Origin of the sequence: Bradyrhizobium sp. CCBAU 45384 (genome assembly GCF_028128665.1) — a bacterium.
In the GTDB taxonomy this organism is placed as follows: domain Bacteria; phylum Pseudomonadota; class Alphaproteobacteria; order Rhizobiales; family Xanthobacteraceae; genus Bradyrhizobium; species Bradyrhizobium manausense.
Window position 1 is genome coordinate 57,672 of the sequence record NZ_LBIZ01000108.1, and the last position, 56,444, is coordinate 114,115.

The 56,444-nt window shown below is 63.9% G+C and carries 52 protein-coding genes and 1 pseudogene; 37 read left to right on the forward strand and 16 right to left on the reverse strand.

Annotated features, from left to right (window positions below):
• The first annotated feature begins 409 nt into the window (after positions 1-409).
• The 6 genes from XH80_RS18845 to XH80_RS18870 all read left to right on the forward strand — a co-directional run bounded on the left by XH80_RS18845 (position 410) and on the right by XH80_RS18870 (position 6,238).
• Positions 410-1,594: an ABC transporter substrate-binding protein gene (locus XH80_RS18845; RefSeq protein ID WP_271599843.1), complete on the forward strand. Its 1,185-nt coding sequence runs from the start codon at positions 410-412 to the stop codon at positions 1,592-1,594.
• 136 nt (positions 1,595-1,730) lie between these two features.
• Entirely contained in the window at positions 1,731-2,600 is an 870-nt protein-coding gene (locus XH80_RS18850; RefSeq protein WP_271599977.1) for a branched-chain amino acid ABC transporter permease, read from the forward strand.
• A gap of 8 nt (positions 2,601-2,608) precedes the next feature.
• Positions 2,609-3,637, forward strand: coding sequence for a branched-chain amino acid ABC transporter permease (locus XH80_RS18855; RefSeq protein WP_271599844.1), 1,029 nt, complete (start codon positions 2,609-2,611; stop codon positions 3,635-3,637).
• Positions 3,634-4,389 carry an ABC transporter ATP-binding protein gene (locus XH80_RS18860; RefSeq protein ID WP_271599845.1) on the forward strand — a complete coding sequence of 252 codons (756 nt, stop codon included), beginning with the start codon at positions 3,634-3,636 and terminating at the stop codon, positions 4,387-4,389. Before XH80_RS18855 ends, XH80_RS18860 begins: the two co-directional genes overlap by 4 nt.
• Positions 4,382-5,098, forward strand: coding sequence for an ABC transporter ATP-binding protein (locus XH80_RS18865; protein ID WP_271599846.1), 717 nt, complete (start codon positions 4,382-4,384; stop codon positions 5,096-5,098). The genes XH80_RS18860 and XH80_RS18865 overlap by 8 nt, the downstream gene beginning before the upstream one ends.
• Before the next feature lie 21 nt (positions 5,099-5,119).
• Positions 5,120-6,238, forward strand: a complete 1,119-nt coding sequence (locus XH80_RS18870) for a cobalamin-independent methionine synthase II family protein (protein WP_271599847.1) — start codon at positions 5,120-5,122, stop codon at positions 6,236-6,238.
• Between the two features lie 193 nt (positions 6,239-6,431).
• Here XH80_RS18870 and XH80_RS18875 read toward each other — a convergent pair whose 3' ends face one another.
• A complete protein-coding gene (locus XH80_RS18875) occupies positions 6,432-8,162 on the reverse strand; it encodes a caspase family protein (RefSeq protein WP_271599848.1) in 1,731 nt (576 codons plus the stop codon).
• Between the two features lie 163 nt (positions 8,163-8,325).
• On the opposite strand from XH80_RS18875, the gene XH80_RS18880 reads away from it, so the two are divergent.
• The 6 genes from XH80_RS18880 (at position 8,326) to XH80_RS18905 (ending at position 15,453) form a co-directional block, all read left to right on the forward strand.
• Positions 8,326-9,681 (forward strand): hypothetical protein, encoded by a 1,356-nt coding sequence (locus tag XH80_RS18880; protein ID WP_057749242.1) that lies wholly within the window; start codon positions 8,326-8,328, stop codon positions 9,679-9,681.
• Positions 9,682-9,742: 61 nt separating this feature from the next.
• Positions 9,743-10,939 (forward strand): methionine adenosyltransferase, encoded by a 1,197-nt coding sequence (gene metK / locus XH80_RS18885; protein WP_057749239.1) that lies wholly within the window; start codon positions 9,743-9,745, stop codon positions 10,937-10,939.
• Between the two features lie 74 nt (positions 10,940-11,013).
• Entirely contained in the window at positions 11,014-12,435 is a 1,422-nt protein-coding gene (gene ahcY, locus XH80_RS18890) for an adenosylhomocysteinase (RefSeq protein WP_271599849.1), read from the forward strand.
• A gap of 161 nt (positions 12,436-12,596) precedes the next feature.
• Positions 12,597-14,057, forward strand: coding sequence for a flavin-containing monooxygenase (locus XH80_RS18895; protein WP_271599850.1), 1,461 nt, complete (start codon positions 12,597-12,599; stop codon positions 14,055-14,057).
• A 141-nt stretch (positions 14,058-14,198) separates the two neighbouring features.
• Entirely contained in the window at positions 14,199-14,858 is a 660-nt protein-coding gene (locus XH80_RS18900) for a ParA family protein (protein ID WP_271599851.1), read from the forward strand.
• Positions 14,821-15,453: a phasin family protein gene (locus XH80_RS18905; protein ID WP_271599852.1), complete on the forward strand. Its 633-nt coding sequence runs from the start codon at positions 14,821-14,823 to the stop codon at positions 15,451-15,453. The genes XH80_RS18900 and XH80_RS18905 overlap by 38 nt, the downstream gene beginning before the upstream one ends.
• A gap of 25 nt (positions 15,454-15,478) precedes the next feature.
• On the opposite strand, the gene XH80_RS18910 is transcribed toward XH80_RS18905, so the two are convergent.
• Both XH80_RS18910 and XH80_RS18915 read right to left on the reverse strand, forming a co-directional pair.
• Entirely contained in the window at positions 15,479-16,711 is a 1,233-nt protein-coding gene (locus XH80_RS18910) for a YbfB/YjiJ family MFS transporter (protein ID WP_271599853.1), read from the reverse strand.
• A gap of 20 nt (positions 16,712-16,731) precedes the next feature.
• Positions 16,732-17,442 carry an SDR family NAD(P)-dependent oxidoreductase gene (locus tag XH80_RS18915; RefSeq protein WP_271599854.1) on the reverse strand — a complete coding sequence of 237 codons (711 nt, stop codon included), beginning with the start codon at positions 17,440-17,442 and terminating at the stop codon, positions 16,732-16,734.
• 203 nt (positions 17,443-17,645) lie between these two features.
• Here XH80_RS18915 and XH80_RS18920 point away from each other — a divergent pair, with 203 nt between their 5' ends.
• From XH80_RS18920 to XH80_RS18935, 4 genes are all read left to right on the forward strand, one after another.
• Positions 17,646-18,569, forward strand: a complete 924-nt coding sequence (locus XH80_RS18920) for a LysR family transcriptional regulator (RefSeq protein ID WP_271599855.1) — start codon at positions 17,646-17,648, stop codon at positions 18,567-18,569.
• Between the two features lie 153 nt (positions 18,570-18,722).
• Positions 18,723-18,878, forward strand: a complete 156-nt coding sequence (locus XH80_RS18925; RefSeq protein ID WP_014493894.1) for a hypothetical protein — start codon at positions 18,723-18,725, stop codon at positions 18,876-18,878.
• A 141-nt stretch (positions 18,879-19,019) separates the two neighbouring features.
• Entirely contained in the window at positions 19,020-19,949 is a 930-nt protein-coding gene (locus XH80_RS18930) for an aspartyl/asparaginyl beta-hydroxylase domain-containing protein (RefSeq protein ID WP_271599856.1), read from the forward strand.
• 6 nt (positions 19,950-19,955) lie between these two features.
• Positions 19,956-20,414, forward strand: coding sequence for a YybH family protein (locus tag XH80_RS18935; protein WP_271599978.1), 459 nt, complete (start codon positions 19,956-19,958; stop codon positions 20,412-20,414).
• Positions 20,415-20,477: 63 nt separating this feature from the next.
• On the opposite strand, the gene XH80_RS18940 is transcribed toward XH80_RS18935, so the two are convergent.
• From XH80_RS18940 to galE, 3 genes are all read right to left on the reverse strand, one after another.
• Positions 20,478-21,179, reverse strand: coding sequence for a fumarylacetoacetate hydrolase family protein (locus XH80_RS18940; RefSeq protein WP_271599857.1), 702 nt, complete (start codon positions 21,177-21,179; stop codon positions 20,478-20,480).
• A 35-nt stretch (positions 21,180-21,214) separates the two neighbouring features.
• Complete coding sequence (locus XH80_RS18945) at positions 21,215-23,017, reverse strand: ABC transporter ATP-binding protein (RefSeq protein ID WP_271599858.1); 1,803 nt, start codon at positions 23,015-23,017, stop codon at positions 21,215-21,217.
• A gap of 118 nt (positions 23,018-23,135) precedes the next feature.
• Positions 23,136-24,149: a UDP-glucose 4-epimerase GalE gene (galE, locus tag XH80_RS18950; RefSeq protein ID WP_271599859.1), complete on the reverse strand. Its 1,014-nt coding sequence runs from the start codon at positions 24,147-24,149 to the stop codon at positions 23,136-23,138.
• A gap of 125 nt (positions 24,150-24,274) precedes the next feature.
• Between galE and XH80_RS18955 the strand changes: the two genes are divergently transcribed.
• A complete protein-coding gene (locus XH80_RS18955; protein WP_271599860.1) occupies positions 24,275-25,312 on the forward strand; it encodes a glycosyltransferase family 4 protein in 1,038 nt (345 codons plus the stop codon).
• 222 nt (positions 25,313-25,534) lie between these two features.
• Here the strand turns inward: XH80_RS18955 and XH80_RS18960 are convergent.
• The 3 genes and pseudogenes from XH80_RS18960 to waaF form a co-directional block, all read right to left on the reverse strand.
• Positions 25,535-25,842 (reverse strand): annotated as a pseudogene (locus XH80_RS18960) (hypothetical protein).
• 3 nt (positions 25,843-25,845) lie between these two features.
• A complete protein-coding gene (locus XH80_RS18965) occupies positions 25,846-26,028 on the reverse strand; it encodes a hypothetical protein (RefSeq protein ID WP_271599861.1) in 183 nt (60 codons plus the stop codon).
• A 92-nt stretch (positions 26,029-26,120) separates the two neighbouring features.
• Complete coding sequence (gene waaF, locus XH80_RS18970) at positions 26,121-27,227, reverse strand: lipopolysaccharide heptosyltransferase II (protein ID WP_271599862.1); 1,107 nt, start codon at positions 27,225-27,227, stop codon at positions 26,121-26,123.
• A gap of 173 nt (positions 27,228-27,400) precedes the next feature.
• Here waaF and rfaD point away from each other — a divergent pair, with 173 nt between their 5' ends.
• The 7 genes from rfaD (at position 27,401) to XH80_RS19005 (ending at position 35,324) form a co-directional block, all read left to right on the forward strand.
• Positions 27,401-28,381: an ADP-glyceromanno-heptose 6-epimerase gene (gene rfaD, locus XH80_RS18975; protein WP_271599863.1), complete on the forward strand. Its 981-nt coding sequence runs from the start codon at positions 27,401-27,403 to the stop codon at positions 28,379-28,381.
• A gap of 13 nt (positions 28,382-28,394) precedes the next feature.
• Positions 28,395-29,879: a D-glycero-beta-D-manno-heptose-7-phosphate kinase gene (rfaE1, locus tag XH80_RS18980; RefSeq protein ID WP_271599864.1), complete on the forward strand. Its 1,485-nt coding sequence runs from the start codon at positions 28,395-28,397 to the stop codon at positions 29,877-29,879.
• Positions 29,876-31,159: an O-antigen ligase family protein gene (locus XH80_RS18985; RefSeq protein WP_271599865.1), complete on the forward strand. Its 1,284-nt coding sequence runs from the start codon at positions 29,876-29,878 to the stop codon at positions 31,157-31,159. The genes rfaE1 and XH80_RS18985 overlap by 4 nt, the downstream gene beginning before the upstream one ends.
• A gap of 84 nt (positions 31,160-31,243) precedes the next feature.
• On the forward strand, positions 31,244-33,157 hold the full coding sequence (locus XH80_RS18990; RefSeq protein ID WP_271599866.1) for an SDR family NAD(P)-dependent oxidoreductase: 1,914 nt from the start codon (positions 31,244-31,246) through the stop codon (positions 33,155-33,157).
• 2 nt (positions 33,158-33,159) lie between these two features.
• The gene (locus XH80_RS18995; RefSeq protein ID WP_271599867.1) at positions 33,160-34,380 is read left to right on the forward strand and encodes a glycosyltransferase family 4 protein; all 1,221 of its coding nucleotides are present in this window, start codon (positions 33,160-33,162) and stop codon (positions 34,378-34,380) included.
• A gap of 22 nt (positions 34,381-34,402) precedes the next feature.
• Positions 34,403-34,525 carry an NAD-dependent epimerase/dehydratase family protein gene (locus XH80_RS19000; protein WP_271599979.1) on the forward strand — a complete coding sequence of 41 codons (123 nt, stop codon included), beginning with the start codon at positions 34,403-34,405 and terminating at the stop codon, positions 34,523-34,525.
• Positions 34,526-34,559: 34 nt separating this feature from the next.
• Positions 34,560-35,324 (forward strand): NAD-dependent epimerase/dehydratase family protein, encoded by a 765-nt coding sequence (locus XH80_RS19005; RefSeq protein WP_271599980.1) that lies wholly within the window; start codon positions 34,560-34,562, stop codon positions 35,322-35,324.
• Here the strand turns inward: XH80_RS19005 and XH80_RS19010 are convergent.
• Together XH80_RS19010 and XH80_RS19015 are read right to left on the reverse strand one after the other, a co-directional pair.
• On the reverse strand, positions 35,312-36,301 hold the full coding sequence (locus XH80_RS19010; RefSeq protein WP_271599981.1) for an MraY family glycosyltransferase: 990 nt from the start codon (positions 36,299-36,301) through the stop codon (positions 35,312-35,314). The two genes, XH80_RS19005 and XH80_RS19010, sit on opposite strands and share 13 nt — an antisense overlap.
• An 11-nt stretch (positions 36,302-36,312) precedes the next feature.
• Positions 36,313-37,272: a lysylphosphatidylglycerol synthase transmembrane domain-containing protein gene (locus XH80_RS19015; protein ID WP_057749774.1), complete on the reverse strand. Its 960-nt coding sequence runs from the start codon at positions 37,270-37,272 to the stop codon at positions 36,313-36,315.
• A gap of 289 nt (positions 37,273-37,561) precedes the next feature.
• On the opposite strand from XH80_RS19015, the gene XH80_RS19020 reads away from it, so the two are divergent.
• The 5 genes from XH80_RS19020 (at position 37,562) to murJ (ending at position 44,071) form a co-directional block, all read left to right on the forward strand.
• Positions 37,562-38,551 (forward strand): SDR family NAD(P)-dependent oxidoreductase, encoded by a 990-nt coding sequence (locus XH80_RS19020; RefSeq protein ID WP_271599868.1) that lies wholly within the window; start codon positions 37,562-37,564, stop codon positions 38,549-38,551.
• A gap of 7 nt (positions 38,552-38,558) precedes the next feature.
• Positions 38,559-39,971 carry a mannose-1-phosphate guanylyltransferase/mannose-6-phosphate isomerase gene (locus XH80_RS19025; protein WP_271599869.1) on the forward strand — a complete coding sequence of 471 codons (1,413 nt, stop codon included), beginning with the start codon at positions 38,559-38,561 and terminating at the stop codon, positions 39,969-39,971.
• Positions 39,972-40,152: 181 nt separating this feature from the next.
• Positions 40,153-41,157 carry a Gfo/Idh/MocA family protein gene (locus XH80_RS19030; RefSeq protein ID WP_271599870.1) on the forward strand — a complete coding sequence of 335 codons (1,005 nt, stop codon included), beginning with the start codon at positions 40,153-40,155 and terminating at the stop codon, positions 41,155-41,157.
• 8 nt (positions 41,158-41,165) lie between these two features.
• Positions 41,166-42,353 carry a DegT/DnrJ/EryC1/StrS family aminotransferase gene (locus XH80_RS19035; protein WP_271599871.1) on the forward strand — a complete coding sequence of 396 codons (1,188 nt, stop codon included), beginning with the start codon at positions 41,166-41,168 and terminating at the stop codon, positions 42,351-42,353.
• A gap of 191 nt (positions 42,354-42,544) precedes the next feature.
• The gene (gene murJ, locus XH80_RS19040; protein ID WP_271599872.1) at positions 42,545-44,071 is read left to right on the forward strand and encodes a murein biosynthesis integral membrane protein MurJ; all 1,527 of its coding nucleotides are present in this window, start codon (positions 42,545-42,547) and stop codon (positions 44,069-44,071) included.
• Positions 44,072-44,092: 21 nt separating this feature from the next.
• Here the strand turns inward: murJ and XH80_RS19045 are convergent, their stop codons facing one another.
• Positions 44,093-44,791, reverse strand: coding sequence for a winged helix-turn-helix transcriptional regulator (locus XH80_RS19045; protein ID WP_271599873.1), 699 nt, complete (start codon positions 44,789-44,791; stop codon positions 44,093-44,095).
• A 226-nt stretch (positions 44,792-45,017) separates the two neighbouring features.
• On the opposite strand from XH80_RS19045, the gene XH80_RS19050 reads away from it, so the two are divergent.
• On the forward strand, positions 45,018-45,530 hold the full coding sequence (locus XH80_RS19050) for an SRPBCC family protein (RefSeq protein WP_271599874.1): 513 nt from the start codon (positions 45,018-45,020) through the stop codon (positions 45,528-45,530).
• Between the two features lie 48 nt (positions 45,531-45,578).
• Positions 45,579-46,004: a GFA family protein gene (locus XH80_RS19055; protein WP_271599875.1), complete on the forward strand. Its 426-nt coding sequence runs from the start codon at positions 45,579-45,581 to the stop codon at positions 46,002-46,004.
• A 257-nt stretch (positions 46,005-46,261) separates the two neighbouring features.
• Here XH80_RS19055 and XH80_RS19060 read toward each other — a convergent pair whose 3' ends face one another.
• A complete protein-coding gene (locus XH80_RS19060; protein WP_333968837.1) occupies positions 46,262-46,507 on the reverse strand; it encodes a hypothetical protein in 246 nt (81 codons plus the stop codon).
• Between the two features lie 273 nt (positions 46,508-46,780).
• On the opposite strand from XH80_RS19060, the gene XH80_RS19065 reads away from it, so the two are divergent.
• The 5 genes from XH80_RS19065 (at position 46,781) to XH80_RS19085 (ending at position 52,395) form a co-directional block, all read left to right on the forward strand.
• Complete coding sequence (locus XH80_RS19065; RefSeq protein WP_271599876.1) at positions 46,781-47,173, forward strand: DUF1127 domain-containing protein; 393 nt, start codon at positions 46,781-46,783, stop codon at positions 47,171-47,173.
• Positions 47,174-47,212: 39 nt separating this feature from the next.
• Entirely contained in the window at positions 47,213-47,773 is a 561-nt protein-coding gene (locus XH80_RS19070; protein WP_271599877.1) for a GNAT family N-acetyltransferase, read from the forward strand.
• A gap of 172 nt (positions 47,774-47,945) precedes the next feature.
• Positions 47,946-50,255 (forward strand): xanthine dehydrogenase family protein molybdopterin-binding subunit, encoded by a 2,310-nt coding sequence (locus XH80_RS19075; RefSeq protein WP_271599878.1) that lies wholly within the window; start codon positions 47,946-47,948, stop codon positions 50,253-50,255.
• A 102-nt stretch (positions 50,256-50,357) separates the two neighbouring features.
• Positions 50,358-50,807, forward strand: a complete 450-nt coding sequence (locus XH80_RS19080; RefSeq protein WP_271599879.1) for a cytochrome c — start codon at positions 50,358-50,360, stop codon at positions 50,805-50,807.
• Between the two features lie 304 nt (positions 50,808-51,111).
• Complete coding sequence (locus XH80_RS19085) at positions 51,112-52,395, forward strand: cystathionine gamma-synthase family protein (protein ID WP_271599880.1); 1,284 nt, start codon at positions 51,112-51,114, stop codon at positions 52,393-52,395.
• A gap of 83 nt (positions 52,396-52,478) precedes the next feature.
• On the opposite strand, the gene XH80_RS19090 is transcribed toward XH80_RS19085, so the two are convergent.
• Complete coding sequence (locus XH80_RS19090) at positions 52,479-52,898, reverse strand: CHRD domain-containing protein (RefSeq protein WP_057749031.1); 420 nt, start codon at positions 52,896-52,898, stop codon at positions 52,479-52,481.
• 153 nt (positions 52,899-53,051) lie between these two features.
• Between XH80_RS19090 and XH80_RS19095 the strand changes: the two genes are divergently transcribed.
• Positions 53,052-53,978 (forward strand): c-type cytochrome, encoded by a 927-nt coding sequence (locus XH80_RS19095; RefSeq protein WP_271599881.1) that lies wholly within the window; start codon positions 53,052-53,054, stop codon positions 53,976-53,978.
• Between the two features lie 127 nt (positions 53,979-54,105).
• On the opposite strand, the gene XH80_RS19100 is transcribed toward XH80_RS19095, so the two are convergent.
• On the reverse strand, positions 54,106-54,351 hold the full coding sequence (locus XH80_RS19100) for an Lrp/AsnC ligand binding domain-containing protein (RefSeq protein WP_018642903.1): 246 nt from the start codon (positions 54,349-54,351) through the stop codon (positions 54,106-54,108).
• 97 nt (positions 54,352-54,448) lie between these two features.
• Positions 54,449-56,428 carry an ATP-binding protein gene (locus XH80_RS19105; RefSeq protein WP_271599882.1) on the reverse strand — a complete coding sequence of 660 codons (1,980 nt, stop codon included), beginning with the start codon at positions 56,426-56,428 and terminating at the stop codon, positions 54,449-54,451.
• Positions 56,429-56,444 lie beyond the last annotated feature (16 nt).

A 56,444-nucleotide genomic window follows, 5' to 3' on the forward strand; every position in this document is an offset into this window, starting at 1 on the left:
TGAAGATAAGGCGGATCGGCTCTCCCCGATGTCCGGATTCTCCAAGTGAAAGACGACATTCTCCATCCACGCCGGCGGACGCATTCCTAGACTGCAGCCGTCGGCTCGTGACAATCTGCTTGGCCTGCGCGAGGGCTTTTTCGTTGACAGGTCCATTTCATTTGTACAATCGTACAAATGAAATGGACCGAACTCGGGGGCTCGGGTTACCCCGACGTAACCGCGACATCGCTTCCAATCTTGGTTAACCGAACGCGCGGGCGTTGCGCCGAATGGTCGCCAAACGTCCGATTGACAATGACGGCCCGAAAGACGCCATGTGGCGCGCGATATCGCGCATGCGCGGGCTAAAGTGAGGCAAGGATCGGGGCACTCGGTCCACCGCAGGAATGAAGGGGAGGGACATCTGATGTTCGAACACAAGACGTTTTCTCGGGCGGCTGCCATTGCCGCCATCGCGGGCCTTGCGGGCCTCTCACCGGCCAGGGCGGAAGACACCGTCAAGATCGGCCTGATCCTGCCGATGACCGGCGGCCAGGCCTCGACCGGCAAGCAGATCGAGAACGCGATCAAGCTCTACATGCAGCAGAACGGCGACACCGTCGCCGGCAAGAAGGTCGAGATCATCGTCAAGGACGATGCGGCGATCCCGGACAAGACCAAGACCGCCGCGCAGGAGCTGATCGTCAACGACAAGGTCAACTTGATCGCCGGCTTCGGCGTCACGCCGGCGGCGCTCGCCGCGGCGCCGCTTGCAACGCAAGCGAAGATTCCGGAAATCGTGATGGCAGCGGGCACCTCCATCATCACCGAGCGCTCGCCTTACATCGTGCGCACGAGCTTCACGCTGGCGCAATCCTCCACCATCATCGGCGACTGGGCGGTGCAGAACGGCATCAAGAAGGTGGCGACGCTGACCTCCGACTACGCGCCGGGCAACGATGCGCTCAACTTCTTCAAGCAGAATTTCACTGCCGGCGGCGGCGAGGTGGTCGAAGAGGTCAAGGTGCCCCTGCAAAATCCTGATTTCGCGCCGTTCCTCCAGCGCATGAAGGATGCCAAGCCCGACGCGATCTTCGTGTTCGTGCCGGCCGGTCAGGGCGGCAATTTCATGAAGCAATATGCCGAGCGCGGCCTCGACAAGGCCGGCATCAAGGTGATCGGGCCGGGCGACGTCACCGACGACGATCTCCTCAACAACATGGGCGACGCCGTGATCGGCACCGTGACCGCACATCTCTATTCCGCGGCCCATCCCTCCCAGATGAACAAGGACTTCGTGGCGGCGTACAAGAAGGCCTTCAACAGCCGTCCCGGCTTCATGGCGGTCAGCGGCTATGACGGCATTCACCTGATCTACGAGGCACTGAAGAAGACGGGTGGCGACACCGATGGCACCAAGCTGGTCGAAGCCATGAAGGGTCAGAAATGGGAGAGCCCGCGCGGCCCGATCTCGATCGATCCGGAGACCCGCGACATCATCCAGAATATCTATATCCGCAGGGTCGCAAGGTCGAAGTCTGACGGCGAACTCTACAATGTCGAGTTCCAGGTCTTCGAGGCCGTCAAGGATCTCGGCAAGACCAAGAAGTGACCCGCGAAAAGCGGGTCATCCCGGGGCGCGCTTAGCGCGAACCGGGGATCTCGAAGTTGTTGAAGCGAGATTCCGGGTTCAGCGCTGCGCGCTGCCCCCGGAATGACGAATGTCTATCAGGATCGATCCAGTCTCGATGACCTCAATCCTCACCAACCTGTTCGATGGCGTGGCCTACGGCATGCTGCTGTTCGTGCTCGCCTGCGGGCTTGCGGTCACGCTGGGTCTGATGAACTTCGTCAATCTCGCCCATGGCGCCTTCGCCATGGCCGGCGGTTATGTCTGCATGCTGCTGGTGAACCAGCATGGCTGGCCGTTCTTCGCGGCGCTGCCGCTCGCCTTCGTCTCGTCCGCGGTGATCGGCATCGTGCTCGAGCGCACGCTCTATCGCCACCTGTATGCGCGTAGCCATCTCGATCAGGTGCTGTTTACGATCGGCCTGACATTCATGTCGGTCGCGGCCGTGGACTACATCCAGGGCTCCTCCCGTGTCTTTATCAACCTGCCGGCCGCGCTGCAGGGCCAGTTCGACCTATTCGGCGTCGGCATTGGCCGCTACCGGCTGATGATCATCGTGATTTGCGGCCTGCTCACCGTCGGCCTCCAGATGGTGCTGGCCAAGACGCGTTTCGGCAGCCGTCTGCGCGCCGCCGTCGATGATCCCCGCGCCGCGAGCGGCCTCGGCATCAACGTGCCGCAGGTGTTCGCCTTCACCTTTGCATTCGGATGTGGCCTTGCGGGGCTCGGCGGGGCGCTGAGCGCCGAGATCCTCGGCCTCGATCCATATTTCCCGCTGAAGTTCATGATCTACTTCCTGATCGTGGTCACCGTCGGCGGCTCCTCTTCAATCACCGGTCCGTTCCTGGCCTCGCTGCTGCTCGGCATCGGCGACGTCGCCGGGAAATACTACGTGCCGAAGATGGGACCCTTCGTGATCTACACCATGATGATCGTGATCCTGATCTGGCGCCCGAACGGCCTGTTCGGCCGCACGGCCGCGCGTTGAGCTTGCCGATGAGCGCTTTGTCCGACGTCGGTTATCACGCCCAGCGGCAGGCGCGCTGGCACTATGGCGAGGCTGTCTTCTGGCTCGTCGTGCTCGCCTGCGGCTTTCTGTTTCCCTCGCGTTATCTGATCATGACCGACATCCTGCGGCTGGCGCTGTTTGCGATCTCGCTCGATCTCATCCTCGGCTATGCCGGCATCGTCTCGCTCGGCCACGCCGCCTTCTTCGGCGTCGGCGCCTATGCCGCAGGACTTCTTGCGCTTCATGGCATCATCAACGAGCCGGTGCTGGCGCTGATCGCGGCGGGCCTTGCCGCGATGGTGCTCGGCTTTGCCACAAGCTTTCTGGTGATCCGCGGCGTCGACTTGACGCGCCTGATGGTGACGCTCGGCATCGCGCTGCTGCTGGAGGCGCTCGCCGAACGTTTCTCCAACATCACCGGCGGCACCGACGGCCTTCAAGGTATCGAGATGCAGCCGATCCTTGGCGAGATCCCGTTCGACATGTTCGGCAAGGCCGGCTTCTTCTATTCGCTGGCCGTGCTGTTCGTGCTGTTCCTGCTGGCCCGGCGCATCGTGCATTCGCCGTTCGGCCTGTCGCTGCGCGCGATCAAGAACAACCCGCTGCGGGCAGCTGCCATCGGCATCCCCGTCAACCGCCGCCTGATCGCGATCTATACACTTGCGGCGTTCTATGCCGGCATCGCAGGGGCGCTGTTCACCCAGACCACCGCGATCGCCTCGCTCGACGTGTTCGCCTTCGACCGCTCCGCCGACCTGATGCTGGTGCTCGTCATCGGCGGCACCGGCTATCTCTATGGCGGGCTGATCGGCGCCGTGATCTTCCGGATGCTCCAGGAAGTGTTCTCCACCATCACCCCGCAATATTGGCAGTTCTGGATCGGGCTCGTTCTGGTCGTGATCGTGCTGGTCGGCCGCCAGCGACTGCACTATGGCGTATTGTTCCTGCCCAATTTGCTGATCAAGCAGATTACGGGACGCAAGGCGGTCGTGACAGTGCCGGAGAGCGACGCATGACCATCGCGCTCGAAACCAAAAATCTCGAAAAGACCTTTGGCGGTCTGCGTGTCACGCGCGACCTGTCGCTTAGGATCGAGCAGGGCGCCCGCCATGCGCTGATTGGCCCGAACGGCGCCGGCAAGACCACTGTGATCAACCAGCTCACTGGCGTCCTCAAGCCGAATTCGGGGCGCATCCTGCTCGAAGGCCAGGACATCACCGACCTGCCGGTGCACAAGCGCGTGCTGCGCGGCCTGTCGCGCACCTTCCAGATCAACCAGCTCTATCCTGATCTCACCCCGCTCGAGACCATCGGCCTTGCCGTCTCCGAGCGCCTCGGCCATGGCGGCGACTGGTGGCGGCGGATGGGCACGCGTAGCGACGTCAACGGCGAGATCGCCGATCTCCTGACGCGCTTCCACCTGCTCGACGTCATGAACGAGCAGACCGTGACGCTGCCCTACGGCAAGCAGCGCCTGCTCGAGATCGCGGTCGCGATCGCCGCCAAGCCGCGCGTGCTGCTGCTCGACGAGCCCGCGGCCGGCGTGCCGGAGAGCGAGCGCCATGACATTCTCGCTGTCGTCGGCAGCCTGCCGCGCGACGTCACGGTGCTGCTGATCGAGCACGACATGGACCTCGTGTTCTCGTTTGCCGACCGCATCTCGGTGCTGGTCTCCGGCGCGCTGCTGACTGAAGGGGCGCCCGAGCAAGTCGCGCGCGATCCGCAGGTGAAGGCGGTCTATCTCGGCGAGGAGGCGGTCAATGTCTGACCTGCTCGCAATCGACCAGCTTCGCGCCGGCTATGGCGAGGCGGTGGTGCTGCCCAACATGTCGCTGCGTCTCGCCGAGGGACAGGTGCTGGCGCTGCTAGGACGTAATGGCACCGGCAAGACCACGCTGATCAACTCCATCGTCGGCGTCACCCGTCGCTTCTCGGGCTCGATCGCGCTCGCCGGCACCGACGTCACGAGCTTGCGGTCCGACCAGCGGGCGCGTGCCGGCATCGGCTGGGTGCCGCAGGAGCGCAACATCTTCCGCTCGCTGACGGTGGAGGAGAACATGACCGCGGTGGCGCAGCCCGGTCCCTGGACCGTCGAGAAGGTCTACGAGATGTTCCCGCGGCTGAAGGAACGCCGCAGCAATTTCGGCAACCAGCTCTCCGGCGGCGAGCAGCAGATGCTGGCGATCGGCCGCGCGCTGACCCTCAACCCCAAGGTCCTGCTGCTGGACGAGCCGACCGAGGGCCTCGCCCCCATCATCGTCGAGGAGCTGCTGAAGGCGATCGGGACCATCACCCGGGCCGGCGGCATCTGCTCGATCATCGTCGAGCAGAACGCGCAAAAGATTCTGGGGCTCGCCGACCGTGTTGTGATATTGGAGCGCGGAACGATCGTCCACGACGCCCCGAGCGCCGCGCTGAAGGCCGACCCGTCGGTCCTGGAGCGTCACCTCGGTGTCGCAGGGGCGGCGGGCCACTAGAAAATCCTCGGGAGTTCAAGAATGCAGCGAACCAAAGCCCCCTTCCGTGCCGACGAGGTCGGCAGCCTTCTGCGCCCTGCCAAGATCAAGGACGCACGCGCGAAACTCGAGAAGGGCGAGATCTCGGCCGACGATCTGCGCAAGATCGAGGACATGGAGATCGAGAAGGTCGTGCACAAGCAGGCCTCGATCGGCCTGAAGCTCGCAACCGATGGCGAATTCCGCCGCTCCTGGTGGCATTTCGACTTCCTGGCCAAGCTCACCGGCTGCGAGCTGTTCCACCCCGATACCGGCATCCAGTTCGCGGGCGTGCAGACCCGTCACGACGCAGTGCGCGTGATCGACAAGCTCGATTTCCCCGACAATCACCCGATGCTCGACCATTTCCGCTTCCTGAAAAAGGTCGCCGACCAGGCCCACGTCACCGCCAAGATGACGATCCCCTCGCCAGCCGTGCTGCACTTCCGCGGCGGGCGCAAGTCGATCTCCAAGGACGTCTATCCCGACCTCGAGCCCTTCTACGAGGATCTCGGCAAGACCTACCGCAAGGCCGTGAAGGCATTTTACGACGCGGGCTGCCGCTATCTGCAGTTCGACGACACCGTCTGGGCTTATCTCTGCTCGCAGGACGAATTGCAGAAGGCGCGTGAGCGCGGCGACAATCCGGACGGCCTCCAGCAGATCTACTCCCGCATCATCAACTATGCACTGGCCGAGAAGCCTGCCGACATGGTGGTGACGACGCATGTCTGTCGCGGCAATTTCCGCTCGACCTGGATTTCCTCGGGCGGCTACGAGCCCGTGGCCGAGACCCTGCTCGCCGGCACCAATTACGACGGCTACTTCCTGGAGTACGATTCCGACCGCGCCGGCGGCTTCGAGCCGCTGCGCTTCCTGCCCAGGGGCAACAAGGTCGTCGTGGTCGGCGTCATCACCTCGAAGTTCGGCGAGCTCGAGAAAAAGGACGACATCAAGCGTCGACTTGAAGAGGCCGCCAAGTTCGCGCCGCTGGAGCAGCTCGCGCTGTCGCCGCAGTGCGGCTTTGCCTCGACCGAAGAGGGCAACATCCTCTCCGAGGAAGAGCAGTGGGCCAAGCTGAGCCTTGCGGTCGAGATCGCGAAGGAAGTGTGGGGCAACTAAGCCTCGATGCGTGAGTGACGCCGAGTCCTCACCTCACACTCACTGTCATTCCCCGCGAAGGCGGGGAATCCAGTACGCCGCGGCCCATCGATTCAATCAAAACTATTTCGGATTACTGGATCGCCCGGTCAGGCCGGGCGATGACATCTGAGTGTTGGGCGAATAGCCGACATTCAACTTCAGCCCGCCAGCCTCACTTCTCCGCCAGATAGACCTCGCCCAGCAGCGACGAGTTCGACCACGGCACCTGCTTGTTCTTCGTGGCCGACACCACCTCGGCCCGCACCCGTGTCAGCATCTGCTGCACTTCGAGGCCCGGCGTGCCGAGATGACGGGACAGCGCGGCGGAGAAGGGCGAGTTGGCGCCTTCGCCATCGAGCGCGACCTGGCCGGGCGCGGTCGCGAATGCGATCAGCGTGCCGGCCCCTAGCGTCGCACCGGATCCGAGACTGGACGGTGCGGCGAGGCCCGACGCGCCCTCGATGCCGCGACTGCTGCCGGCGCTTGCGACTTGCTGCGCCATCGGGTTGTTGCGGCAGGCATCGAAGATCAAAATGTTGGTGCGAACCTGGTCGTCGAGGCCCGCCATGATCGTGTCCATGTCGATCATGGCCTCGGTCATGCTGGTGCCTGGCTTCAGCGCGACATCGACGGGAATGAGATAGTTGCGGCCGTCGATCTGCACGCCATGGCCGGCATAGTAGACGAGGGCCACCTGCGCCCGTGTGGCCTCGCGCAGGAAGTCGCGCGTCATCTTCTGCATCGCTGCGCGGTCGAGGTCGACGCCGTCCGACACCGTGAAGCCGATGTCGCGCAGGCTCTTTGCGACCGCGCGCGCATCGTTGGGCGGATTGGGCAACGCCTTCACATGGGCATAGGCGCCGTTGCCGATGACGAGCGCCATGCGGCTGCCGCGAACGGCCGGTGCAGGCGAGGGCGCAGGAGAAAGCGCCGGTGCCGCGCCCGTCTGCTGCGAGGCAGGGGCTGCTGCCGGTTGCGTCGCCGGCGGTGGTGCATCGCGCGGCATCGGCGCGGCTGCGTCGGTAACCAGCGACAGCCGCACCTTTGCGGTCGCCTGGACCGCCTTGCTGCCGGCGTCGGAAGCCGTGATCGCCAATGACGCGTTGTAGTCCTCGCGGGCATGCGCGTAGTCGCCCTTGGCCTCATAGGCGAGCGCGCGATGGGTATAGCCGGAGATCAGCACGCTGTTCGGCGGCGTCATGATGTTGGCTGGGGGCTTGTCCTTGGCCAGCCGGATCGCCTCGGTGCCATCGGCGATCGCGCGATCGAGATCGCCCCTGGCGCGCCAGATCGCGGTGCGCTGGATCAGCGGCTGCGGCAGCGTCGGGTCGATCCGGATCGCCTGATTGAGGTCGGCGAGCGCGCCGTCCAAATCGCCGAGCGCCTCCTTGGAGATGCCGCGATTCTGGAATGAGAACGCCGACCTGGGATCCGCCTTGATCGCCATGTCGTAGTCGGCGATCGCCTTGGCGTAGTCGCCCTTGCCGCGCCAGGCATTGCCGCGGTTGTGGAAGATGATGCCACTTGGCGGACCGAGCCTTAGCGCATCATCGAAATCGGCGATCGCGATGTCGTAGTCGCCCTTGTCGAAATAGGCCGAGCCCCTGAGATTGTAGACCACCTGGCTCGGCTGCAGCCGGATAGCCTCGGTGGTGTCGGCAATGACCTTGGCGTAGTCGCCTTTCTTGTTCCAGCCCACCGCGCGCCAGAAATAGACGGTCGCGAGCTGCCCGCCCTTGAAAACCTTCAGCGCGATGATCTTGGTGCAGGCGTCGACCATCTGGTCTGCCGGCGTGGTCTCGGTGGTGCAGAGCGGCCCCAGCTGGCTGCGCGACTGGGCGGAGCAGGGCGCCGAGCAAAGGGTCGCGGCGAGCAAAGCGAGCACGACGGGCAGGCGGCTCATGGGGTGTTTCCTCGAGGAGACGTCCTTGTTTGTTGTCGGGCAGCAGGTCGGGGTTCACGCGCATGTCATCGGCTGTGGGGTAACGCAGGCAGCGGTATTCCCTCGGTGGGCAGAATTTGCTACGAGGTTGGTCCCAACTTTTCTGCCCACCGCTTGCCCATCGATGAAGAACGACGAAATCCTGAGCCAAATCACCGAGTTCTGCCGCAAGGCTGACATGGCGGAATCGACGTTTGGCCGGCGGGCGGTGAACGATGGGAAGCTCGTGCAGCGCCTGCGCGAGGGCAAGCGCATCACCATCGACACGCTGGAGCGGATTCAGGCCTATATCGCGGCATCGACGACCGGTGGCCTGCCGCCGCCGCGGGGGCTCCAGGTCCCCCCGGAGAAGCGCGATCCGCGCGGCAATTTCCGCTTCTTCGAGAACCGGCAGAAATATCTGCTGTTCGTCCACACCTGCAGCGAAAAGCGGGTGATCGCCGACCGGGTGGCGCTGGAGCTGTCCACCATCCATCCGCGCCCGCCGGCGCTGCGCATTTTCGATGCCGGTGTCGGCGACGGCACGGTGCTGGCGCGCGTGCTGCGCGCCACGCATCAGCGCTACCCGCATATGCCGTTCTATGTTGCCGGCAAGGAGCTTAGTCTCGAGGATCTGCGGCTGACGCTGGAGAAGGTGCCGGACCGCATTTTTGAGCATCCTGCGTCGGTTTTCGTCTTCACCAACATGTTCTATTCGGAGGCGCCCTGGCTGACGCCGGCCTCGCCTGCTGCGGCTGCGGCCACCGTCTGGCACGAGGTCCCGCTGAGGGGGGCCTCGTCGGGCGAGTTCGAGCAGCAGATCGCCGAGCTACGGCCGTTCCTGGAGCAGAATTGGCGGGCCGCGATCAGCCCGCGTACGGCAATGCCGCTTTACGAGCGGCCGGTCGTGCTCGTGCTCTACCGCGACGACCATCGATTCCTGCTCGATTCGACCATTCCGCGGCCCGGGCAGACCGAGGCCAATTTCGACCTCGTGATCGCATCCCAGCCATACCGGGCCCTGTCCTCGGTCAATTTTCGGGCCAAGCGGATCATTGCACCGCTGGCGCGGGCGTTGCGGCCGGGCGGCCGCCTGATCGGAATCCACTCTCATGGCCACGATCCCGGCATGGAAATGATCCAGGCCATCTGGCCCGGAGAAAACCCTTTCTCGGTGAGCCGTCATGAGCTATTGCGCGCCGTTAAGTATGAACTCGGATCGTTGGGCCGCGACCTAAATTTTAATGCTTACGCGGACAACCGTTCGATCTTCAGGTATGATATGGAAGCGCTGCCCAACGAGGTGACGGGTACCATCGGGACCTCGACGGCCTTTGCAGCGTGGAATGCGGCGGTGTATGTCGCTCAGATTGAGGACGACCGGTTGACAGATATGACTCAAAACGGCCGCACTCTGGATGCCGCCAGAGATGTGCTGCGGAAGTACAACGGGCTCTGGTTTCTTGACGAATCCTACGTCATCTCGCGCCGGCGTGATTGACATAATCCAACTGTAAACATCGCAAACGTCCGCCGGTAGCGGTGGAACAAGGGGTTTCTTGATGCGCGCGTCCTATCTCTTCACCAGCGAGTCCGTGTCCGAAGGCCATCCGGACAAGGTTTGTGACCGGATCTCGGATGAAATCGTCGACCTGTTCTACCGCGAAGGGCCGAAAGCCGGCATCGATCCCTGGCAGATCCGTGCCGCCTGCGAGACGCTGGCGACCACCAACAAGGTGGTGATTGCCGGTGAGACTCGCGGTCCGAAGTCCGTGACCAACGAGCAGATCGAGAGCGTCGTGCGCGGCGCGATCAAGGACATCGGCTACGAGCAGGAAGGCTTCCACTGGAAGACCTGCGACATCGAGATCCTGCTGCACCCGCAGTCGGCCGACATCGCGCAGGGCGTCGATGCGCTGCAGCCGGGCGAGGTCAAGGAAGAGGGGGCGGGCGACCAGGGCATCATGTTCGGTTACGCCACCAACGAGACGCCCGATCTGATGCCGGCGCCGATCTTCTATGCCCACAAGATCCTCCGCCTGATCTCGGAAGCCCGCCACTCCGGCAAGGAGAAGGTGCTCGGCCCCGACTCCAAGAGCCAGGTCACCGTGCAGTACGAGAACGGCAAGCCGGTCGGCGTGCGCGAGATCGTGGTCTCGCACCAGCACCTGGTTCCGGACCTCACCTCGAACCAGGTCCGCGAGATCGTCGAGCCCTATGTGCGCGAAGCCCTGCCGAAGGACTGGATCACGCCGAAGACCATCTGGCACATCAACCCGACCGGCAAGTTCTACATCGGCGGTCCCGATGGCGATTCCGGCCTGACCGGCCGCAAGATCATCGTCGACACCTATGGCGGCGCCGCCCCGCACGGCGGCGGCGCGTTCTCCGGCAAGGATCCGACCAAGGTCGATCGTTCGGCCGCTTACGCTGCGCGCTACGTCGCCAAGAACATCGTCGCCGCCGGTCTTGCCGATCGCTGCACGCTGCAGCTCGCCTACGCCATCGGCGTGGCGCGCCCGCTGTCGATCTACATCGACACCCACGGCACCGGTAAGGTGTCGGAGGATCAGCTCGAGAAGGCCGCCGCCAAGGCGATGGACCTGACCCCGCGCGGCATCCGCAGCCATCTCGACCTCAATCGCCCGATCTACGCGCGCACCTCGGCCTACGGCCATTTTGGCCGCACGCCCGACAACGAGGGCGGCTTCTCCTGGGAGAAGACCGACCTCGTCGAGCAGCTGAAGCGCGCGCTCTAGTTCTTTTGCGTCGTTCCGGGGCGCCGCAACAGCGGCGAACCCGGAATGACGAGCCAAACAGACAGGAACCCCCAATGAACGCGAAGCCCGGCTTCACCGATTACATCGTCAAGGACATTTCGCTCGCCGAGTTCGGCCGCAAGGAGCTCTCGCTCGCCGAGACCGAGATGCCCGGCCTGATGGCCACCCGCGAGGAGTTCGGCCCCAAACAGCCTTTGAAGGGCGCGCGCATCGCCGGCTCCCTGCACATGACGATCCAGACCGGCGTGCTGATCGAGACGCTGGCAGCGCTCGGCGCCGACATCCGCTGGGTCTCCTGCAACATCTATTCGACGCAGGACCATGCCGCCGCGGCGATCGCGGCCGCCGGCATTCCCGTCTTCGCCGTCAAGGGCGAGACGCTCAAGGAATACTGGGACTACACCGCCAAACTGTTCGACTGGCACGGCGGCGGTCATCCGAACATGATCCTTGATGACGGCGGTGACGCCACCATGTACGTCCATCTGGGTCTGCGCGCCGAGAAGGGCGACACCGCGTTCCTGGACAAGCCGGGCTCGGAAGAAGAGGAAGTCTTTTTCGCGCTTCTGAAGAAGCAGCTGAAGGAGAAGCCGAAGGGCTACTTCGCCGCAATCGCCGAGAGCATCAAGGGCGTTTCGGAAGAGACCACCACGGGCGTGCATCGTCTCTACGACATGCAGAAGGCCGGCACGCTGCTGTGGCCCGCCATCAACGTCAACGACAGCGTCACCAAGTCGAAGTTCGACAACCTCTATGGCTGCCGTGAATCGCTGGTCGACGGCATCCGCCGCGGCACTGACGTGATGATGTCGGGCAAGGTCGCGATGGTCGCGGGCTTCGGCGACGTCGGCAAGGGCTCGGCGGCCTCTCTGCGCCAGGCCGGGTGCCGCGTGATGGTGTCCGAAGTCGATCCGATCTGCGCGCTGCAGGCCGCGATGGAAGGCTACGAGGTCACGACCATGGAAGACGCCGCGCCCCGCGCCGACATCTTCGTCACCGCGACCGGCAACAAGGACATCATCACTATCGACCACATGCGCGCGATGAAGGATCGCGCCATCGTCTGCAACATCGGTCACTTCGACAACGAGATCCAGATCGCTGGTCTGCGCAATCTGAAGTGGACCAACATCAAGCCGCAAGTCGACGAGATCGAATTCCCCGACAAGCACCGCATCATCCTGCTGTCGGAAGGTCGCCTCGTGAACCTCGGCAACGCGATGGGCCATCCTTCGTTCGTGATGTCGGCGTCCTTCACCAACCAGACGCTGGCGCAGATCGAGCTGTTCGCCAACAACAAGGACGGCAAGTACAAGAAGGAAGTCTACGTGCTGCCGAAGACGCTCGACGAGAAGGTCGCGCGTCTCCACCTCGCCAAGATCGGCGTCAAGCTCACCGAGCTGCGCAAGGACCAGGCCGACTATATCGGCGTCAAGCCGGAAGGCCCGTACAAGAGCGATCACTACCGCTACTGAGCGGCAGGCCTGTCGATCAACAACGCGAAGCCCCGGAGCGATCCGGGGCTTTGTTGTTTCGGCCCGTGGAATTCACCCGTTTGGTGGGCTTCCGCACGCCCTGATTGCCGATTGACGCCCAGCAGCGTCGGGCGGACAATCCTCGCGCGGCGGAGGAAACCATGCAACAAGAACATTTCGACGTGCTGATCGTCGGTGCCGGGCTATCAGGCATTGGCGCAGGCTATCATCTTCAGAGCAAGTGCCCGGGCAAGAGCTACGTCATTCTGGAGGGGCGCGACTGCATCGGCGGCACCTGGGACCTGTTCCGCTATCCCGGCATCCGCTCCGACAGCGACATGTTCACGCTCGGCTATTCCTTCAAGCCGTGGACCGATCCGAAGGCGATCGCCGACGGGCCGCAGATCCTGAACTATGTGCGCGAGACCGCGATAGAGAACGGTATCGACAAGCACATCCGCTTCCATCATCGCGTCAAGCGCGCGGCGTGGTCGACCAGTGACGCGCGCTGGACCATCGAGGCCGAGCGCGCGGCGGGCGAGGGCGCGACGGAGCTCGTGCGCTTCACCTGCAATTTCCTGTTTCTGTGCGCGGGCTACTACAAATACGAAGCGGGCTACACGCCAGAATTCGCGGGCGCTGCTGACTTCGCCGGCCGGATCGTGCATCCGCAGAAATGGACCGAGGATATCGACTACGCCGGCAAGCGCGTCGTCGTGATCGGCTCCGGCGCGACCGCGGTGACGCTGGTGCCGGAGCTTGCCAAGACGGCGGCGCAGGTCACCATGCTGCAGCGCTCGCCGACCTATGTGGTGTCGCGTCCGGCGCAGGATCCCCTCGCCAACAAACTGCGCCGCAACTTGCCGGCGCGGCTGGCCTATCATTTGATCCGCTGGCGCAACGTGATGTGGGGGATGTTCTTCTTCCAGCTCAGCCGGCGCAAGCCGGCGAAGGTGAAGGACTTGATCCTGACGGGCGTGAGAGCCGCGCTCGGGCCGGATTACGACATCGCAACCCATTTCACGCCGCGCTACAATCCCTGGGACCAGCGGCTCTGCCTCGTGCCGGACGGCGATCTTTTCAAGGCGATCCGCGAGAAGCGCGCCGCCGTGGTCACCAACGAGATCGACAGCTTTACGCACGATGGCATCCGCCTCAAGGACGGCAGCGAGCTTGCCGCCGACATCATCGTGACCGCGACGGGCCTGGTGCTCCAGGTCGTCGGGGGCCTCGAGGTCAGCGTCGATGGCCGTCCCGTCGATTTTGCCAAAACTCTCACCTACAAGGGCATGATGTATGCAGACGTGCCCAACATGGCGTCGGCCTTCGGCTACACCAATGCGTCCTGGACGCTGAAATGCGATCTCACTTGTGAATATGTCTGCCGGCTCATCAACTACATGGACCGGCACAATTTCCGGCAAGCCATGCCGCACAATGACGATCCTGATATCACCGCACAGCCGTCGCTGGATTTTACCTCGGGCTATGTGCAGCGCTCTGTCGCAAAAATGCCAAAGCAGGGCTCGAAGCGACCGTGGCGGCTGTATCAGAACTATGCGCTCGACATCGTTTCCTTGCGCTTCGGCAAAATCGACGACGGCGTGATGCGGTATTCCTGATCGCGCCACGCAGGATAGCGGGATGGTCTCGCGTTCGCTTGAGACGAATCGCGAACTTGTGGTAGTATCTTGCGCTGCAACAGGTTCGTTTCCGACAGCACCCGAGTTCCACGTCGTTGCCGTCCTTAGGGAGCGCAGGACATGCACGTCCTTGCCCTGGTCACGCAAAAAGGCGGAAGCGGCAAGAGTACGCTGTCCGTTGGACTGGCGGTGGCAGCAATGCAGCGCGCCGAGCGCGTCGCTCTTATTGAGGCGGACGCGCAAGGTACGATCTCGAAATGGAAAGAGCGCCGCGAGAATCCCTATCCTTGCGTCGAGCGCGTTACCGATCCTGCCGAGATCGAACCGTTGATCGCGGGCCTGAGCGCCGAAGGGGTCTGGCTCGCCATCATCGACACAGCTGCGACGACCAACAGCCTGGCGATGCGCGTCATCGCCTGCGCCGATCTCTGCCTCATCCCGGCGCGCCCGAGCCCGGCCGATATCGAAGCCGCAATCCCTACGTTGATCGCCATTCGCAGGCTCAACCGCCGCTTTGCCTTCATCCTCAATCAGACGCCGACGCGGGGCTGCCGGCTGAGCGAAGCTGCCACATCGCTGAGCTCGATCGGTGCGCTTGCGCTCCCATTTATTGCGCAACGTAACGATCACCAGGATGCGCTCGGAGCGGGGTTAGGCGTCACTGAGTTCGCACCCGCGGGCAAAGCTTCGGACGAAATTGGCAGTTTGTGGGGTTGGATCGCGGGGCACTTGGAAGAGTTGGATGATCATGGGAAAGGCACGCTCAAAGCGGCCTGCTGAAGTTGCACGCGCCGGGCGTCGCTCGCTGCTGGAATTGGCGGCGGAAGTGAGCCGTGCGGTCGATGAGGGTCTGGCCATGCCGCCGGGCTCGGTCGCCGTCGCCCAAGATGCGCCGCAGATCGTGCAAGAAGAGCCTGCTCCGATGACCGTTCCGGTACAAGGAAAAGCCGGCGTCGCCCTTGCAAGTCCTCAACCTCCGGGCAGTACCACCACTGATCTCATTGTCGATATGGCCAAGGCGTATCAAGCCCGCACCTTGGACGGCATGAGCGCTACGTTCAACTACGCCAATGACCTCGCAAAGTCACGGCTGGTCGGTGTGACATCGGAGGCCAATGGAACGGCCATCGTGGGAAGCGAGATCATCGACGCGATTGGAACGGCAGCTGAGTGGCGCGCCGTCGTGCTCGAACTGATGAAAGTCAATGCGGGCGCGACCCTGGAGTATGCGCAGGAGCTGGGCCGTGCAAAAACGCTGGCGGAGCTGGTGGAGCTGTCGGCCACGCATGCACGAAAACAATGTGAGTTGGTCCTCGAGCAAACCGAGTTGCTGAGGTCAGCTGCTCAAAGGATGACCAAGCCCAGCGCCAGGTAGTGCCGCTCGCCTGCCATCATCGCGCTCAGGATCTGCGCGGGACGACCAGGGCGAGCCCGAAATCGATCGCGAGCGCCAGCACCACGGCGCCACCGCCGAGAGCGAACAGGACGAGATAGTCGCCGCCGGTCTGCGCATAGATCCAGGAGAAGCCGTAAGCTGCGGCCGCCTGGAACAGCGCAAAGCTGGTGGTGGCGTGGCTCCACGTCGAGCGCTGCTGCTCGCCGGAGTGCGGGACGAGCTCATGGATGCGGCCGAGCACCAGCGGCACGATGCCCGGCGTGAAGCCCCCGATCACCACACTCGATACGATCAACGAAACCGGTGCGGTGCTGATGGTCGGAAGCAGTACGGCCGCCGCTTCAATCAGGAACGCAGCGCGTAAGGCCGGTCCGAATCCGGAGCGGTCGCCGAGATGGCCGGTGACGAGCGGGCCGACGATCGCGCCGAGGCCGTACAGCACCCAATAGTGCGATCCCGCTGCGATGCCTTGGCCGAGGCCCCGCGCGACGAAGTCCACCATGAAGACCATGTGCGGGACCAGCGCCACGGCATTGAGGCCGTACTGGATCAGCAGTTTACGGGCGGCAGGCGAGGCGTGATGCTGCTTCGCCTGGTGCAAGGGTGCGACATCGGAATTGCCCTCGCAAGGCCAGCTCCACCAACTCGTCGCAGTGAGCACGGCCGAGAGCGCGCCAAGCCCATACCAGCTCTGCTGCAAGCCTTGTTGCAGGAGCAGCGGCACCAGCGTGCCCGATGCGGCAACGCCGAGGCCGACGCCGGCAAAGATCACGCCGCCGACGATGCCGCGCCGGCCGGGCGAGGTGCGCGGAAGAATAACGGAAGCAGCCAGCACCATGATGATCCCGCCGGTGAGACCTGACACGAAGCGCCAGGCGAAGAACCAGATGAAAGACACCGGCGCAGAGCTGGCAAAGAAGGAGAGGGTTGCAAGCAGCATCATCGCCCGCAGCGCGCCGACCGCGCCGATGCGGGCGGCGACTGCTCGCGCTGCGAGCGCGCCGGCGAGGTAGCCGGCAAGGTTCGCAGCGCCCAGATAGACCACCTCGGAAGCGCTGAACCACTTTGCTGCGATCAGCGCCGGGATCAGCGGCGTGTAGGAGAAGCGGGCAAGGCCAAGCCCGACCAGCGATGCGGAGAGGCCGGCGACGGCATATCGCCAGGTCGGCTCTGACGCCGCGTTCGGCCGCTGATGCGGCCGGGCGTGGCGTCCAGGATTTGCATTGAGTTCGGTCATTGTCATCCTCGTGGGCGGGCTCAATGGCCGGCGATCTGGCCGCCGTCGACATGCAGGATCTCGCCGGTGACGAAGGACGCACCCTCCAGATAGAGCACGGCATCAACGATGTCGGACATCTCGCCCATGTGGCCGACCGGGTGCATCGCGCCGTATTGGGCGTGCGTCGAAATCGGGTGCATCGGCGACTTGATGATCCCCGGCGCCACCGCGTTCACACGGATGCCGCGCCTGGCGTATTCGATCGCGAGCGACCTGGTCGCGGCGTTCAGCCCCCCCTTGCTGAGCGAGGCCAGCACTGAGGGCACGTTCGAATTGGCATGATCGACGAGCGTGGTTGTGATTTGGACGACATGGCCCGATCCCTGCTTCTCCATCTCGGCGATCGCAAGCTGTGTGATGTTGAAGAAGCCGGCGACGTTGGTGCCCATCACGGCCGCGTAGTCCTCGGCCGTGTATTGCGTGAAGGGCTTGGCGACGAAGATGCCGGCGTTGTTGACAAGCGTGTCGACGCGCCCGAAGCGCGCGAGGGCCTGCGCAACGACGCGCTCGGCCGTCTTGCGGTCGGCGATGTCGCCGGCGACGGCGAGGATATCGTCGTCGCCTGACGGCTTGATCGACCTCGCCGTGGCGACCACGCGATAATTGCGATCGCGAAAACCCTGGACCAGGGCGGCGCCGATGCCCTGCGATGCACCGGTGATGATGGCAACCTTCTGCTCGATACCCATGACGGGCTCCTGTTGTTGATCCGTGCCAGCACTGGCTGGCTTGCCCGTCGAGGTACGCCGCCTCGGCCCGGCTGCGAATACGCGCTGTCCGGCAGACACTCTTTCGCGGCGCGTACGAATGCCGCGCCGGCGCCTCGCGGCAGTTGTCGGGGTTGGGGCAAACGCCTAGCTTGCCGGGGATTTCAGGAGGACCGCGGGAAAGCATGGATCGTCTGGATGCAATGAAGGTGTTCGTCCTTGCGGTGGATGAGGGCAGCCTTGCCGCCGCGGGGCGAAAGCTCGGTCGTTCGCCGGCGGCGGTCAGCCGCGCCATCGCCTTTCTGGAAGAGCGGGTCGGAGCCGAGCTGCTGCATCGGACCACGCGATCAATCAAGCTGAGCGAGGAGGGCGAGCGCTATGTCGCGGTCTGCCGCCGCGTGCTGGTCGAGCTGGAAGAAGCCGACGACATCGCAGCTGGCCCGCGCACCGCGCCGCGCGGCCTGCTGACGATCACCGCTCCGGTGGTTTCAGGCGAGATGGTGCTGCGACCGATCCTGGATGCGTTTCTGGACGCCTATCCGACCGTGTCGGCGAAGCTCCTGCTGTTCGACCGCGCGGTCAATCTCATCGACGAAGGCGTGGATGTCGCGCTTCGGATCGGTCCGCTCGCGGACTCGGCGATGGTGGCGACGCGGATCGGCGAGGTCCGCCGTGTCGTCGTGGCAGCTCCGCGCTATCTCATGCAACATCCGCGGATCGAAGAACCCGGCGACCTTACCAAGCATCAGATCGTGGCGATGGCCCATCTTCCCAATTCATGGACCTTCAAGCCCCTGAAAAACTCGTCAGCAGCCCGCACGGTCCGGTTCACTCCGCGTCTCACCGTCAGCAGCACCTATGCCGCCGTGGCTTCCGCCGTCGCCGGGCGCGGCGTGGCGCGGATGTACTCCTATCAGGTCGCCGAGCAGGTCGCGCGCGGCGAGCTTGAGATCGTGCTTGCTGGCGACGAGGACCCCGAGATGCCGGTTCACCTGATCTGTCCGCAGGGTCGCCTCTCGGTGCCGAAGGTGCGGGCTTTCACCGACTTCGCAGTCCCCCGGCTCAGGAAGCAGTTTGCACTGCTCAAGAAGAGTCTCGGTGCGCGCTAGAGATCGCGGCCACGCCGCGACTGCCAATGCGTTGTTTTGCGTATACGGCCGCCCGGCTGAATCGGCGATGGTTCCCGAACGGTTAACGCCGATTTAACGGATGGGTCCTAGCCTGTCTCGGCCGGGGTTACTCGCAAGGCCGAGGTGAGCCCAATGGAAGCCCAGAAGATCGCGGTCGACGCCGTTGTGGCGCTGACCGATTGTGACCGCGACGCCGTCATTGCATTCATCCGCCGGCTCTATCTTGCCGGCGTCACCGATCCCAAGCGCCTGACTTTCAAAGGTCTGCAGGCGCTGTCCCGGGCGTGATTCGGCTCGTTTCGGTCCGTTTTCGCCCCGGTTTCATCCCGAACCTCTCCCGAGCGTGACCGCAACCCCCGGTGAGTATCTTGCCGCTGGGGGCCCCGCGGGTTACACGACACCCCGGCTGGGTCACTCGGGATTGGGGAAATGCTGAAACAGCTTTTTGCGCCGCAACTTGTCATTCTGTACGTGCTTGTGGCATCGACGATTTACGTTCACTTCCGCGGCAAACAGCGGCTGCGCTTTGCGCGCCAGCTCGGCGATCACTCGACCTATCTCGCGCCCTACAATGTGCTGATGTATGCGGGCTCGGCGGTGCCGAACAATCCGGTGATCTCGGTCGAGCAGTTTCCGGAGCTGAAGCCGCTCAGCGAGAACTGGGAGACCATCCGCGACGAGGCGGTGCGCCTGTTCGACGAGGGCTTCATCCGCGCCGCTGCCAAGAACAATGACTGGGGCTTCTATTCGTTCTTCAAGAGCGGTTGGAAGCGGTTTTACCTGAAATGGTACGACGACTTCCTGCCTTCGGCGAACGCGCTGTGTCCGAAGACGGTGGAGCTGCTTAAGTCGATCCCGAGCGTGCACGGTGCGATGTTCGCGATGCTGCCGCCGGGCGGCAAGCTCGGTGCCCACCGCGATCCCTTCGCGGGCTCGCTCCGCTACCATCTCGGCCTCGTCACGCCGAACTCGAACAAGTGCCGTATCCTCGTCGATGGCGTCGAATGTGTCTGGCGTGACGGCGAAGCCTTCATGTTCGACGAAACCTTCATCCATAGCGCCGAGAATGCGACCGACGTCAATCGCATCATCCTGTTCTGCGACGTCGAGCGCCCGATGAAGTACGGCTTCATGACCGCGATCAACCGCTGGGTCAGCCATCACATCGTCAAGGCGTCGGCGACCCAGAACGTCGATGGCGAGCATGTCGGCGCGCTCAACAAGGTGTTCGGCAAGCTCTACGAGATCCATCTCGGCAGCCGCAAGGTCAAGGAGTGGAACCGGAACGTCTACTACACGCTGAAATATTCGCTGACAGCGTTGGTGCTCGGACTCATCGTGTTTTCGGCGTTGCGTTGAATGGCCGTGGAGCCCTTGCCGACGGCGAGCGCCGATGTCGTGGAGTTCTTCCAGGGCTGGCTGGAAACATTCGCCGGCTATGTCCGCGAGGTCGACTACGCCTCGGCGCGGCCGCTCTTTCATCCTGACGTGCTTGCCTTCGGCACGCACAACGATGTCATCCCGGGCCTCGACCAATGGGTCACGACGCAATGGAATAACGTCTGGCCCAGGACGACCGGCTTCCGTTTCGTTCTCGATCAGACCGCTATACTGGCGTCACGCGATGGCGAGATGGTGACCGTGATCGCGCCATGGACGAGCACGGGCTATCATCCCGATGGCAGCGCGTTTGTGCGGCCGGGCCGAGCCACCATGGTGTTTTCAAAGAATGGCGATGGGTGGCTGTGCGTACATTCGCACATGTCGCTCAATCGCGGTGTGCCGCAGGCAAGCCACGCCAATCGGCCGGTGAAGGCCTGGTAGACGTCGAAACAGAAAAGGCCCCGGACTGGTCCGGGGCCTTTTTGATTTCGGGCTATTGGAGGCTTACTCCGGCTGGCCGATCGAGACCTTCAGCGTGCCGACGCCGTCGACGCCGCATTCGAGCTTGTCGCCGGGCTGGAGCTGCGACACGCCGGCCGGCGTGCCCGTCATGATGATGTCGCCGGCGGCGAGCTTCACCTGCTGCGAGAGCTGCCAGATGATCTCCGGCACGTTCCAGATCAGCTCGGTGAGGTCGCCCTTCTGCGCTTCCTTGCCATTGACGGTGAGCCAGATCTTGCCCTTGGAGGGATGGCCGATCTTCGACGCCGGCTGCACCGCGGAGCAGGGCGCCGAACCATCGAACGACTTTCCGATCTCCCACGGGCGCTCCTTCTTGCGCGAGGCGATCTGGAGATCGCGGCGCGTCAGGTCGATGCCGACGGCGTAGCCGTAGACATGGTCGAGCGCCTTGTCGGCGGCGATGTTCAGTCCGCCGCTCTTCATCGCGACCACGAGCTCGACCTCGTGATGCAGATCCTTGGTCAGCGGCGGATAGGGGATGGTGGCGCCATCGGGCACCAGCATGTCGGCGTGTTTGGCGAAGAAGAACGGCGGCGCGCGCTCGTCATTGCCCATCTCACGGATGTGTTCGAGATAGTTGCGGCCGACGCACCAGATGCGACGCACCGGATAACGGCCGCTCTCGCCGACTACGGGAAGCGAAGCCTGGGGCGGAAGCGGGATCACGTAGGAGGCGGCGTTCATGAGGCGGTCTCGCTGCTCTTGAGGTGGAGGGAACTCTAGGCGGTGGCGCTGATCGGCGCCAGAGCGCCGGCGTCGTGATGTTGCAGGCGGAAGAACGAGGCGTAGCGCCCGGAGCGGCGCAGCAACTCGTCATGCCGGCCTTGCTCGACGATCTCGCCGCCCTCGACCACCAGGATGCTGTCTGCGTGCATGATGGTGTGCAGGCGATGCGCGATTACGATGGTGGTGCGGTTCTGACAAAGATGCTCGATCGCCTCCTGCACCTGGCGCTCGGACTCGGAATCCAGCGCGGCGGTTGCTTCATCGAGCAGAATGATCGGCGCATTCTTAATCAGCGCGCGCGCCACCGCAATGCGCTGGCGTTGGCCGCCGGAGAGCTGGGTGCCGTGCTCGCCGACCGGCGTATCATAGCCGAGCGGGAAGCTCGTGATGAAATCATGCGCGCAAGCGGCTTTCGCGGCCTCGATGATCTCGTCCTCGCTTGCGCCCGGCTTGCCGAAGGCGATGTTGTTGCGGATGGTGTCGCGGAACAGATAGACATCCTGGCCGACATAGGCGGTCTGGGCCCGCAGCGATTTGCGCGAGACCGCGCCGATCGACTGGCCGTCGATCAAGATGTCGCCTTGCGTTACCTCGTAGAAGCGCAGGAGCAGCGCCAGCACGGTCGACTTGCCGCCGCCGGACGGCCCGACCAGCGCGGTGACCTTGCCGGGCTCGGCCGTGAAGCTCATGCGGTTGAGCACGGTCTCGCCCGAGCGATAGGAGAAGCTGACGTCGCGCAGCTCGATCCGCGCGTCGGTGAGCTTCAGCGCCGGCTTGTCGTCGTCGGAATGCTCGCTCGCCGGGCTGTCGACGACCTCGAGCAACATGCGCGCGCCGACGAGCTGGCTGTTGAGGTCGATGTTCAGCCGCGCCAGCCGCTTGGCCGGCTCGGTCGCCATCAGGAACGCGGTCATGAACGAGAAGAACGCGCCTGGCGTGGCGTTGAGCGCGACCACGCTGTAGCCGCCGTACAGCAGGCAGCCGGCGACGGCGAAGCCACCGAGCATCTCCATCAGCGGATTGGAGCGGTTGGCGACGCGGGCCATCTTGTTGGCGTTGCGCTCGACGATCGCGATGTTCTCGTCGATGCGCTTCTGCATCGCGTCTTCGAGCGTAAACGCCTTGACGGTGCGGATGCCTTGCAGCGACTCCTGCATCGTCTCCATGATGTCGGCGGTGCCGGTGAACTGGTTGAAGGCGAGGCCCTTGATGCGCTTGACCAGCTTGCGCAGCACCAGCATCGCCGGCGGCACCGCGACGAGGCCGATCAACGACATCAGCGGGTCCTGCCATACCATCACGCCGATCATGGCGAGCAGCATCAAGAGGTCGCGCCCGATGGCGTTGACCAGCATGTTGAGCACGTCGGTAATCGATTTGGCGCCGGCCGTGAGCCGCGCCAGGAATTCGGACGAATGCCGTTCGGAGAAGAAGCCGATGCTCTCGCGCATCAGCTTTGCGAACAGCTGGCGCTGGTTGGTGGCGAGGATGGCATTGCTGATCTTGGTCAGGATCACCATGTGGCCGTAGGTCGCCACGCCCTTGATGAACAGCAGGATCACCGTGATGGCGGAGAACATCGCGATGCCCGGGATGTTCTTGTCGACATAGGCCTGGTTGATGACCTGTCCGAGCACATAGGTCGCGCCTGCGGTCGCACCCGCGGCAGCCGCCATCAGCGTGAAGGCAACGAGGTAGCGCCGCCAGTAGACGACCCCCTGTTCCATGACCAGGCGGCGAATGAGGACCATCGCCGCATAGGGATCGTCGGTGATTTTCTTTGGAAACTGGGCCATCCGGTGTCCATTGACGGCGCTGGGAAAAGCCTGCCTGCGCGTCAGGGATCGAATGGCCTCTGTGCCCGCTAAAGCTCCGCTTTTCAAGCCCAATTAAGGGCTTGCACAGGATGTGATTTTAGGCCGAGACGGCGTGGCGGAGCTCGCCGTGGCGCTCCCGGAACAGCTTGTCCTCCCAGGCCAGCGCGTGGGCCGCGATGGTCTCGAGGTCTTCGTATTGCGGCCTCCAGTCGAGCAGGCCGCGGATACGGCCGGTGTCGGCGACCATAGTCATGATATCGCCGGGCCGGCGCGGGGCGTATTGCACGGCGAAGCTGCGGCCCGACACCCGGCGCACGGCGTCGATGGTCTCCAGCACCGAATAGCCGCGGCCATAGCCGCAATTCAGCGTCGTCGAGGCGCCCCCGTTGCGCAAATAGGCCAGCGCAGAGTGATGCGCCTGCGACAGGTCGGTGACGTGGATGAAGTCGCGAATGCAGCTGCCGTCCGGGGTCGGATAGTCGGTGCCGAACACGTCGATCTTGGCGCGCTGGCCGGTCGCGGCCTCGACCGCGATCTTGAGCAGATGCGTGGCGCCGACGGTGGCAAGGCCAATGCGCGCCTTCGGATCGGCGCCGGCGACGTTGAAATAGCGCAAGGTCACGTACTGCATGCCGTAGGCGGCGGCGACGTCGTGCAGCATGATCTCGGTCATCAGCTTCGACGAGCCGTAAGGCGACAGCGGCCGCGTCGGCGCGTGCTCGGGCACGGGCACCTGATCCGGATTGCCGTAGACGGCGGCCGTCGAGGAGAAGATGAACCGACTGATGCCGCGCTTGACTGCGACGTTGAGCAGATTGCGCGTGGTGGTGAAGTTGTTGCGGTAGTAGCCGAGCGGATCGCGCATCGAATCCGGCACGACCACCGAGCCGGCGAAATGAATGATGCTCTCGATGTCGTGCTGGGCGATCACGCCCTCGAGCAAATTCTCATCGCCCGCATCGCCGATGAACAGCGGCACGCCCTCGGGCAGATAGGCGGAGAAACCGGTGGAGAGATCGTCGATCACGACGACGTCCTCGCCGGCTTCCGCCAGCGCCAGAACCGTGTGACTTCCGATATAGCCGGCACCGCCGGTGACTAGCACAGTCATGATCTCACCCGTCCTCGATCAGCGCGCCAAGTTAACGTTTGCGCGGTGAAGAGGGGGTTTCGGCAGCCCTGAACTGGTCACTATGCTTAATGTTGCGTATAGGGGACCCACCAACGGAGCGTGACGTGGCGAATTCCCCTGACGATCTCGACGTGATCGTGCCAAATCTGCACAGGCGCTATTCCGGGGTCACCGCGACCAACCGGATGGTGGCGCCGCTTCTGGCAAAGCTCTATCGCGCTGGCTGGTTCGGCTCGGACGCGCCGGAGGGGATTGCGCGGCTCGCCGTCGGTGATGTCCTGAAACTGTGGCGCCGCAAGCGGCCTGTGATCTGGCACGCGCGGCGTAACAACGAGATGATCGCAGGCGTTGCGCTGCGCGCACTGGGCTGGCCGCTCAAGCTGGTCTTCACCTCGGCGGGGCAGCGCCATCACACCTGGATCACGCGCTGGCTGATCCGCCGGATGGACGCGATCATCGCGACATCAGACATCTCCGCCTCGTTTCTGAAGGTGCCATCGACGGTGATCCCGCACGGCGTCGACACCGACGTCTACACGCCTCCGGTCGATCGCGCCGCGGCGTTCGCGGAAAGCGGCTTGCCGGGCCGTTACGCCATCGGCTGCTTCGGCCGCGTGCGGGCGCAGAAGGGCACCGACGTGTTCGTCGATGCGATGTGCCGGCTGCTGCCGCGCTATCCTGACTTCACGGCAGTGATCGTCGGTCAGGTCACGGCCGAGCAGACACCGTTTGCCAATGATCTGAAGCAGCGCATCGAGGCGGCAAACCTGCCATCGCGCATCGTCATGACGGGCGAGCTGCCGATCGACGAGGTGCAGCGCTGGTACCAGCGGCTGACGATCTACGCCTTCACCTCGCGCAATGAAGGCTTTGGCCTGACGCTGATCGAGGCGATGGCCGCAGGCAGCGCGCTGGTTGCCGCGCGCGCAGGAGCCGCGACGCTGGTGGTTGAAGATGGCGTGAGCGGTGTGCTGATCCCGACCGGTGATGCGGAGGCGCTGGCGGCCGCGCTCGAGCCGCTGATGCGGGATGTGGCGCTGGCAACCGCGATGGGCGAGCGCGGGCGGGCACGGGTTCTCGAGAAGTTCAGCCTCGGTGCGGAAGCGGCCCGGATCGGCGAGGTCTATCGGCCGCTGCTCTGAGCTGGTTTCCGAAACGCGAAAACAACCTCATGCACAGTAGCCGGTGCCAGCCAAATCAACGGCTTGCCGGGCGCGCTTGGTCATTAATACGGATTTTACGAATTTTGCTTGAGGCGTCGGGCAAAACAGGTGTAGATTGGCATCATCCCAAACTCCCCAACGACATTTCGCGGAGGTGCCGGCGGTCACTGAATTTCGGCGAACCCAATGGTCGCACCTTGATCAAGCCGTCGTCTCGCGGCTCGACTTCTTGCGGGCCTTCTGACGCAGGAAGCTGACCTCGAGCTCGTCGCCGTTGACGCGGTCGAGCTGGCAGCGCCGATAGGCAAGTCCGGTCGAGGAGAGCAGAAGGAAAAACTCGGTCAGCGCCAGACCCTCAATCGACGTCTCGACGCGAGCGTGGCGTCGCCCTCCGAGACGTCCTTGACCAGGCAGGGCCGACGCCAGGTGCCGTCGATCGCCATCATCTGCGCCGGCAGCGGCCGCTCGAACGAAACACGCTGGTTCTCGCGCTCCTTCTCCTTGGGCATTGGCTAGCGCTTCACCTGCGGCTGCGAATGTCCACCTGCGAGTCTTGGCGCGGCATGGGGCGCCGAGTGAAGCCTGCGCTCATAGGTGTCAGCAAGATCGAGCAGGCGTTTTCTGGTGAACGGGTCCGCTTTCGTCGCGAGTTCGCGGATGTCTTGAGCGCGCCCCTTGATGAAGTCTTCGTCCATCGGCTGTATCCCCCGGAAAGCGAGAGGATGCCTAGCCTTCCCGAAGGTGTAAGCAACATATGTTAGGTCAAGCGCCCTGCACGTGGGGCCACTCAGGTCGTCGCGCGCGCTGCAGCCTCTCCCAGCACCTGCTGCGAAATCGCCACCACCTCTTCGGCCGCAATATCCCGCATGCAGCGGTGGTCGTTCATCTTGCAGACCGTGCTCTGGCAGGGCTGGCACGACAGGACGCTCTTGTTCTGAACCACGGTGGCGGCAAGACCGTTGAGGGGCGCCCAGAGATAGGGGCTGGTCGGGCCAAAAATGCCCATGGTGGGCGTGCCCAGCGCGGCCGCGATATGCATCAGGCCGGAATCGTTGGAGATGGCGACGCCGGCCGCGGCCATGGCGAGGACGCCGTTGCGTAAGTCGTTGCCGGTGAGGTCCCGCACCCCCGGGCCGCCAGCGGTCCCCGGGCCGCCAGCGGTCCCTGGGCCGCCGGCCGCGACGATCTCCTGGGCGAGGCCCCTTTCCGCGGGGCCGCCGACCACCCAGACCTCTAGCCCGCGCTCGACCAGCAGGCGGGCGGCCTCGGGATATCCGGTCCAACGCTTGGAGACCCCGACCGAGCCGGGGGCGAGCGCCACGGCCGCGCCGGCGCTGAGGCCGTTGGCCTGGCGCCAGCGGGCGATCTCCTCAGGCGGAACCCGCAATTGCGGCACCGGCCATTCCGGCGGCAGCGGCGCGCCGTCGGGCTGGGCCAGGGCGGCATTCTCATCGATGAAGCGGGGGAGCTTTCGTTCACCCCAGCGCCACCGGTTGATCAATCCGAACCTGAACTCGCCGACCCAGCCGACCCGCTCGGGGATGCCGGCCAAGGTCGGTGCAATGGCGGCCTTCCAGGTGCGGGGCAGCACCAGGGCCGTGCCGTAGTTCCGCTCGCGCAGAAGCTTGGCGAGGCCAAACTGGCGGCGTAGCGCCAGGCGGCTGCGGGGCAGGTCCCAGACGATTCCGGCACGCACACCGGGCATGTAGTCGACCAGGGGGGCGCAAAGGGTGGTGGTCAGAAGATCGACCGGCCGGTTCGGCCATCGCTCCTTCAGGACCCGGACCACGGTATGATTCCGGACGAAATCGCCGATCCACATGTAGGGGACGATCAGAATCGGGCGCGTGTCGTCCCGTTCCTCATTCCCCCCAAGGTGTGAATCAATATTCATTAGTCAATTGGACCGCAAATGCTCCAGACGGCGGTTCGGTTAGCCGCTCCGGGCCGACAGGTAAAGCCGGCAAAAGCGCGAGTCCAAAAGTGTCGGCCCAAAATGCTTACACTTTGGCGGATGATGCGCTACGGCAGGTATCGGGCCGCACAAGATCGGGCAGGGTGGTTGGAATGTTGCTGGTGACCGGCGGGGCCGGTTTTATCGGATCGAATGTCGTGGCTGCGCTGAACGATTCCGGCCGCAGCGACGTCGTGGTCTGCGATCTCCTCGGCAGCGACGGCAAGTGGCGCAACCTCGCCAAGCGGCAGCTTGTGGACATCGTGCCGCCGGCCGAGCTCGCTGACTGGCTGAAGGGCCGCAAGCTGGATGCCGTGATCCATCTCGGGGCGATTTCCGAGACCACCGCGACCGACGGCGATCTCGTGATCGAGACCAATTTCCGCTTCTCGATGCGTCTGTTGGACTGGTGCACGGCGGGTGCTGTGCCGCTGATCTACGCGTCATCGGCCGCGACCTATGGCGATGGTGCGGAAGGTTTTGACGACGATGGCTCGCCGGCTGCGCTGAAAAAGCTGCGGCCGATGAATCTCTACGGCTGGAGCAAGCATCTGTTCGATCTCGCGGTCGCCGAGCGCATCGCGCGCGGCGAGGGGTTGCCGCCGCAATGGGCCGGCCTGAAATTCTTCAACGTGTTCGGCCCCAACGAATACCACAAGGGCGCGATGATGAGCGTGCTGGCGCGCCGTTTCGACGACGTCAAGGCGGGCCGCGTGGTGCAGCTGTTCAAGTCGCATCGCGACGGCATCGCCGACGGCGACCAGCGGCGCGATTTCATCTATGTCGACGACGTCGTGCGCGTCATCCTGTGGCTGCTGGCGACGCCCTCAGTGTCGGGCCTCTTCAATGTCGGCACCGGCAAGGCGCGCAGCTTCCGGGAGCTGATGTTAGCTGCCTATGCCGCGCTCGGCGCCAGGCCCAACATCGAATACATCGACATGCCCGAGCAGATTCGCGGCAGCTACCAGTACTTCACCGAGAGCAAGGTCGATCGTCTCCACCGTGCCGGTTATAACGGCGGCTTCACGACGCTCGAGGACGCGGTGAAAGCCTATGTCGGGGATTTTCTCGAACGGCCCGACCGTTTCCGCTGAGGCTTTGTTGATCATGGCGACGCCTATTCTCGATTTCGATGCCCTCGCGCAAGCCATCGCCGGCCGCACGGTGCTCTGCATCGGCGACATCATGCTGGACGAGTTCGTCTATGGCGAGGTGTCGCGGATCTCGCCGGAAGCGCCGACACCCGTCATCGCGGCCCAGCGCAGCGAGATCCATATTGGCGGCGCAGGCAACGTCGCGCGCAACATCGCTTCGCTCGGTGCGAGCTGTATCTTCGTCGGCCTTGTCGGCGAGGACGAGGCCGGCAGGCAGCTCGCCTCCGCGCTGGCAGACCATGCCGGGATCGAAAGTGCGCTGGTGTGCGACCCGTCACGGCCGACCACCCGGAAAGTCCGCTTCGTCTCCGAGCATTTTTCCACGCATATGCTGCGCGCGGATTGGGAACAGGCGCAAGCCGCCTCCGATGAGGTCGAGGCCAGGCTGAGCGAAGCGATCCTGCCGCAGATCGCGCGCGCCGATATCGTGCTGCTGTCCGACTATGCCAAGGGCGTGCTGACCGCGCGTGTGATCCGCCATACGATTGATGCCGCACGAAAAGCCGGCAAGCCCGTAATCGTCGATCCCAAGAGCCTGAACTGGGCGATCTATCGCGGCGCGACGCTGCTCACGCCCAACCGCAAGGAATTCGCGGAAGCCACCCGCAGCCGCGCCGACACGCCGCAGAGCATTGTCGACGCCTCAGAGGACGTGATGCGGCTGGCCGATTGCGAGGCCATTCTGGTGACGCAAGGCGAACACGGCATGACGCTGGTGCCGCGTCATGGCGGGGCGATCCATGTTCCAGCTTTCCCGGTGAAAGTGCGCGACGTCTCCGGCGCCGGCGACACCGTCGCCGCCGCGCTCGCGGTCTCGATCGCGGCAGGCGCGGATTGGGACACGGCGCTGCGCATGGCGAGTGCCGCGGCCGCGGTCGCCGTCGGCAAGCAGGGCACCGCCAGCGTCAGCGCCGCCGAACTGCGCCGGAAGATCCTGCCGCACGCGACACTGGCGGCCGAGGAGAAGGTCGTTAGCGCGCCAGGTCAGCTCGAGGCCCAGCTCGCCGAATGGAAGCGTGAGGGGCTGCGGATCGGCTTCACCAATGGCTGCTTCGACATCCTGCATCCCGGTCACGTCAAGGTGCTGACCGCGGCGCGCGCCGCCTGCGACCGTCTCATCGTCGGGCTGAACAGCGACGCCTCAGTGCGGCGGCTGAAGGGCGCGGATCGCCCGGTCCAGGACGAGCTGGCGCGCGCGGAGGTGCTGGCCGCGTTAGAGGCGGTCGATCTTGTCGTCATCTTCGAGGACGACACGCCGATCGACCTGATCAGGCGGATTACGCCGAGCGTGCTGGTGAAGGGCGGTGACTACACCCGCGAGCAGGTGGTCGGTCACGAGGTGGTCGAGGCCGCCGGGGGAACTGTCGTGCTGGTCGACATCCTCAAGGGATTCAGCACGACTGCGCTGGTCCATCGGGCGCGCGGAGGCGCCTCGTGACGGCGCTTGCAGGCGAGACGACCGCCCAGATGCTGTGGCGGCGTTTCCGCAGTCCGGTCGCCTGGAGCGAGGCCGTCGACCTGTTTGCGATCCTGACGGTAGCCTCGCTGCCGTGGTCGACCTCGCTCACGGCAATCTTCAACGCCACGTTCCTGGTCTGCATTGTGCCGTTCCTCGACATCAGGGCATTCCTGCAATCGCTGACGCGTCCGATCTGTGCGGCGCCGATCGCGCTGTTTCTGCTCGCGCTGGTGGGAACATTGTGGTCGGACGCGGCCTGGGGCGCGCGCCTCTATGCGCTCAGTCCCACCGTCAAGCTGCTGGTGCTGCCCGTTCTGCTCTACCATTTCGAGCGATCGTCGCGCGGAAGCTGGATCTTCATCGCCTTCCTGGTGTCCTGCGCGCTGCTCTCGGTGATGTCCTGGCTGGTCGCTGTCTATCCCAATCTGACGCTCAAGCCGGACCAGTTCGAGCGCGGCATCTTCGTCAAGAACTACATTGACCAGAGCCAGGAGTTTACGCTCTGCGCGGTCGCGCTGGCCTATCCGACCGCCCTGCTGCTTCGCGAGAAGCGGTATTGGCTTGCCGGGTTGCTGGCGGCGCTGGCACTGAGCTTCTTCGTCAACATGGCTTTCGTGGTGGTGTCGCGCACCGCGCTCGTCACCGTTCCGATCATGTTCGGCGTGTTCGCGCTGCTGCATTTGAGATGGCGCAGTATTGCGATGATCTCAGTCGCACTGATTGCAGGCGCTGCGATCGCCTGGCAGGGCTCGCCGCAATTGCGCAAGACCGCCGACACTTTCGTCAGCGAGTATCAACTCTACAGCCAGAGGAACATTCCGACATCGATGGGCGAACGCCTCGAGTACTGGCGCCACGCCATTCAATTCTTCAAGCAGGCGCCGCTTGCCGGGCATGGTACCGGCTCCTCGCAGGGACTGTTCGAACGGGTCGCCGCAGATCCCTCATGGATACCGGGCGTCAGGGTGTTTCCAAATCCGCATAACCAGACGCTGCATGTCGCCATCCAGTGGGGCATCATCGGCATCGTCATCCTCTACGCAATCTGGATCTCACATCTCCTGCTGTTTCGCGGCGACGGGATTGCCAATTGGATAGGCCTTCTGGTCGTGGTGCAGAATGTTTTCACGTCCCTGTTCAACTCCCATCTGTTCGACTTCCACGAGGGCTGGATGTACGTCATCGGTGTCGGGGTTGCCGGCGGCATGGTGATCCGGGCACAACAGGCCGGGGCGAAGGTTGGGGGAGCTGGTTCCTGAACGGCCGCGCGGCTGGCAAGTCTTGTCGAGATGGGTTATCAGCGCGGTCAGGTTGAACCTAACGGGATATTCATCGGTCGGCGGATGACGCGTCTTTCGCATCTCACTTTGCGCAATTTTCTGATTGCGCTCCATGACCTGCTGGCGACGACGGCGGCGCTGTTCGCGGCTTTCTATCTGCGTTTTGAGGGTGGCGACGGCTTCTTCGACCGTTTGCCGCTGCTGTTCCAGATCCTGCCCTATTTCCTGGCCTTCAGCGTGGTCGTGCTCTTCGTCTTCAATCTGACCACGACGAAATGGCGCTTTATCTCGCTGCCTGACGCGCTGAACATCATCCGCGTCGCGAGCGTGCTGACGGTTGCGCTGCTGGTGCTCGATTATATCTTCGTTGCCCCCAACGTTCGCGGCGCCTTCTTCCTCGGCAAGGTGACGATCGTCCTCTACTGGTTTCTCGAGATCACCTCCCTCAGCGCGCTGCGCATGGCTTACCGCTACTTCCGCTACACGCGGGTGCGGCGTCACGCCCGCGCGGGGGACGCCGCGCCGACGCTGCTGATCGGCCGCGCTGCGGATGCCGAAGTCCTGTTGCGCGGCATCGAGAGCGGGGCGATCAAGCGGATCTGGCCGGTCGGTGTGCTGTCGCCGTCGAGCTCGGATCGTGGCCAGCTCATTCGCAACCTGCCGGTGCTGGGCGGCATCGACGATATCGAGGACGTCATCGCCGACTTCGCCAAGCGCAACAAGCCGATCGCGCGCCTCATCATGACGCCGTCGGCGTTCGAGCCGGAGGCACGTCCAGAATCGATCCTGATGCGGGCACGCAAGCTAGGCGTGATCGTTAACCGCATGCCCTCGCTCGAAAGCGGCGACACGCCGCGGCTGACTGCCGTCGCGGTCGAGGACCTACTGTTGCGGCCGAGCGAGAAGATCGACTATGCGCGCCTCGAAGCCCTGATCAGAGGCAAGGCGGTGATCGTCACCGGCGGCGGCGGTTCGATCGGCTCCGAGATCTGCGAGCGCGTCGTCGCCTTCGGCGCCGCACGCCTCCTGATCCTGGAGAATTCCGAGCCGGCGCTCTATGCGGTCACCGAGACGCTCGCCGCGCACGACGCGGCCGCCGCGATCGAGGGGCGGATCGCCGACATCCGCGACCGCGAGCGCGTGATGCGCCTGATGGCCGAGTTCAAGCCGGATATCGTATTCCACGCCGCGGCGCTCAAGCACGTTCCGATCCTCGAACGCGACTGGAGCGAAGGCGTCAAGACCAACATCTTCGGCTCGATTAACGTCGCCGACGCGGCTCTCGCCGCCGGCGCCGAAGCCATGGTGATGATCTCGACCGACAAGGCGATCGAGCCGGTGTCGATGCTGGGCCTCACCAAACGTTTCGCCGAGATGTACTGCCAGGCGCTGGATCACGACCTCGCCGCCAGCGCGCGCGAGGCCAGGCCGCCGATGCGGCTGATCTCGGTGCGGTTCGGCAACGTGCTGGCCTCGAACGGCTCGGTGGTGCCGAAGTTCAAGGCCCAGATCGAGGCCGGCGGGCCGGTGACCGTCACGCATCCCGACATGGTCCGCTACTTCATGACCATCCGCGAGGCCTGCGATCTCGTGATCACCGCGGCCACGCATGCGCTCGGAACTCAGCGTGGCGAGGTCTCCGTCTACGTGCTCAACATGGGCCAGCCGGTGAAGATCGTCGATCTCGCAGAGCGCATGATCCGCTTGTCCGGACTGCAGCCCGGCTACGACATCGAGATCGTGTTCACTGGCATGCGCCCCGGCGAGCGCCTGCACGAGATCCTGTTCGCTTCGGAGGAGCCGACCCGCGAGATCGGCGTCGCCGGAATCATGGCCGCGCAGCCGAACGAACCGCCGATGCAGACGCTGCGCAAATGGATCGCGGCGCTGGAGCAGGCGATCGCACGCGACGATCGCGCCACCATCAGGACCATTCTCAAGGACGCCGTCCCCGAGTTCGGGTCGACTGCGGCCTGATCATGCAGCCTCAAAGCAAGATCGTCGTCGCAAGCCAGCACTATCCGCCGGATCCGAGCACGACCGCGGCGATCATGGCCGAGATCGCCTGCCGCCTCGCGCATGACCACGAAGTCGTCGTGCTGTCAGGCTCGCCCGGGGCGCTGCCGGCCTCGCAAACCGGTCCGGGTAAGCCCCGCGTCGTCGCCGTCAAGAATCAGATTGCGGGAAAGGCGGCGCTGGTCCGGCGCGGCGCCTCCGAGCTGCTGTTCGTGCTGCGCATCTTCGTCGCGCTGTTGCGGCAATTGCGGCGAGGTGACGTCGTGCTCACGGTCACCGCGCCGTTCATGCTGCCTTACGCGGTGGTGGCGGCGGCTTGGCTCAAGGGCGCGTGCTCGGTGCTGATCATGCACGATCTGTTTCCCGACGTGCTGGTGATGGCCGGTCTTTTGAAGCCGCGCTCGATCATGGCGGGTGTGATGCGCGCCGCCAACAGCCTAATGTTTCGCGCCCTCAATGCCGTTGTGACCATCGGACGCGATGCGGAAGCGCCGCTGCTCAGCTATTCCGGCATAACGCGCAACAAGATCCGCTTCATCCCGAACTGGGCGACGCTCGCGCCCGCGCTGCGGCCGGTGACATCGGACAATCCGTTTCGCAAGGCAATTCCGGCGCGTTTCATCGTCGGCCTCTCGGGCAATCTCGGCTTCACCCATGATCCGGAGATTGTATTCGAAGCGGCGCGGCTTTTGAAGGACGAGACGGACATTCACTTCCTGCTGTCCGGCTGGGGCATCGGCTTCGAACGACTCAAGCAGTTGCAGGCGACGGCGAACCTCGCCAATGTTTCTTTTGTCGGGCGCGTCGAGGATTCCGAACTCGAAGCGTTTCTCGCCTCCGCCGATCTCTGGATCATTCCATACCGGAAGAATGTTGCGGGCGTGTCGGTGCCGAGCCGTTTCTATAATCTGCTGGCGGTCGGCCGCCCGGTCGTGCTGGTGTCCGAGCCCGAGGCCGAGGCGGCCCTGACGGTGGTGGAGAACGGGCTCGGCTGGGTCGTGACACCGGGCCGTGCCGATCAGCTCACAGACGCGATCCGGGCAGCGTCGCGCTCGAATGACGGCGCCATGGCGGCGCGGGCCGTGAAGGCCGCAGCGAGATTCGATCGCGGCGTTGCGATGAACGCCTATGCCGGTGTGATCGACGACTTGTTGCGCAACCCTGTTCTTTCTGAGAAACAATGAGCGCGCGCGGAAACGGATTGTACTGGTCACGGGGGCGAGCGGATTCGTCGGCCGTCACGTCGCGCCCGTGCTCAGGCGCGAGGGATCGTCGGTTCGCCGTGCGGCTCCGCGGGCCGATGGGCATGGACGACAAGGTCGTGATTAAATCGATCGGTCCCGATACCGATTGGACACAGGTGATGGACGGCATCGACTCCGTCGTCCATTGCGGCGCGCGTGCATCACAAGGACGAGGAGCATGCCGTCCGGCTCTACCGCGACGTCAACATTACGGGCACGCTGCACCTGGCGCGTTCCGCGGCCAAGGCGGGCGTGCGCTAATTCATCTTCGTCAGCACTGTGCTCGTCCATGGCCGCAGCAACGAGGGCCGGGCTCCGTTCAGCGAGGACGAAATCCCGACCCCGCGCGGCCTTACGGCATGTCCAAGGCCGCGGCTGAGGCAGGCCTGAAGACGCCGGCGCGCGAGTGCGACCTGAAGATCTCGGTGATCAGGCCGCCGCTGGTCTATGGCGCGGGTGCCAAGGGCAATTTTGCGCTGCTGACGCGCGCGGTGAACCTTGGATTACCGCTGCCCTTTGCCGCGATCCGCAACCACCGCGCCTTCCTAGCGGTGCAGAACCTCTCGTCCTTCATCCTGCGCCGGCTCGGCAATTCCGACTCGGCAAGCAATTTCGAGGTCTTCCTGGCGGCCGACGAGGAGCAGGTCTCGACGCCGGTATTCATTGAGCGTCTGGCCAACGCGTTCGGCAAGAGCCCGCGTCTGTTCGGAATGTCGTCGAAATTGTTGAGCTCGCTGCTCGTCGTGCTCGGCCGTCAGGACACACATGACAGCTTGATCGGCTCGCTCGAACTCGATATTTCCAAGGCAATTGCGACCGGCTGGCAGCCGGATGTGTCGCTCGACGAGGGCCTGCGGCTGGCGCTGACAGCTCAGGATGACTGAGGGCGGGAGAACCGCCGCAGCTCGAAGCTGACCGTGAGCGCGCCCGCCAACAGCGCCAGCAGCGTGACCATTGCCGAGCCTGAGCGAACGGTGAGGACGGCGAGCGCCGCGAGCACGAGATTGACCAGGAACACCTCACCGATGATCCGGAGGACGGTGAAGCCGTTGTCGGTGGCACGCTGGTAGAAATGCGAGCGGTGCGCCGACCAGAACTGCTCGCGTCTTGCGATGCGCCGGAACAGCGTGATGGTGGAATCCGCAAGGTAATAGGCCGGCAGCAGCAGCGCCGCCGCGATTTGTCCGCTCCAGGCGAGCTCAAGCAGGCACCAGCCGAGCAGAAGGCCGATCGGCAGGCTGCCGACATCGCCCAGAAACACTCTTGCAACCGGCTTGTTGAACGGTGCAAAGCCGAGCATGGCGCCGCACAGCGCGGTGGCGATCAGCACCGCCGGCCAGGACAATTCACCAAGCATGCCAAGCAGCAGCAGCGCCGCGCTGACCGGCACCACCTCCGCCACCGTCATCAGGTCGAGCCCGTCCATGAAGTTGACGAGGTTCACGAACCAGACACCACCGAGCACAAGCACGCAACGCTCCAGCGCCAGCGGCAGGGCCGGCACGATGCGCGCGGTCTCGGGCGCGGCGAACACGACTGCGCCGACGCAGGCGGCTTGCAGCGCGAGCCGCACCAGCACCGGCAGCGACACGATGTCGTCGGCGAACCCGACGATTGCGATCACGACCGTTGCAATGACGAGCGCCAGCGGGATCGCAACGTTGGCCCAGGCGGCCCACGGCAATGCGACCAGCAGCGTCGCGGCGATGACCGCGATGCCCGCGCCTTGCGGGGTCGGAATTCGATGCGAGGAGCGCGCGTTCGGCCGCGCCAACGCATAGCGCTGGAGCAGCGGACGGCTGATCCAGGTGATCAGCGCCGACATCAGCGCGGCGATCGCGACGGCAAGCAGCGCGGGCATCGCGGCCAGGCTCACTCCGGCACTCCGATCGGCGCCGAGCCCTGCGCGGCCTTCTCCGCGCTGAGGATCCAGACGAGGCCACCGACCGCGCCGACGGTGAACGAGACCGCGCCGAACAGCAGCGAGACGTTGACGCCCTCATTGGCGGCGAGCCCGGCAAAGCCGAAGGCGAGCCCCATGGTCGCCTCGCGCACACCCCAGCCGGCGATCGAGATCGGCATCAAGGTGATTAGCATGACCGGCGGCACCAGCAGGAAGACCTGGCCGAAGCTGACTGGCGCGGCGATCGACTGCACCACGCACCAGGCGATGACGGCGGCGAGCGCGTGGATGACGAAGGACAGGATGGCGATGGGAAGTCCGTGCCTGCGGCTGAAGATCACGCGATTGGCGATCACGGCACAGGCGTGGAGGTGATGGGTCGCCCACCAGGTCTTCAGCCAGCGCCATTTCAGCGCGCCGAAGACCAGGAAGCCGAGGCCGCCGGCGAGGGCCGCAAGATCGATCAGCAGCAGCGCCGAACGCCCGTTCGGATCGGTGATGAGCTGGAAGCTCCAGGGCAGGCTCGCGCCGATGAGAATCGCGAGCGCAATCAGGCCAATCGCGCGATCGACGAAGATCGAATAGGTCGCCGCACGCCATCCGGCGCCGGCGCGCGCGACCAGCCACAGCCGGACCGCGTCGCCGCCGATCGCGGAGGGCAGGGTCTGGTTGAAGAAGGAGCCGATCACGTTGTAGCGCATGGCGCGGGTGAGCTCGAGCGGCGCGCCGCATGCGGCGCTGACATCGCGCCAGCGCAACACGCCGATGAAGATCTGCAGGAATGTCACCGCAATCGCCAGGCCGAACCAGAGCAGGCTGGATACGGTGAAGCGCGAGACCAGCTCGGTCAGATCGACCTTGCGCAATGCCAGATAGAGCAGGGCCGCGGAGATCAGGATTTTGGCCGTCGACAGCAGGATTCGGCGCATCTCGTCCGCATGAACTGGGTTGGCGAAGGTTGAGGTTACCCGACGCCAGGCGTCGAATTCGGCCGCTTTGGTATGGTTTTGGCGCCGATCTTGCAATAGCCCTCTTGAAGCTCTCTTGAAGCCCTCTTGAGTTCTCTTGCAATGGCTCTTAAGCCCTTGTGGGGGCTCTTTACTGTTAAAATGGCCGGCTATTGCGGCCCCCTCGGGACGCCGTCTAAAGAGACTGGCATGGCCGGTGTGGCGAAGCATGTCCTCGGATTTGCCTTCGCGGATTTACCTTGGGAACAGGATGACGGATCAGGCGATTTTGGTCACGGGAGCCGCGGGCTTCATCGGCTTTCACGTCGCCCGGCAGCTCCTGGCCGAGGGCAGGCCGGTCGTTGGACTCGACAATCTCAACACCTATTACGATCCGGCGCTGAAGCAGGCGCGGCTGGCGCTGTTGCGGAGCGAGGCCGGTTTCTCTTTCGTGCAGGCCGATCTTGCCGATCGCGAGGCGATGGCGGCGCTGTTTGCGCGACATCGATTTGCCAAAGTCGTGCATCTGGCGGCCCAGGCCGGCGTCCGCTACTCGATCGACCAGCCCCACAGTTACGTCGATTCCAACCTCCAGGGCTTTCTCAACGTGCTGGAGGGCTGTCGGAACAACGGCTGTCGTCATCTCGTCTACGCCTCGTCATCCTCCGTTTACGGCGCGAACACGAAACTGCCGTTTTCCGTGCAGGACCGGACCGATCATCCCGTGAGCTTTTACGCCGCCACCAAGAAGGCGAACGAGGTGATGGCGCAGTCCTACAGCCATCTGTACCGGCTGCCGGTCACGGCCTTGCGGTTTTTTACCATCTACGGCCCGTGGGGACGGCCTGATATGGCCATGTTTCTGTTCGTAAACGCCATCCTGGCCGGCAAGCCGATCCGGCTCTTCAACCATGGCAGGATGCGCCGCGACTTCACCTATATCGACGACGTGACCCGGGTCGTGTCCAAACTGATCGATCTTGTGCCTGCGGACAATCCGGCTGCCGCAAATGCGCCGTCTCGAACCTACAATGTCGGAAATCACCGCCCCGAAGAGCTGATGCATGTCGTCGGACTTCTGGAGCGGGAGCTGGGCCGGACGGCGATCAAAGAATTGCTGCCGATGCAGCCGGGAGATGTGGTGGAAACGTTCGCGGATGTCGAGGATTTGATGCGCGACACCGGCTTTGCACCGTCAACGCCGATCGAGCACGGGGTCCACAATTTTGTCACCTGGTATCGCGACCACTACAAGGTTTGAAACGACGATGGACAAACGCATTATCCCCCTGATCATGTGCGGTGGTGCCGGCACGCGGCTGTGGCCGGCTTCGCGCGAGGTGCGGCCAAAACAGTTCCTGCCGCTGTTCGGCCCGCGCTCGACCTTCCAGGACACGCTGCTGCGTGTCTCCGATGCGTCGCTGTTCGACCGGCCTGTTGTCATCACCAATGCGGCGTACCGCTTCATGGTGCTGGAGCAGCTCGCCGAGATCGGCATCGAGGCCGACGTGATCCTCGAGCCGATGCGCCGCGACTCCGGTCCCGCGATCGCCGCCGGCGCGGCATTCGCGCAAAACCGCACCAGTGAAGCGATCGTGCTGGCGCTCGCCGCCGACCATGTGGTGCGGGACAATGCCGCCTTCATCGCGGCGTGCCGCGAGGGCCTCAGCGCCGCGAGCACGGGACGCATCGTCACCTTCGGCGTCAAGCCGGAGCGGCCGGCGACCGAATACGGCTATATCAGCCCGGGTGAGGTGATCTCAGGCGAGGTGCACGCGGTTGCGCGTTTCGTCGAGAAGCCGGATGCGGTGAAGGCTTCAGATTACGTTAATTCCGGCTATCTCTGGAACAGCGGCAACTTCATGTTTCCCGCAAGCCTCTTGCTCGACGAATATCGCAAGGTCGATGCGGCGAGCGTGGATGCGGTGTCCTCGGCGGTGAACAATGCCGGCCGCGATCTCGGCTTCGTGACGCTGGAGCCGCAGGCCTTTGGTGCGGCCAAGGCGATCTCGATCGACTATGCCGTGATGGAAAAGACCTCGCGCGCGGCCGTGGTGCCGGTGTCGTGCGGCTGGTCCGATGTCGGCTCCTGGCGCGCGGTGTGGGAATTGTCCGACAAGGATGCGCAAGGCAATGCGGCGCACGGCACCGCCGTGTTCGAGGATTCGCGCAACTGCAACGTCACGACCGATCATGCGCTGGTCGCGCTCGAAGGTGTCGACGATCTCGTCGTGGTCGCGACCGCGGATGCGGTGCTGGTCTCGCGCCAGCAGGACGCCAACGGGCTGAAGCGCCTGATCACCAAGCTGAAGGCGGTCGCGCCCAAGGTCACCGAGGAGCATCTCAAGGTGCATCGCCCCTGGGGCAGCTATCAGTCGGTCGACAATGGCGAGCGCCACCAGGTCAAGCGCATCGTGGTGAAGCCGGGCGGACGGCTGTCGCTGCAGAAGCACCACCATCGCGCCGAGCACTGGATCGTGGTCCGCGGTGCCGCCCGCGTCACCGTCAACGAGACGGTGAAGACGGTGCATGAGAACGAGTCCATCTACATCCCGATGGGCGCGGTGCACCGGATGGAGAACCCCGGTAAAATCATGCTGGAACTGATCGAAGTCCAGACCGGCTCCTATCTCGGGGAAGACGACATCATCCGGATTGAAGACGACTATCAAAGGTCGTAACCAGCGAACTCCGAATCACGCGATCCGGGCCCCAAAAGCCCGCTTTCGGCGGCTAAGGCCCGGAGAACGTGTAACTTTTTGAATCAAATCGTGTCCGGTCAATTTGGCCGGCATTCGCCACATCTGTGGCGCCCGTGCTAGAAGCAGCCCGGGGATTTGCGGTGAATCGGGGTTTGCTCAGATGAGTTCCAAGGGATCACAGCCGGCAAAGGCCGGCCTGCGCGTCGGTGTCATCGGCGCCGGCGTGATGGGCAGCAACCATGCGCGGGTGCTCGCCGGTCTGCCCGGCGTCACCCTGATCGGCGTGGTCGATCCTTCGCCCGCGCATCGGGCGCGCGCGACGGAGCTCGCCAATTGCAACAGCTTCGAGACGCTCGACCAGCTCCTCGCCGCGGGCGTCGATGCCGTCACCATCGCGGCGCCGACGCATCTGCATCACGAAGTCGCGCTGGCCTGCATCGCCAGGAATATCCACGTGCTGGTCGAGAAGCCGATCGCCTCCACGGTAGAAGAGGGCCGCGAGATCGTCGCCGCCGCGCAAAAGGCCGGCGTCACGCTGATGGTCGGCCATGTCGAGCGCTTCAATCCGGCCGTTGCCGCGGTCAAGCAGGCGATCGCGGGCGAGGACATTCTCTCCATCGCGATCACCCGCGTCGGCCCGTTCCCGCCGCGCATGTCCAATGTCGGCGTCGTCATCGACCTCGCCGTGCACGACATCGATCTGATCCGCTGGTTCACCGAATCCGACATTGTCGAGGTGCAGCCGCAGCTGTCGAGCGCGGTCGCCGAGCGCGAGGACATCGCGCTGCTCCAGTTCCGCACCGCCAATGGCGTGCTTGCCCATATCAACACCAACTGGCTGACGCCGTTCAAAGCGCGCAGCGTCACGGTCGCGACCCGCGGCAAATACGTGATGGGCGATCTTCTGACGCGCCAGGTCACCGAATGCTTCGGCTTCAAGCCTGATGGCAGCTATTCGATGCGGCATCTGCCTGTCGGCCATGACGAGCCGCTGCGCGCCGAGCTGATCGCCTTCCTCAAGGCCGTTCGCAACGGCGAGACCCCTGCGGTCACCGGCGACGAAGGCGTCGCCAGCCTCGAGATCGCGACGCAGTGCCTCGAGACGCCATCGCGGCCCGCAGCGACGTCGCCCGCCCGCAAGGGCCCGCGCCGCGTCGCCGGCTAAATCCCTCCATGTCGACCAGGCAAGAAGGCGCCAAGAACCAGACCATGAACCAGCATCTTCGTTCCGAACCGATTCCCTTCATCGACGTCGCCTCGCAGCGCCGCCGGCTCGGCGCGGAGCTCGATGCCGCCGTCAAGCGCGTGATGGACCATTGCCAGTTCGTCAACGGTCCTGAGGTCTTCGAGCTCGAGAAGCAGCTTGCGGCTTATTGCGGCGCCAAGCACGTGGTGGCGTGCTCCAACGGCACCGATGCGCTGCTGATGGTGCTGATGGCCAAGAGCGTGGGGCCCGGCGATGCCGTGCTGTGTCCGTCCTTCACCTTCATTGCGACCGCCTCGCCGGCGGCACGGACCGGCGCGACGCCTGTTTATGTCGACGTCGATGAGACGACCTTCAACATGGATCCGGAATCCCTCAAGCGCGGCATTGCGGCCGCGCGCAAGGCCGGCTTGAAACCTGTGGCGGTGATTCCGGTCGATCTGTTCGGACAGCCGGCCGACCACGATGCCATCGCCGAGATCGCCGCGTCCGAAGGCCTCTTCATCATCGATGACGCCGCGCAAGGTTTTGGCGCAAGCTACAAGGGTCGCAAGCTCGGCACCTTCGGGCTCGCCACCACGACCAGTTTCTTTCCGGCAAAGCCACTCGGCTGCTTCGGCGACGGCGGCGCGATTCTGACCGATGACGACGAGCTCGCGGCGACGCTGCGCAGCATCCGCGTGCATGGGCAGGGCGTCGACAAATACGACAATATCCGCCTCGGCCTCACCGGCCGGCTCGACACCATGCAGGCCGCGATCCTGATCGAGAAGCTGAAGATCTTTGACGACGAGATCGCCGCTCGCAACAAGGTCGCCGAGCGCTACGCGCGCGGCCTCTCCAATGTGGTCACCGTGCCGCGTCTGGCGCCGGGCAATACCTCGGTCTGGGCGCAGTACACCATCCGCCTGCCTGAAGGCACCGACCGCGACGGCTTCGCCGCCGCGCTGAAGGCACAGGGCGTGCCGACCGCGGTCTATTACGGCAAGTCGATGCATCAGCAGTCCGCCTACAAGCAATATCCGGTCGCCGAGGGCGGCCTGCCTGCCTGCGAGAGCCTGTCGCAAGACGTCATCAGCTTGCCGATGCACGCTTATTTGACCGAAGCCGATCAGGAGCGAATCATCGCTGCCGTCTGCGGCGCGCTCGCGGGGTGATTTTTTTGCTTCACCTCTCTCGCTTGCGGGAGAGGTCGCGCCGAAGGCGCGGGTGAGGGTTCTCTCCTCTGGGGGAGTCTTCGTTGTCGAGACACCCTCTCCCCAACCCTCCCCCGCAAGCAGGGGAGGGGGCGCACTTCCATTGCGGTTTGCATCTAGACCTAATCGCGCCATGCTCTAGAACAGTCCGCATGCTCGGACGCATCTTCACGGTTGGGGGTTATACGCTGCTCTCGCGGCTGACGGGGTTTGCCCGCGACATCATGCTCGCGGCGATCCTTGGCGCCGGCCCTGTGGCCGACGCCTTTTTCGTGGCGCTGCGACTGCCCAATCATTTCCGCGCAATCTTCGCCGAGGGTGCCTTCAACGCTGCCTGGGTGCCGGCTTATGCACATGTCCATGGCGAGAAGGGGGAGGCGGCGGCACACCTTTTCGCCGACCGCATCTTCACGCTGCTGCTGGCCTCTCAAGTTGTGCTGCTGATCGTCGCCTGGCTGTTCATGCCTCAGGCCATGAGCATTCTGGCGCCGGGCTTTTCGGAGGACGCCGAGCAGCGCAAGCTCGCGATCGAACTGACCCGGATCACCTTTCCCTATCTGCTGCTGATCACGCTGGTGACGCTCTATGGCGGTATGCTGAACGTGATGCAGCGCTTTGCCAGTGCCGCCGCCGCGTCGATCTTCCTCAACGTCGCGATGATGATGACGCTTGCGGTCGCCGTCTGGTTTCCGACCGCCGGCCATGCTGCGGCCTGGGGCGTCCTCATCTCGGGCTTCCTGCAATATTTCCTGCTCGCCGGCGATCTCGCTCGCCATGGCGGTCTGCCGCGCTTCGCGCCGCTGAGGCTCGACGAAGACGTCCGCAGCTTCTTCAAGGCGCTCGGGCCGGCCACATTGGGCTCGATGGGGACGCAGATCGCGCTGTTCGCCGACACCATCATCGGGACCTTCCTGCCGGCAGGCGCGCTGTCGGCGCTGTACTACGCCGACCGTCTCAATCAATTGCCGATCGGCGTCATTGGCATCGCCATCGGCACGGTGCTACTGCCGGAAATGTCAAAACGCATCACGGCCAACGACCATGACGGCGCGATGAAGGCGCAGCGCCGCGCCTTCGATTTCACGCTGCTGTTCTCGATCCCGTTCGTCGCGGCGTTCCTCACCGTGCCCGACGAGATCATGCGTGCGCTGTTCGCCCGCGGCGCGTTCTCCAAATCTGACGCGATTGCAGCGGGCGGCACGCTCGCTGCGTATGCGATCGGCCTGATCCCCTTCGTGCTGATCCGCAGCGCGGTCGCGACCTTCTACGCCCGCAAGGATACGGCGACGCCGGTGCGCGCTTCGCTGACCGGCATCGCCGTCAACGTCGCACTGAAGGTCGCCCTGATGGGATCGCTGGCTCAGATCGGCCTGGCGCTCGGGACCGCCGTCGGCGTCTGGACCAATCTCTTGCTGGTGCTGTTCTTCGCCGTGCGGCGCGGTTTTCTCGTGCTTGATCGGGCGTGGCTGATGTCGCTCGGCAGATTCCTGCTGACCGGAATCATCCTTGCGGCCGCCTTCTGGCTGATCGCGCGATTCACCGGATCTGCGCTGGGCGCGATGCGCTTTCACGATGAAGTGACGCTGGTCCTGCTCGCCGTCGGCGGCACGATCGTCTACGCGCTCGCGATCCTCGTTCTGTTCGGGCGCCGCTGGCTGGTCTCGCTGGTACGCGGCTAGACCCGAGCGAATGGTCGGCATTCAACTCGCCAGTTTTCTCTCCTTGGCGAACGGGCTGAGACCAAGCCAAGTTTGCATCGAGGATGCGATTTGCCGATCGCCGGTCAGAATCATTCGGCGACTGTCCACGGCCGCACGGACGGTGTCGAGCCCCATCCAGATAGCAGTCATGCTGCGCAGATCGACGGAAATATAGAGGTCGACGTCAAATCCGGGATCGACCGAGCACAGGTCGACGCCTTCCTCGGGATCGACGATCAGCCACCAGTGTCGTTGGGTCGCTGAAAGCTCGGGGTAGACGAACTGGATGATGTTTCGCCGCCTGGGCATCGGCGTCGGATTCAGATTTCGCCGCATATCCCACATCAGCAGTTGAACGTCGAGGTGCTGGAGCGACAGGTCGGCCTTGATCCGGCGTTGGCCCCAGATTCCAAATCCTTCGACGATGGGAGTGAGTTCACGTCCCGCCGGGGTCAGCCGATATTCATAGAGGCCAGGCTCCGAAGCCAATGCTTCCCGCGCGACAATCCCCGCCGACTCGAGATCCTTGAGCCGCTGCGATAGCAGCGCGGGCGACATCCGGGGAACACCACGTCGCAGATCATTGAAGCGCGTCGAGCCGGCCATCAGCTCCCGCAGCAGCACCACAGTCCAGCGTGTACACAGAACCTCGGCGGCCATCGCGACGGGACAGAACTGCTTGTAGCTGCCAGCAGCCATGTTCTCTCTCCTGGTGGACCATTTGCGAACGTACTGCGGAATTCGCAGGGGCTTCCAGTTCAAAATCTGTACCGGCATCGATTCAGTTCGTGAACTAGAGGCGCGCAGAGGGCCCTTGCTACCTCTCAGCATGCGGATTTGGACCGCTCCACCGGGCTTGAAGGACCGTCGCGACGCGCCGGCCGAGAGCCTCATGGCATCAACTCACAATGACAGGGTAATTACGATGACAAGGATTTTCTGCAGGCCCAGGCTCTCCATGGCGAGCGTTGCGATGTTCGGCACGGTGTTGCTCCACTCGGGCACAGCATCCGCCGCTGTGGCCACGATCAGCCGCAGCGTTGACGTGAAGGCGGCTGCCCGGGACGTCTGGTCGCTGATCGGGCCGTTCTGCGCGATCAAGGATTGGCTGCCCCCGGTGGGTCAGTGCATCGAGGACGGCAAGGCGCCATCAACGCGCATTCTCGTCACGAAGGACGGAAAAGCCGCTTTCGTCGAGACGCAAGTCGCCCGGAATGAGGCCGAGTACAGCTACTCCTACAAGTTCCTGACGAGCCCGCTGCCCGTCTCGAACCACACCGCAACGATCAAGGTGACCTCGAAAGCCAATGGCGCTTCCACCATTACCTGGAATGGCTCCTATACGCCCGAGCCAGGGCAGGAGAAGGCCGCGAGCGAAGCATTGCTCGGCGTCTATGAAGCGGGCCTCGCTGAAATCCAGGCAAGATTCGCGAAATAGGTCCGAAGCTTCAGACGTTCAACAGATCAGATCAAGGAGATCGACATCATGACGATTTACAGCGGCAAATGCTTTTGCGGCGCGGTTGAAATCGAAGCGGAGGGCGCACCGGAGGCCATGGGATATTGCCATTGCTCGTCGTGCCGCTCCTGGTCGGCCGCCCCAGTGAACGCATTCACATTGTGGAAGCCGCAGAACGTGCGGGTGACCAAGGGCGCCGAATTCGTCGCCACCTACGCACAATCGGAGCTGAGCCATCGGCAATACTGCAAGGGCTGCGGGGGGCATCTCATGTGCGACCATCCGCCGCTTGGGCTCGTCGACGTCTACGCAGCCACATTGCCGACGCTGAACTTCGCGCCGGGCGTGCACGTCAATTATTCCGAGACGGTGTTGCCGATCAGGGACGGCCTGCCGAAACTGAAGGATTTTCCCGCCGAGTTCGGAGGCTCAGGTGTCGCCGTTTCTGAATAGCCCCCTGGTCTGGACGTTGATCGCGCTGATCTTGTCCATGGCCGGAATCCTTCATGACCTCAGCTGAACTTCTCAACAGGAGCGCGGCCGTCTGATCGTCCGGCGATGTTTTTTCCGCGGCGTGCAGCCGCGGAAAAGAAGCCTGACTGTGCGTGGGGTGAGCGCTTGAAGTTGTTCTGCGCCAGATCGCAGAGATGCACCGACCAAAATGATGATGCCTGCAAATAAAGAAAACCAAATGCGCATCCTGCAAAGCTCTACTCAAATGTATGTTTCTCGTTCGTGATGCTCTGGTAGATTTCGCCGGAAATCAAATGGCCGACGCCGCTGACATCGCCGGGACTGCCGATATACCGCCAGCCCGTAAGTTGCTTGCCGCTGGAGACGTCCCAAAGCCGAAACTCGACCTTGATGCGGCCATCGGGTTGACGGCCGATGCGGCCAACGACCAATGCCTGTGTGCTGGTTCTGCGCCAATCGGCAAATTTGGGGCACGTCAGCAGAGGCTCGGAAGTCGTCGCGGCAAGGGCTCGCCTTCAGGGTGCAGTCAGCCTCCGCACATCTCTTGATTATGCGCGGTTGCCATGCTATGGACGAGGCATGATGAAATGCCCGCGCAAAGTAAACTTCTCGAACATGACCCGCTTCGGTTGGGCCGTGGAAGGAGTCGTGCGCTAGCATTTTGACGACGACATCTCTTCCACCAGGCCCCGCCGGCATCGGACGGGGCCTTTGTTTGGCCACGCTCCCTGCCGGCACAACAGCAGGAGCATACGATGCCACCACAACTCACGGATATCTCACCCGGAATTGAGGGAGAGGCCGCAAGGCGCGGCCTCACGCTCTCGATCGTCCAGGCAAAGAGCGCGATCGACCAGGCGTTAGCGGAGCGCCTCAAGGCGTCTGCCTCGGCGCTGGATGGCGCTTTGCCGGATGCTGCCGGACCAACGGCCGCACCAAGGCCAAGCCTCCTCGGTCTGCTCCAGCGAGCCTGGCTTGCGTTTCTGGCGCGGCGCCAGAATCCGCAGGTCGCCTTGCAAGATCTGAGCGACAGGGAGCTGGTGGATATCGGCCTGACGCGCGGCGAGGTCGACTATCTCTCGCCACAACGCGCCATCGACAAGTTGAGGGATAGCACGATGTATCTATGGAGCGGCCGTGGGATGTAAATGACCATGCCGCGCTAAGATAAGAGAAGGGCTGATATCATGGTCTCAAACGCGGTCATTTCTCAGGCGGATTGTGAAATCCGACGATTGACTGTCGATGATCTGGATTGTCTCCGCGAGATTCGCGCGGAGGCAATTCGGGCGCATCCTCAGACGTTTGGATCTCCTGAAGAGGACGAAGGCGGAGATGTGATGATGGCGGCCTATCGCCAATGGCTCGGCGAGACGATCCTCGGCGCGTTTGGATGTGAGGGTCTGATCGGAGTGGCGGGCTTCTATGTCTCGCGATACAGGAAATCGCAGCATAGGGGACATATCTTCTCGGTCTATGTGCGGGAGAACGAACGCGGCAAGGGTGTCGGAGATCGGCTCGTCAAGGAGCTTCTTGCCCAAGCCGAGGCGCGTGTCGAGCAGGTGCACCTTGCCGTGGGATCGACGGCGGTTGCTGCCATCAAGACTTATCAGCGAAATGGTTTCGAGATCTATGGCACCGATCCCAGTGTCATTCGCATCGGTGATACCACCTATGACCATTACCTGATGATGAGGAAATTCAGCACTAGCGCCGGCCCCGACAGCCCGGCTTCCATTGGGGCCTGACGCATCAGGCCCCACAGGGAAATGACCGCGCTGCGGCCGTTCCGTCCGATCCCGCTCTGAGGCGCTAGGCACGGGTCATTTTTTCGCGGGGGCCGCCTGCCTAAACCCGTTTGCACTGCCTCTTTTTCCACGGCAATATGCCGGCAAAACAACCATAGGACGGGACAAGACAATGGCAGCCCCCATCAAATTCGGCGTAGGCCAAAGCGTGCTGCGCAAGGAGGACGACGCGCTGATCCGCGGCAAGGGCCGCTATACCGACGATTACACGCCGCAGGCCGCGCTGCGCTGCCTGGTGCTGCGCTCGCCGCATGCACACGCCAAGTTCACCGTCGATGCGAGCCGCGCCCGGACGCTGCCTGGGGTCGCACTGGTTCTCACCGCGGCCGAGGTCGGCGATCTCGGCAATCTGCCCTGCCTCTTCAATCTGGAGACCGATCCGTTCACCGGCCCGCCTTACCCGATCCTGGCCAAGGACGAGGTGCGGCATGTCGGCGACGCCGTCGCTTTCGTGGTTGCCGAGACCATCGACCAGGCCCGCGACGCGATCGAGGCCATCGACGTCAAATGGAGCCCGCTGCCGGCGGTGACAGGCGTCGTCAACGCCGTCAAGAAAGGTGCGCCGCAGGTCTGGCCGGACAAGCCGGGCAATGTGCTGTTCGACGTCTCGATCGGCGACAAGAAAGCGACTGAAGCCGCCTTCGGCAAGGCGCATACGGTTGCCGAAATCTCGATCGTCAATCCGCGCGTGGTTGCGAGCTTCATGGAGACGCGCGCGGCGGTCTGCGAATACGACGCCAAGGCCGATCATCTGACCCTGACGGTCGGCAGCCAGGGCAGCCACCGTCTGCGCGACATCCTCTGCCAGAACGTGCTGAACATCCCCACCGACAAGATGCGGGTGATCTGCCCCGATGTCGGCGGCGGCTTTGGCACCAAGCTGTTCCCGTACCGCGAATACGCGTTGATGGCGGTCGCCGCGCGCAAGCTGAAGAAGGCCGTCAAATGGTCGGCCGATCGCTCCGAGCATTTCATGGGCGATGCGCAGGGCCGCGACAACGTCACCACCGCCAAGATGGCGCTGACTGAAGACGGCAAGTTCCTGGCGATGGATTGCGACCTGATGGGCGACATGGGCGCGTATCTGTCGACCTTCGGGCCCTATATCCCGCATGGCGGCGCCGGCATGCTGCCGGGCCTTTACGATATCCAGGCCTTCCACTGCCGGGTGCGCACCATCTTCACCCACAGCGTGCCGGTCGATGCCTATCGCGGCGCGGGCCGGCCTGAGGCCGCCTACGTCATCGAACGCCTGGTCGATGCCTGTGCGCGCAAGCTCGAGATGACGCCGGATGCGATCCGTCGCAAGAACTTCATCCCGCCGAAGGCGTTGCCCTACAAGACCGCGACCGGCAAGGTCTACGACTCAGGCGATTTCGCCGCGCATCTGAAGCGCGCGATGGAAATCGGCGAGTGGAAGGAATTCGGAAAACGCGCCAAGGCGGCGAAGAAGCACGGGCTGATCCGCGGCATTGGCCTTGCGAGCTATGTCGAGATCTGCGGCGTGATGGGCGAGGAGACCGCCAATGTGCGGCTCGACCCCAATGGCGACGTCACCGTCCTGATCGGCACGCAGTCGAGCGGGCAGGGCCACCAGACCGCCTATGCGCAGATCGTCGCCGAGCAGTTCGGCGTTGCGCCGGAGCGCGTCCACGTCCGCCAGGGCGACACGGCAGAGATCGCCACGGGCCTCGGCACCGGCGGCTCGGCCTCGATTCCATCAGGCGGCGTCAGCGTCGAGCGCGCCACGCGCGAACTCGGGCAAAAGCTCAAGGAGATCGCGGCGCAGGCGCTGGAAGCCAGCGCCGGTGACCTCGAGATCACCGACGGCATCATCAGGATCGCCGGTACCGACCGCTCGATCTCGTTCGCGGATCTCGCCAAGCGGCCCGGCGTCGATCCGTCGAAGCTGAATGGCAGCGCGACCTTCGCCAGCGCTGACGGCACCTACCCGAACGGCACGCATCTGGCGGAGGTCGAGATCGATCCGGCCACCGGCATCATCAGAATCGTCAACTACGTGATCGTCGACGATTTCGGCAAGACGCTGAATCCGCTGCTGCTGGCGGGCCAGGTGCATGGCGGCGCCATGCAGGGCATCGGCCAGGCGCTGATGGAGCAGGTGGTCTATGGCGCGACCGATGGCCAGCTCATCACCGCGACTTACATGGACTACGCGCTGCCGCGCGCGGCGGACGGCCCGTCCTTCGTGTTCGAGACCCACAACATTCCCTGCACGACCAATCCGATGGGTGTGAAGGGCGCGGGCGAGGCCGGCGCGATCGGGTCCTGCCCGGCCGTGGTCAACGCCATCGTCGATGCGCTCTGGCGCGAATACAAGATCGATCACATCGACATGCCGGCCACGCCGGAGCGGGTGTGGATCGCGATCAACGAGCACCACCGCCGCCACAGCCTGTAAGGCGTCGCGCCCGGCTCGCGGTGGGAATAATCGCCCGCGGCCGGGTTCTAACCATCAATGGCCTGTTCCCCCAACCGACTTGCGAGCCGGAGAAGAAGACTCATGAAACGAATGTTTGTTGTCGCGGGCACCCTGTTTCTGGGTGCAGGCGCCGTGATGGCGCAGCAGGAGGTCGCCGTCCAGCAGGACAATCTGATGCGCTCGCAGGCCAAGAGCATGTACGGCGTGATCCTCAAGATGGCGAAGGGCGACATTCCCTACAACCAGAAGCAAGTCGACGAGGCAATCGCCAGCCTGGAGGCGGACGTCGCCAAGATTGCCAAGACCTTCGAGGTCAATCCCAAGCAGGCCGTGGTCAACGCCACCTATGGTTCGTCGCCAAAGGTGTGGCAGCAGAAGGCTGATTTCGAATCAAAAATCCCGCCGGTGCAGAAGGCGATCGCCGACGTCAAGGGCAAGATCCACAATGTCGCCAGCCTCAAGGCGGCCTACACCACCATCAACGACCGCTGCAATGATTGCCACGAGACGTATCGGCTGAAGCTGAAGTAAGGCGACGTAGGTTGCGTCAACGATAGCTACAAACTCAGTGCATCGCCCGCCTTGTGCGCGCTTGCGCACTGGGGCGGGCGATCCAGTACGCCGCGACGGTGCAGGGAACGTTTGACGTCTCTGGAATACTGGATTCCCCGCCTTCGCAGGGAATGACAGCCGTGAGTGCCGCAAATTCTCCTCCCACGCCCTGACGGATCGCCGTCAGAAGGACTATGTTTGGTCGCGCCGCCGCGGCGTTGATGCCTGACGCTATCGAGAGTCGCGCCGCGGGCGGCGATCGCAGCCAACAGCGAGACAGGCCATGGCAAAACCGTTCCCGTCGAAAACCCATATCGGCAACCATATGCTGCATCCGGAAACGCTGATGCTGACCTATGGCTATGATCCGCAGCTGTCGGAAGGCGCCATCAAGCCGCCGGTGTTCCTGACCTCGACCTTCGTGTTCAAAACGGCCGAGGACGGGCAGGACTTCTTCGACTACGTCGCCGGCCGGCGCGAGCCGCCGGAGGGGATGGGCGCTGGGCTCGTCTATTCGCGCTTCAACCATCCCAACAGCGAGATTGTCGAGGACAGGCTCGCGGTCTATGAGCGCACCGAGAGCTGCGCGCTGTTCTCCTCGGGCATGGCGGCGATCTCGACGACGATTTTGGCGTTCGTCCGCCCGGGCGATGTCATTCTCCACTCGCAGCCGCTCTATGGCGGCACCGAAACCCTGCTGACGAACACGCTGTCGCGCTTCTCGATCGGCGCGGTCGGCTTTGCCGACGGCGTCGATGAGGCGGTGGTCAACCAGGCCGCGGAGGAGGCCATGCGTCGAGGGCGGGTTTCGATGATCCTGGTCGAGACGCCGGCCAACCCGACCAATGGGCTCGTCGACATCGCGCTGATGCGCCGCGTCGCCGACAGCATCGGCAAGGCCCAGGGCTACACGCCGATCATCGCCTGCGACAACACGCTGCTTGGCCCGGTGTTTCAGCGGCCGATCGAGCACGGCGCCGACATCTCGCTGTACTCGCTGACCAAATATGTCGGCGGCCATTCCGATCTGATCGCGGGCGCAGCGCTCGGTAGCAAGGCAGTCATGAAGGGCATCAAGGCGCTGCGCGGTGCCATCGGCACCCAGCTCGATCCGCATTCCTGCTGGATGATCAACCGCTCGCTCGAGACCCTCAGCCTGCGCATGGAGAAGGCCAACAGCAATGCGCGCCTCGTCGCGGATTTCCTGCGCGATCACGCCAAGGTGGCGAAGGTTCATTATCTCGGCCATCACGAGGAGACCTCGCCCTCGGGGCGCGTGTTCGCGCGGCAATGCTCAGGCGCGGGATCGACGTTCTCGTTCGACATCGTCGGCGGCCAGGCGGCGGCGGAGAAGTTTCTCAACGGCTTGCAGATCCTCAAGCTCGCGGTCAGCCTCGGCGGCACGGAATCGCTGGCGAGCCTGCCGGCGACGATGACTCATTCCGGCGTTCCCGCCGATATCCGCCGCAAGATCGGCGTGCTCGATTGCACCATCCGCCTGTCGATCGGGATCGAAAATCCGTCCGATCTGATCGCCGATCTCGAGCATGCGCTGAGTGCGGCTTGAGTGCACGGGCATCACCTGTCGTTTCGGAATCAAAAAGGCCGGACGCTCGCGCCCGGCCTTCAACGATGAGGTCTTGATGATCTCTACTTCGTCACCTGGCCGCGGATTTCGCCGCCCGGGTTGGCCGCGGTGTGAATGTTGACGTAGAGCTTGCCGGACAGGAGATCGGAGGCCTGCGCGTCGGTCAGCGTCGCCGAACCTTCGGCCGGGCTGTTGGCGATGCCCGGGATCGGGATCGCGACGCCGGCGTTCTTGCCGACCTCGGCAGGGCCGTGGAAATGAGCGGCAGTGGCGGGGCCGGAGAGGCCGGAATAGGTCACCTTCCAGGACAGCTTTTTCGTTGGGGCGTCATAGTCGATATCGGCGGTGCCGGTGCCACTGGTGGTGGTGGCGGGCACTTCGGACTTGCCGTCCAGTGTCGCCTTCAGCTTCTCCGCGCTGGCCGGGCCTGCGAATGCGACGGCAGCTCCGAGTGCCAGCGTGGCAAAAAGTGCTTTGTTCATGGGTCTCTCCCTGTTGACGCCTGATTGCTGTCACCTTGCAAACAGTGCGACTGCGATTTTATTCCCGGATTACAGTCACACCATCTAAATTATTCGTGGCTGGAGCTGCGGCGGGATGACCCGTAAATACGCTTGAGCTCAACGGGATTTTTCATGCTGCGACGAACAATTTACGTTACTTTGATCGCTGCTGTCGCAGCCTTTGCCGTCTATTGGTGGCTGACCGCGCCGAGCGCCTTGGCGTTGCCGGCGCCGACGCGCAAGCCTGATCTCGCCAATGGGCAGGAGTTGTTCAATGCGGGCGGCTGCTCCTCCTGCCATGCCGTGCCCAACCAGCCGGATCGCTTGAAGCTCGGCGGCGGGCTCGCGCTGGGCTCGCCGTTCGGGACGTTCTATGCGCCGAACATTTCGCCTGACCCCACCGACGGCATCGGCCGCTGGAGCGAGGCTGATTTCGTCAATGCGGTGATGCGCGGCATTTCGCCCGAGGGCAGGCACTACTTCCCGGCATTTCCCTACACGTCCTATCATCTTGCGGAGGTCGACGACGTCCGCGATCTCTTTGCCTATCTGAAGACGCTGCCGCCGGTCTCGGGTCGCGTGCGCGACCACGAACTGCCGTTTCCCTTCAATATCCGCCGCAATGTCGGCATCTGGAAATTGCTGTTCATGGATGTCAGGCCGTTCTTGCCTGACGCAACGCGCTCCGCGCAGTGGAATCGCGGCGCCTACCTCGTGAATGGTTTTGGCCATTGCGCCGAATGCCACAGTCCGCGCAATGTTCTCGGCGGCGTCATCAGCTCGCAGCGCTTTGCCGGCGGTCCCAATCCCGAAGGCGAGGGCTGGGTGCCGAACATCACGCAGAAGGGCTTAGGTAGCTGGAGCGAGAAGGATATCGCCGACTTCCTCGAGACCGGCGACATGCCCGAGGGTGACAGCGCATCGGGCGCGATGCGGCCGGTGATCAAGAACCTCGCGCAGTTGCAGCCGGAGGATCGCGCCGCGATGGCGGCGTACCTGAAGTCGCTGCCCCCGGTCGATGGCCCGACGCCGCCCAAGCGCAAGGAGGGCGGCGGCTGAGCGCGTGCGGCTAAAGCGGGTTGAATCGTCATCGCGCTTTAGCTCTTTGTTTGAGCATGATCTCCGCGCAAACGCGTTCCGCTGATGTCGCGAGGGAAAACCGCTTCACACTTTTCCGGATCATGCTCTAGCCGGTGCCGAACGCCTTGAAGGTGATGATGGTGAGCGTGTCCTGGATGCCGGGCAGCACCTGAACCTTCTCGTTCACGAAGTGGCCGATGTCGGTGTCCTTGTCGACATAGAACTTCACCAGCAAATCGTATTGGCCGGCGGTGGAGTAGATCTCGGAGGCGATCTCGGCTTCGGCGAGCGCATTGGCCACCGTGTAGGACTGACCAAGCTTGCATTTGATCTGGACAAAGAAAGGAACCATTGCAGTCAACTCCGAAGACATGTCTTGGCGGCTAATAGGCCAAAACCGGCGCGATTTAGCAAGCGGGCCGGCCGACCGCCAGAGAGCCGTCCGGGGTTTACGACGCCACCACCGCTGCTGCGAAGGCATCCCTGAGCCGCTGGGCCAGTTCGGCCTTGCGATAGGGCTTGGTCAGGACCACGGCCTCAGCCTGCGCGCGGCCCTGCTCGACCAGGGTCTCCAGCGCATAGCCCGAGGTGAACAGCACCGGCAGGCCGGGCCTGATACGCCGGGCCTGCTCGGCGAGCTCCCAGCCGCTCATGCCGCCGGGCATGACGATGTCAGTGAATAGCATGTCGATGCCCGGATCCGCGCGCAGCCGGTGCAAGGCCTCCTTGCCATTGACGGCGGCGACGACGCGATAGCCCAGCGCCTCCACCCGCTGGATCACCGAGGAGCGTACGAACGGATCGTCCTCCGCGATCAGGATGGTCTCACGGCCGCGCGGCGCAGCCTCGTCAGTCTCGGGCATGTCGGCCAGCCCTTGTCCGCCGCCGGGGCGGGGCAGGTAGATCCGGACCGTCGTCCCCAGGCCCTGTTCGCTATAGATTGAGACATGGCCGTCGGATTGCTTGGCAAAGCCATAGACCATGCTCAGCCCGAGGCCGGAACCCTTGCCGACCTCCTTGGTGGTGAAGAACGGCTCGAACGCGCGCTCGATGACCTCAGGCGGCATGCCTTCGCCGTCGTCGGTGACCGAGATCAGCGCATAGCTTCCGGATGCGACCTCCGGGTGAAGGGCGCGATAGTCGTCGTCGATCGCGGCGATCTCCGTGCTCAGCGTCAGATGTCCGCCTGACGGCATCGCGTCCTGCGCGTTGAGCGCAAGGTTCAGCACGGCGGATTCGAGCTGGGCGCGGTCCGCAAAGGCCTGGATGGTGCCGGGACCGACCGTCGTCCTGATCTCGATGTTCTCGCGCAAGGTGCGCTTGAGCAGTTTCAGCATGGACAGGATCAGCTCGCCGCAATCGATCGCACGCGGCTGGAGCAATTGGCGGCGGCTGAACGCCAGCAGCCGCTGCGTCAGTTCCGCACCGCGTTCGCCTGATTCGCAGATGTCGTCGGCAAATTGCCGCAGATCGGGCCGCGCCTTGAGCTGCTCGCTGAGATGCTCGGCGTTTCCGATGATGACGGTGAGGAGATTGTTGAAGTCGTGGGCGATGCCGCCCGAGAGCTGGCCGACCGTCTCCATCTTCTGTGCCTGCTGGAGCTGCTGCTCGGTGAGCTTGCGCGTGGTCAGATCGTGGATGATGCCGACGTGGATCAGCTCGCCATCCTGCCATGCCTGGCCCACCGAGAGGTTCATCGGAAACGTCGAGCCGTCCTTGCGCAGGCCGATGGCTTCGCCGGTTGCGAAACGCCGCGCATGAGCTGTGGAGGAGGGCCTTTCCTCATTGGACATCAGCATGCCGATGTCACAATTCATGATCTCGTCGGCGCGATAGCCGAACAACCGCTCGCAGGCAGGGTTGAACAGGAGAATGCGGGCTTGTGCGTCGAACAGGATGACGCCGTCGACCGCAGTCTCGACGACAGCGGTGAGTCGCGTCATGCTTTCGCGCATCGCGCGCTGAGCGTCCCCCACCTGTTTGAGCAGCAGCGCCGCGTCCCGGCTCTTGATCTCTTCCTCCTCGAGCGCGGCCTGGACCTTTTGCAGCTCGAACGGGGAGGGGATCGTCAGGATCTTCGGCAGCAGCGGCCATAGTGCACCGGCGGTGAAGATAGAGGCCGCGGCCGTGACCGCCTTGACCATGCCCTCAATGCCGTAGATCGGAACCCAGAGCGTGTAGATCGACAGCACATGCGTCAGGCCGCTGGCCATGATGAAGATCGCGAACGCCCAGTAGACCCAGCCGAACTGGAGGTCGCGCCGCTTGGTGACGAGAATGGTGAGGGCGAACGGGATCGAGAAATAGGCGGCGGCGATGACGGCGTCGGAGGCGACGTGGAGCCAGATCAGCTCGGGCTCCCACAACAGGCAGATGCCGTGCGGTGAAAGCGTCGACGAATCGAGCAGACGTTGAAAAAAGGCCCACATGATTTCTTCCCGAGAG

What these genes read in the sequence shown, in the direction of transcription:
- metK (WP_057749239.1), top strand. Translation starts at nt 9,743, where the DNA reads ATGCGCGCGTCCTATCTCTTCACCAGCGAGTCCGTGTCCGAAGGCCAT.
- XH80_RS19010 (WP_271599981.1), bottom strand. Translation starts at nt 36,301, where the DNA reads ATGCCCGCGCTGCTTGCCGTCGCGATCGCCGCGCTGATGTCGGCGCTG.
- XH80_RS19100 (WP_018642903.1), bottom strand. Translation starts at nt 54,351, where the DNA reads ATGGTTCCTTTCTTTGTCCAGATCAAATGCAAGCTTGGTCAGTCCTAC.
- XH80_RS18860 (WP_271599845.1), top strand. Translation starts at nt 3,634, where the DNA reads ATGACCATCGCGCTCGAAACCAAAAATCTCGAAAAGACCTTTGGCGGT.
- XH80_RS19035 (WP_271599871.1), top strand. Translation starts at nt 41,166, where the DNA reads ATGTCGACCAGGCAAGAAGGCGCCAAGAACCAGACCATGAACCAGCAT.
- XH80_RS19015 (WP_057749774.1), bottom strand. Translation starts at nt 37,272, where the DNA reads ATGCGCCGAATCCTGCTGTCGACGGCCAAAATCCTGATCTCCGCGGCC.
- XH80_RS18870 (WP_271599847.1), top strand. Translation starts at nt 5,120, where the DNA reads ATGCAGCGAACCAAAGCCCCCTTCCGTGCCGACGAGGTCGGCAGCCTT.
- XH80_RS18850 (WP_271599977.1), top strand. Translation starts at nt 1,731, where the DNA reads ATGACCTCAATCCTCACCAACCTGTTCGATGGCGTGGCCTACGGCATG.
- XH80_RS19085 (WP_271599880.1), top strand. Translation starts at nt 51,112, where the DNA reads ATGGCAAAACCGTTCCCGTCGAAAACCCATATCGGCAACCATATGCTG.
- XH80_RS18855 (WP_271599844.1), top strand. Translation starts at nt 2,609, where the DNA reads ATGAGCGCTTTGTCCGACGTCGGTTATCACGCCCAGCGGCAGGCGCGC.
- XH80_RS18995 (WP_271599867.1), top strand. Translation starts at nt 33,160, where the DNA reads ATGCAGCCTCAAAGCAAGATCGTCGTCGCAAGCCAGCACTATCCGCCG.
- XH80_RS18930 (WP_271599856.1), top strand. Translation starts at nt 19,020, where the DNA reads ATGCTGAAACAGCTTTTTGCGCCGCAACTTGTCATTCTGTACGTGCTT.
- XH80_RS18945 (WP_271599858.1), bottom strand. Translation starts at nt 23,017, where the DNA reads ATGGCCCAGTTTCCAAAGAAAATCACCGACGATCCCTATGCGGCGATG.
- XH80_RS18940 (WP_271599857.1), bottom strand. Translation starts at nt 21,179, where the DNA reads ATGAACGCCGCCTCCTACGTGATCCCGCTTCCGCCCCAGGCTTCGCTT.
- XH80_RS19090 (WP_057749031.1), bottom strand. Translation starts at nt 52,898, where the DNA reads ATGAACAAAGCACTTTTTGCCACGCTGGCACTCGGAGCTGCCGTCGCA.
- XH80_RS18895 (WP_271599850.1), top strand. Translation starts at nt 12,597, where the DNA reads ATGCAACAAGAACATTTCGACGTGCTGATCGTCGGTGCCGGGCTATCA.
- XH80_RS19045 (WP_271599873.1), bottom strand. Translation starts at nt 44,791, where the DNA reads ATGGCTGCTGGCAGCTACAAGCAGTTCTGTCCCGTCGCGATGGCCGCC.
- XH80_RS19075 (WP_271599878.1), top strand. Translation starts at nt 47,946, where the DNA reads ATGGCAGCCCCCATCAAATTCGGCGTAGGCCAAAGCGTGCTGCGCAAG.
- XH80_RS18900 (WP_271599851.1), top strand. Translation starts at nt 14,199, where the DNA reads ATGCACGTCCTTGCCCTGGTCACGCAAAAAGGCGGAAGCGGCAAGAGT.
- XH80_RS18965 (WP_271599861.1), bottom strand. Translation starts at nt 26,028, where the DNA reads ATGGACGAAGACTTCATCAAGGGGCGCGCTCAAGACATCCGCGAACTC.
- murJ (WP_271599872.1), top strand. Translation starts at nt 42,545, where the DNA reads ATGCTCGGACGCATCTTCACGGTTGGGGGTTATACGCTGCTCTCGCGG.
- XH80_RS18880 (WP_057749242.1), top strand. Translation starts at nt 8,326, where the DNA reads ATGAAGAACGACGAAATCCTGAGCCAAATCACCGAGTTCTGCCGCAAG.
- XH80_RS18875 (WP_271599848.1), bottom strand. Translation starts at nt 8,162, where the DNA reads ATGAGCCGCCTGCCCGTCGTGCTCGCTTTGCTCGCCGCGACCCTTTGC.
- waaF (WP_271599862.1), bottom strand. Translation starts at nt 27,227, where the DNA reads ATGAATATTGATTCACACCTTGGGGGGAATGAGGAACGGGACGACACG.
- XH80_RS19050 (WP_271599874.1), top strand. Translation starts at nt 45,018, where the DNA reads ATGACAAGGATTTTCTGCAGGCCCAGGCTCTCCATGGCGAGCGTTGCG.
- XH80_RS19070 (WP_271599877.1), top strand. Translation starts at nt 47,213, where the DNA reads ATGGTCTCAAACGCGGTCATTTCTCAGGCGGATTGTGAAATCCGACGA.
- XH80_RS18865 (WP_271599846.1), top strand. Translation starts at nt 4,382, where the DNA reads ATGTCTGACCTGCTCGCAATCGACCAGCTTCGCGCCGGCTATGGCGAG.
- XH80_RS19055 (WP_271599875.1), top strand. Translation starts at nt 45,579, where the DNA reads ATGACGATTTACAGCGGCAAATGCTTTTGCGGCGCGGTTGAAATCGAA.
- XH80_RS19005 (WP_271599980.1), top strand. Translation starts at nt 34,560, where the DNA reads ATGGACGGCATCGACTCCGTCGTCCATTGCGGCGCGCGTGCATCACAA.
- XH80_RS19025 (WP_271599869.1), top strand. Translation starts at nt 38,559, where the DNA reads ATGGACAAACGCATTATCCCCCTGATCATGTGCGGTGGTGCCGGCACG.
- XH80_RS18990 (WP_271599866.1), top strand. Translation starts at nt 31,244, where the DNA reads ATGACGCGTCTTTCGCATCTCACTTTGCGCAATTTTCTGATTGCGCTC.
- galE (WP_271599859.1), bottom strand. Translation starts at nt 24,149, where the DNA reads ATGACTGTGCTAGTCACCGGCGGTGCCGGCTATATCGGAAGTCACACG.
- XH80_RS19095 (WP_271599881.1), top strand. Translation starts at nt 53,052, where the DNA reads ATGCTGCGACGAACAATTTACGTTACTTTGATCGCTGCTGTCGCAGCC.
- ahcY (WP_271599849.1), top strand. Translation starts at nt 11,014, where the DNA reads ATGAACGCGAAGCCCGGCTTCACCGATTACATCGTCAAGGACATTTCG.
- XH80_RS18925 (WP_014493894.1), top strand. Translation starts at nt 18,723, where the DNA reads ATGGAAGCCCAGAAGATCGCGGTCGACGCCGTTGTGGCGCTGACCGAT.
- XH80_RS18915 (WP_271599854.1), bottom strand. Translation starts at nt 17,442, where the DNA reads ATGGGTATCGAGCAGAAGGTTGCCATCATCACCGGTGCATCGCAGGGC.
- XH80_RS18910 (WP_271599853.1), bottom strand. Translation starts at nt 16,711, where the DNA reads ATGACCGAACTCAATGCAAATCCTGGACGCCACGCCCGGCCGCATCAG.
- XH80_RS18905 (WP_271599852.1), top strand. Translation starts at nt 14,821, where the DNA reads ATGATCATGGGAAAGGCACGCTCAAAGCGGCCTGCTGAAGTTGCACGC.
- XH80_RS18920 (WP_271599855.1), top strand. Translation starts at nt 17,646, where the DNA reads ATGGATCGTCTGGATGCAATGAAGGTGTTCGTCCTTGCGGTGGATGAG.
- XH80_RS18845 (WP_271599843.1), top strand. Translation starts at nt 410, where the DNA reads ATGTTCGAACACAAGACGTTTTCTCGGGCGGCTGCCATTGCCGCCATC.
- XH80_RS19080 (WP_271599879.1), top strand. Translation starts at nt 50,358, where the DNA reads ATGAAACGAATGTTTGTTGTCGCGGGCACCCTGTTTCTGGGTGCAGGC.
- XH80_RS19020 (WP_271599868.1), top strand. Translation starts at nt 37,562, where the DNA reads ATGACGGATCAGGCGATTTTGGTCACGGGAGCCGCGGGCTTCATCGGC.
- XH80_RS19030 (WP_271599870.1), top strand. Translation starts at nt 40,153, where the DNA reads ATGAGTTCCAAGGGATCACAGCCGGCAAAGGCCGGCCTGCGCGTCGGT.
- XH80_RS19065 (WP_271599876.1), top strand. Translation starts at nt 46,781, where the DNA reads ATGCCACCACAACTCACGGATATCTCACCCGGAATTGAGGGAGAGGCC.
- rfaD (WP_271599863.1), top strand. Translation starts at nt 27,401, where the DNA reads ATGTTGCTGGTGACCGGCGGGGCCGGTTTTATCGGATCGAATGTCGTG.
- XH80_RS19105 (WP_271599882.1), bottom strand. Translation starts at nt 56,428, where the DNA reads ATGTGGGCCTTTTTTCAACGTCTGCTCGATTCGTCGACGCTTTCACCG.
- rfaE1 (WP_271599864.1), top strand. Translation starts at nt 28,395, where the DNA reads ATGGCGACGCCTATTCTCGATTTCGATGCCCTCGCGCAAGCCATCGCC.